Consider the following 57,671-nt stretch of genomic DNA (forward strand, 5'->3'; position numbering starts at 1 on the left):
CCCACGCCCGCGCCCGCGCCCACGCCCACGCCCGCGCCAACGCCCACGCCAACGCCCACGCCAACGCCCACGCCAACGCCCGCGCCAACGCCAACGCCAACGCCAACGCCAAGCCCCACGCCCGGCCCGCCCCCCCAACTGGCTACGCTGCGCACCGACCTGGGCAACCCCTGGTCCCTGGCCGTGTTGCCTGACGGTCGGATGCTGCTGACCCAGCGCAGCGGCGGCCTGCTGCGGCTCAGTGCCGATGCTCGGCAGAAAGAAGTCATCACCGGTGCTCCCGCTGTGGATGCGGCCGGGCAGGGCGGCCTGTTGGACCTTGCCCTGGATCCCGACTTCAGCCAGAACGGCCTCGTCTACCTGAGCTTCAGCGAGCCCGGCAGTGGCAGCGAGGCCGGACGCAGCGGCACGGCCGTCTTGAAGGCACGGCTGCAGGGCTCGGCCTTGGTGGAGGGGCAGGTGATCTTCCGGCAGAGCCCCAAGGTCAGTGGTTCCGGGCACTACGGCTCGCGCCTGGTCTTCGCCCGTGACAAGACCCTCTTCGTGACCCTGGGCGAGCGCCAGCAGGGCAGCCCTGCACAGGACCTGGGCAAGACCTTGGGCAAGGTGATGCGCATCAACCGCGACGGCAGTCTGCCGGTGGACAACCCGTCACTGGGCGCTGGCGCTGCGGCGGGCGTCTACTCACTGGGCCACCGCAATCCGCAGGGCGCTGCGCTGCATCCGCAGACAGGCGAGCTCTGGATCAGCGAGCACGGCCCGCAAGGCGGGGACGAGATCAACCGCATCACGCCCGGCGGCAACTACGGCTGGCCCGTGCGCAGCTATGGCTGCAACTACGGCGATCCGGTGGGCGATGCCTGCCGCATCGGTGGGGGCACGCATGCGCCCGCCTATATGGAGCCCCTGACCTTCTGGGTGCCAACCTCCATCGCGCCGGCTGGCCTGCTGTTCTATACCGGCAGCATGTTCCCCGAGTGGCAGGGCCAGCTCTTCTCCGGCAGCCTGGCCGGCCAGGCGCTGTGGCGGCTGACGCTGGCCGGCAACACGGTGCAGGAGCGTCGCGCGATGTATGCGGATCTCGGCGAGCGCATCCGTGACGTCAGGCAGGCGCCCGATGGCGCGCTGCTGATGCTCACCGACAGCGGCAAGCTGCTGCGTGTCTTTCGCTGAGGGGCGAGGCGCTCACAGCGCGAGGCCCAGGCAGACGGCGTCTTCCCGGCCCGCGTAGTGGCCATAGCCCGGGATCTCCGCGAATCCCTGGCGCCGGTAGAAGGCCAGGGCGCGGGCGTTGCTGCGCCGGGTCTCCAGCCAGACGCGCCGATAGCCCTGGCGGCGGGCCTCATCCAGCAGGGCCGCCAGCAAGGCGGCGCCGATGCCCCGACCGCGGGTCCGGGCGTACATGCGTTTGATCTCGGCCGTCCCGGGCGGTCCGTCGGGGAGCAGGCGCAGGGCTCCGCAGGCCTGGGCCTGCCCCAGCACGTCCCGGGCCACCAGGAAGGCACTGCCGGGCGCGTGCATCTGCGCGGGATCGAAGCGTGCGGCGCCGCTGTCACCGCAAAGCGCGGCAAGCAGGGCATTCAGCTCGCCCATCAAGGCGGCAGCCTCCTCGCCGCAGGCGTCTTGTGGCTCGATGCGCCAGTTGGCCACGGCCGCGCCTCTCACAGGGTCTTGTAGAGCAGGGCCGCCGAATGCAGCCGGCCTTCAGCGCAGACGCTGTGCTCTGGGATGGCACCGGCGCGCTGCCAGCCCAGGTGGGTATAGACCGCCTCGGCCTGGGAATCCGCCGGCGCCTCCAGGACCAGCAGGCGACGGCCCTGGCGCAGGGCACTGCATTCCAGGGTGGCCATCAGCTGGCTCGCGATGCCCCGGCCGCGCTCCTGGCTGTGCACCATGAGGCGCTGCACCTCACCGCGGTGGTGCGCGTTGGAGGGCTGGGGGAGGGCCAACTGCACCGCACCCTGCAGCGGGCCATGGCCATCACCCTCGCAGGCGATCCAGAGGTGATGGTGGCTGCCCAGCCGCGCATAGACGCTGTGCCAGTAGTCCATGGCCTGGTAGCGGGACAGCGGCGCAAGAAAACCCAGGGAGGCGCCGTGGTGCACGCTGTCGATGAGAAGGTCCGCCAGAGCGGGCAGCCATTGCAGGTCCCGTGAACCCAGCGCTCGCACCTGCACCGCACCGCGCTTGCGCGCCTCCCCGACCACGCGCAGGCGGGCGGCGCCAGCGCCCTGGGGCTGGGCGGTGGGCGGCTGCAGCGGAGCGAGGGACGAGGTGGCGGCCGGGGTGTAGGCAAAGGGGGCGTCAAAGGCTTGCATGGTGCTGCGCTCCTGAGTTCGGATCGGCCCGTCGGGTGGACGGATTCACCTCCTTCAAAGCAAGCAGCGTGCCAATTGCCGGCGGCACGACGATGACGGGATCAGACCGTCTGTTCGGCAGGGGGCCAGCCTGGCTCGTCGCAAAGGCGACCGCGGCCCCGGCGCTTGGCCTCGTAGAGCGCGGCGTCGGCGCGGCGCATCATGTCCTCGACGCTGCGGTCTCCCGGGCGCAGCAGGGCCCAGCCCGCGCTGTAGTCCAGGGGGAAGCCCAGCTCGGGCTCCGCTCGGGCACGCAGCACGGCTCGCAGCCGCGCATCCATCGCGTGAGGGCCCAGGGCATCGCTGCGGGCCATCAGCACGCAGAACTCCTCGCCGCCCACCCGTCCGGCCAGGTCGCCCACCCGAAGCACTTGCTGCACGCAGCTGGCGAACAGGGCCAGGGCGCGGTCCCCGCCCTCATGGCCATGATCGTCATTGACCTTCTTGAACAGGTCCAGGTCCAGCATCATCAGGCACAGGGGCTCGCCGTGGCGCCGGGCAAGGGAGATCAGCTCCGCGGAACGGCTGCCGAAGGCGCGGCGGTTGGCCAGTCCGGTGAGGGCGTCCGTTTGGGCCTGGCGCTGCAGGTTCAGCTCGGTCTCGCCGCGCCATGCCACGAGGATGGACAGCACGCTGACCAGCAGCATCACATGCGTCCCCAGGATGATGGCCTGCGTGAGCGCCGCTTCCCAGCCCGCCTCGCGTTCGAGGAAATGCAGGCCACAGCGCAGCAAGGTGACGCCGGCCATGACGCCGAAGCCCAGCCCGAGCAAGGTGCGCCACGCCCGGTCCTTGTGCTCGATGGGCGTGCCATGCCTGCTTTCGAGGCTCTTCTGCTCCGCCTCGCGCGGCCAGGAGCAGGCCAGGGCCAGGGCCAGCATCTGCAGGGCAAGGCCCAGGCCGGACCAGGCGATGCCGAAGTGGTCTGCGCCGCTGCCATCCAGCACCGAGGCGAGGGCCAGCACCAGGGGCGCACCCGTCATGGCCCAGCGGCCAGGGCGCCTGCCCAGCCAGTCCCTGAGGGCCAGCCAGAGTGCGCTGAGGCTGGCGCTGAGTGCCAGCATGGCGACGAAGCCGCCCAGACCATCGCTGATCGGGGTGCCCGAGGCCTGCCGCAGCCACAGTGCCATCCAGCCCACGCATTGCAGGGCGATATAGCCTTGTGCGAAGCGGGCCGCGCGACTGACGGGCGAGCCCATCAGCAGGGGCAGCATCACCATGAGGCTCAGCAGCTCCAGCAGTAGCAGGCTCAGCAGCGTGGGGGTGTCCAGGGACATGGAGTCGAGTCTTGCCTGGAAGCGGGGCGTCCCCCATTGTGGGGCTGCCCGCCAGAAAAAGTCACGCGCTGGTGCACACCACCGGGTGGCCGATCACTGGAAGGCGACTTCGGCAAAGCTGCGCAGCTTGCGGCTGTGCAGCTTGCCGGCCGGGCTGGCACGCAGCAGCTCGATGGCGCGCAAGCCGATGCGCAGGTGCTGGTCCACCCGCTCGCGATAGAAGTGGTTGGCCATGCCGGGCAGCTTGATCTCGCCGTGCAGGGGTTTGTCGGAGACGCACAGCAAGGTGCCATAGGGCACGCGGAAGCGGAAGCCGTTGGCGGCGATGGTGGCGCTTTCCATGTCCAGCGCGATGGCCCGGCTCTGGCTGAAGCGCCGCTCCGGTCCACCCTGGTGTGCACTGGGCAGCAGCTCCCAGTTGCGGTTGTCGGTCGAGGCCACCGTGCCTGTGCGCAGGATGCGCTTGAGCTCGAAGCCCGAGAGCTGTGTGACCTCTGCCACCGCCTTCTCCAGGGCCACCTGCACCTCGGCCAGCGGCGGGATGGGCACCCACAGCGGCAGTTCCTCGTCCAGCACATGGTCCTCGCGCACATAGCCGTGGGCGAGCACGTAGTCCCCCAGCTGCTGGCTGTTGCGCAGTCCGGCGCAGTGGCCCAGCATCAGCCAGCAGTGCGGGCGCAGCACGGCGATGTGGTCGCTCATGGTCTTGGCATTGGCCGGACCCACGCCGATGTTGACCATGGTGATGCCGCTCGCATCCTTTCGCAGCAGATGGTAGGCCGGCATCTGAGGCAGGCGCAGCGGCGGCAGGCCCGGCGTCATGGAGGCAAACTCCGACTCGCAGCCCACGCGGGCCGTCCAGACGTTGCCGGGCTCGACGAAGCCGATGCAGTCGTCCAGCTCATGCGGTGCCGCCGGGTCGGGCGGCGATTGCATCAGCTCGCGGCCCAGGCGGATGAATTCGTCGATGTAGAACTGGTAATTCGTGAAGAGCACGAAGTTCTGGAAGTGTTCCGGCGAGCAGCCGGTGTAGTGGCGCAGGCGGTGCAGGGAGTAGTCCACCCGTGGCGCGGTGAACAGGGCGAGGGGCTCGGGCTCGCCCGGGGCGGGTTCGTGCGTGCCGTTGGCGATGCCGTCGTCCATGGCGGCCAGGTCCGGCAGGTCGAAGCACTCGCGCAGCAGCAGCCGGCGCTCCGGCGGCAGATCGCCCTCCAGGTGCTCGTGCTCGCTGAGCGCGAAGTGCAGGGGGATGGGCGCGGTGCTGCTGCCAATCTCCAGCTCCGTGCCGTGGTTCTTCAGCAGCAGCTCGAACTGTTCGCGGTAGTAGCGGCCGAAGAGCTCGGGCCGGGTGAGCGTGGTCTCGTAGACACCGGGGCCGGCCACGAAGCCGTAGGCCAGCCGCGAATCGCCCCGGGTGAGCCGATCGCTGCGCAGGCGCACGAAGGGGTAGCAGGCGCGCACGCGCCCCACGTCCTCGCCGCGGAGGAAGCGTTGCAGGGCATCGCGCAAATGGCTCACGCCCTGCGAATAGATCAGCTGCGCCTGCTGCCAGGCTGCCTCGGCCTGCTGGAAGCGCTGAGGGGCGACAAAGGGGGCGGTGTTGGCAATCTTCATGGGAGCTCCTGCAGGCATTGTGGCCCGGAAGCCTGGGCCTCAAGAAAAGTAGCAAAGCTACTCAATGGCAATTGGTGTTTTGATTCATCTGTTGGTTACGCGAGGTTTCTAAGGGTTGCTCCGCCCTGTTTGATGTAGTTTTGTTTCAATACCATGCCGTCAGGTCGCGGCCATGACCGCGCCAGCAACGGAGCGAGACACCATGAATGCGATCGAGCGGCCACGCGGCCGTGGCTGGCTGTGGGCCGGCCTGCTGTCACTCACCCTGGCCCTGGCGGGCTGCGGCGGCGGTGCGGGGGGCGGCAGCGCCGCTCCCTCCACACCCCCGGCGGACGACCCGCTCCTGAGCCAGGGCAGTACGTCCGGCCCCAACGTCTTGCTGCAGGCCTTGCCGGCACCGGCCACCGGCGGAAGCACAGGCGGCACGGACACGGCCACCACGCTCACGGTGCACTACAAGCGCCTCGACGGTGTCACCAGCGGCTGGCAGCTCCACAGCTGGGGCGCGGCACAGGACCCGGGTTGGAACAGCGGCCACAACCCCGCGGGCAGCGACAGCTTCGGCGCGATCTACCAAGTGCCCCTGGTCGCCAGTTCGGGCTCCGTGGGCTATCTCTTCCACAAGGGCGACAGCAAGGACCACGGCGGCGCCGACCAGAGCTACACGCTCAAGCCAGGCAAGAACGAGATCTGGCGCATCGAGGGCGACGCCAGCACCTACCTCGCCAATCCCACCGGGGCGGCGGCGCCCGACCTCAAGCTCGTGCGTGTGCACTACAAGCGCTATGACGCCAACTACGCGGCCTGGGGCCTGCACCTGTGGGACGGCAGCGGCCTTGACGTGTCGCGTCTGACCGGCCTGGGCCTGGGCAACTGGGGGGCACCCGTGCCCCTGGCCCAGATGCCCGGCTACAGCGCCGGCAGCAGCGAGGTCGTGTTCGAGCTCCCTGTGCTCAACCCGCAGGGCGATGCCTCGCGCAAGTCGGTGGAGTTCATCATCCACGGCCTGCCGCCCCGGGAGGGCGACAAGGACGGCCGCGACCAGAACATCCGCGTGGACTACGCCGCCCTGCGCATCAGCCAGCAGGTGGGCGAGGTCTGGCTGGTCCAGCAGGACGCCACGGTCTATGCCGCGGCACCGGACACGCGCTCCGTTTCCAGCAGCGACGCCCGTGCCGTGTGGCTCAACCGCGGGCTCATCCAGTGGCCCCGGGTGGACGCGGGTGGCGTGCACAAGCTCTACCACTCGGCCACCGGCCAGATCGTGGTGGCCAAGGACGCCAAGCTCAGCGGGGCTGACGGCTCGCTGCTGCTGAGCCGTTCAAGCGCTGCCGTGCCTGCCGCCGTGGCCGAGCGCTTCAAGTACGTGGCCCCCGGCGTGGTCCTGGCCCTCAAGGACAGCGATCAGGCCCGGCTGGGCGAGCTGCTGAAGCAGCAGCTGGTGCTGGTACAGGAAGATGCCAGCGGCCTGGTGCAGAACGCCACCACCGTGCAACTGGCCGGCGCGCTGGACGATCTCTATGCCGCGGCCGCGTCCATCCCCGACCTCGGCGCCACCGTGGCCGGCGGCAGCACGCGCTTCAAGCTCTGGGCGCCCACGGCCCAGACGGTGCGTGTCTACACCTATGCCGGCAGCAGCGGCGAGCCGCTCAGCGTGGACGCCATGAGCTTCGACGCCGCCACGGGCGTCTGGGCCCTCAGCAAGCCCTCGGATCTCAGCGGGCGCTACTACCGCTATGCCGTCGATGTGTTCGTGCGCGGCAAGGGCCTGCTGCGCAACTTCGTGACGGACCCTTACTCGGTGAGTCTGGGCCTGGACTCCGCGCGCAGCTACATCGCCAGCCTGGACGATGCCCGCCTCAAGCCCGCGGGCTGGGACCAGAGCACGCCGCCCGCGACTGTGGCCCGCAACACCGACATGAGCATCTATGAGCTGCACCTGCGGGACTTCTCCGTCACGGACGCCAGCGTGCCGGCCGCGCATCGCGGCAAGTACCTGGCCTTCACCGACACGGCCAGCCAGGGCATGCAACACCTGAGGGCCCTGGCCGCAGCCGGCCTCACCGATGTGCACCTGCTGCCGGCTTTCGACCTGGGCAGCGTGCCCGAGAGCGGCTGCACGACGCCTGCCATCAGCGGGGCGGCCGACGCCGAGACCCAGCAGGCCGCCGTCGCCGCCGGCGCCTCTGGCGACTGCTTCAACTGGGGCTACGACCCCTACCACTACGGCGCCCCCGAGGGCAGCTACGCCAGCGATGCCGCTGATGGGGCCAGGCGCATCCTCGAGTTCCGCCAGATGGTCATGGGCCTCAACAACGCCGGCCTGCGCGTGGGCATGGACGTGGTCTACAACCACACCGTCGCCTCGGGCCAGGACACCGTCAAGTCCGTGCTGGATCGCGTGGTACCGGGCTACTACCACCGGCTCAATGCCAGCGGCGGCGTGGAGACCTCGACCTGCTGCGACAACACGGCGACCGAGAACCTGATGATGGGCAAGCTGATGATCGACACCACGATCCGCTGGGCCCGGGACTACCACATCAGCTCTTTCCGCTTCGACATCATGGGCCATCAGCCGCGCGCGGTGATGGAGCAGCTCAAGGCCGCGGTGGCAGCGGCCGCAGGCCGGCCGGTGCAGCTCATCGGCGAGGGCTGGAACTTCGGCGAGGTCATGGACGGCGCGCGTTTCGTGCAGGCTTCCATGGGCTCGCTCAACGGCTCGGGCATTGGCAGCTTCAACCCCTTCATTCGCGATGCGGTGCGGGGCGGCAGCCCCTTCGACTCGGGCAACGCCCTGATCGCCAACCAGGGCTGGATCAACGGGCTCTACCTCGATCCCAACGCGCAGTCCGGCGGACGCAGCCGCAACGACCTGATGTGGCAGGGCGATCTGATCAAGTCCGGCCTGGCCGGCTCGATCAAGGGCTTCCCGCTGCAGACGCACTGGGACGCCAACGTGACGCTGGATCAACTCAACGGCGCGGGCTATGTGGCCGAGCCGGGCGAGGCGGTCAACTACATCGAGAACCACGACAACCAGACGCTCTTCGACATCAATGCCTGGCGCCTGCCCCTGACGACCTCGCGCCAGGATCGTGCCCGCGTGCAGATCCTCGGCGCGGCGATCAATGCCTTCAGCCAGGGCGTGGCCTATTTCCACGCCGGCGTGGACCTGCTGCGCAGCAAGAGCCTGGATCGCAACAGCTATGACGCGGGCGACTGGTTCAATCGCCTGGACTGGCGCTACCAGGACAACGGCTGGGGCAGCGGCCTGCCGATGAAGGGAGACAACGGTGACAGCTGGGCCCTGATGAAGCCCCTGCTGGTCAACGAGGCCATCCGGCCGACGCCTGCGGAGATCGCCTGGACCCGCGACGCCTTCCGCGACCTGCTGCGCATCCGCGCCAGCTCCAGCCTGTTCCGCCTGCCCAGCGCGGCCGAGATCAAGCAGCGTCTGCGCTTCCACAACACCGGCTCCGGCCAGCAGGAGGCGCTGATCGTGGGCCAGCTGGACGGCCGCGGCCTGGCGGGCGCCGGCTTCCAGGAGCTGGTCTACATCTTCAATGCCGACAAGCAGTCGCGCAGCCTCAGCATCCCGGCCTTGCAGGGCAAGGGCTACCGCCTGCACCCGGTGCACCTGGCCGGCGGGGCAGCGGATGCGCGCATCGCCACCGAGGCCCGCTACGAGGCCATGACCGGCCAGTTCAGCGTGCCGGCGCGCTCGGCGGTGGTCTGGGTGCTGGGCAACTGAGCAGGGGGGACTGCCCATGAAGAAGGCCAGCCCGCGGGCTGGCCTTTGTGCTGCCGGGGCCCTTGCCGGGGCCGGCCGCTCAGGGGCGCGAGGGGAAGATGCCTTCGGTGGCGATGAAGCAATTCATCGTGACGAAGGGCTGCATGTTGTTGAAGGGCTGGCCGCCGCCGGCCACGCTGCTCTGCGTGGGGGCCATGGTGTTGCCCGGGGTGGCTTCGGCATACAGCGTGGTGCGGGCTTTGGTGGCCGGAGCCTTGCCGGTGGGTGAGATGCTGTTGGCGTCATCGCTGCTGGCGATGGGGGCCACGGTGTGGCTGTGCGGGGGCATCTGCGAGGCCGCCAGGGTGTTGTTCTCGGTGCCGCCCTGCTCGCCCAGGTTGCGGAAGGTCAGGCCCGGGCCCATGCCGGTGTGGATCATCACGCGGCCGCGCATGTCGGGCAGGCCGAAGGTCACGCGGCCATCGCCGCCGTAGGTCGTGCCCAGCAGCGAGAACAGCGCGGTGTTGGTGGCGATGGGCAGCAGCTGGCCGTTCATCGCGGCCCAGCCGCGCGGCGCGAAGTTGAAGCCGGCGCACATCACCTGGCCGATGAAAGGCTCGGCCTGGGCCTGGGCTTGCTGGGCCAGGCCCAGGGCGACGACGAGGCCCAGCAGGGCGCTGCGGATGCGGAAGGTGTTCATGTGTCGTGCTCCTTGATGTCGGTTTGCGGATCCGGAGAAGGGGGGCAGGTCTTGCTTCTGAGGCAGGGGCTCAGCGCTTCAAGGACTTGCGACGGCTGGCGGCGCCGGCGGCACAGGCGGCCAGCAGGGCCAGGGACAGGGCCTGAGGCTCAGGCACGTCGCTGGCCTTGCCGGCGGGCGTGAAGCGCAGATCGTCCACGTCGAAGACGAAGAAGAAGTCGCCGTTGCTCTTCAGCGTGATGCTGTTGAAGGCATCGCCCGCCTCTGCGGCCACGAAGCCCATGAAGTAGGCATAGCTGCCCGCGCCGTCCGTCATCGCGCCGCTTTGCGGCCCGTTGCTCAGCACCGTGCTGCCGACCGACAGGGACAGGTCGCCCTCGATCACGTCACCGCCCGCCACCACGTAGAGGCCGAAGGCGCGCAGCGCGCTGCTGAAGGTGAAGGTCATGGTGTCGCCGGAGCTGAACTGGTCCAGATTGCCGGCATCGTCCACCCCCAGGAAATGCGTGCCCGAGGGGTTCCACAGGCCGGCCTGGTTGCGCACGGTGGGGGGCAGGCCTACGGCGGTGCTGCCGGTGACGCCGAAGCCGCCGGGCGGCGCGGACTCGAAATCGACCAGGGTCTGGCTGCCCAGGCCGGCGCTGGCGGTGTTGAAGCTCACCAGGCTGGTGCTGCCCACCAGCGCTGCCTGCGCCGCACCGGCCATGCCCAGCAGCAGCGCGGGCAGGACGGCCCAGGTGCGCATTGGCTTGTGTTTCATGGGATCACTCCTTGCTTGAGCAGGCTTCGCACGTCGCGGACCTGCATCAGGCGGGCTTGTACGCCTGTCGGGCGAGCCTGGACCGGCGCTCCCCCAAGTTCTAGGGGCACTGGGTTGCAGGTGTGGTCCACAATGATGCAGTCCAGTCCAATGCCAGGGAGCGAACCCATACGTCCCGGCGACCGGCCCGGCGCCCGAGCTGCCGCATGTACTCTCCTTCTGCTCCGATGCCTGTGCTTGCCCATGTAGGAAGCGCGGATCCCGAGTCCGACCGGCTCTAGCGCTTCCGCATGGACGAGGCCTCCGGTGCCTTGCGCGCCGAGCCTGGCGCGCCCGCGCTGCCCCGTGCAAGCTGGCTGCTGGCCGATCCGGCACGCGGGCTGCTCTATGCCGCCCATGAGCTGCGTCAATTCGACGGTGGCGCCCAGGGTGCCCTGGCCGTGTACCGGCCCGAGGCCCAGGGCACCGTGTGCCTGCATCAGCAGGGCAGCGGCGCCGACAGCCCCGTCCACCTCACGCTGCTGGACGGGACCCTGCTGCTGGCCCACTACCAACAGGCGGCCCTGGGCCTGTGGGGCCTGGATGGGGAAGGCCTGCCGACGGGGCCGGGCACCGTCTGGCCCAGCGATCCCCAGGGCCGCTGGCAGCCGGGCCCATCCCGCCCGCTGAACGCGCCAGCCGGCAGCCGGGCCTCCAGCGGCCATGAGGCGGCGCATCTGCACATGATGCGGGCCAGCCCCGACGGCCGCCATGTGCTGGCCAGCGACCTGGGCCAGGATCGGCTCCAGGTCTGGAGGCGCGAGGGGCGGTTGCAGCTGCGGCCCCTGGAGGGCCTGGCCCTGACCCCGGGAGCGGGGTCGCGGCACTTCCTCTTTGCACCCGGGCGAGCGGACCGCGTGCACGTGCTCTGTGAGGAGTCCTCCACGCTGGCGACCCTGCACTTCGATGCGGGCACCGGTGCCCTGCGCCTGCTGGACGAGATCAGCGTGCTGCCCGCGGGTTTCGCCGGCACCAGCTATGCCTCCGACCTGCTACTGGCGCCCGACGGCCGCCATCTCTATGCGCTCAACCGCCTGTTCGATGCGGTGAGCCTTATCGCAATCGACGCCACAGGCCTGCCCCGCGTGCTCGATCACGTCTGGACCCGCGGCTCCTACCCGCGCAGCGCCGCGCTGGACCCGGCCGGCCGCTTCCTCTATGTCTGCAACGAACGCAGCGATCAATTGGCCGTGCTGCGGGTGGAGCCAGGCATGGGCCTGAGCTCGACCGGCCTGCATGTGCCGGTGCCGCGGCCCGTCAGCGTGCACCTGGGCCGCTGGGACCTGGCGTGACGCTCACTTGACGGGGATGGGCGTACTGCGATCCACGGGTACGGCGGTCACGCTGTTCTGTGGCGAGCCCTCGATCAGGCGGTCCGAGTAGGTCATGTAGACCAGGGTGTTGCGTTTGGCGTCGATCATGCGCACGATGCGCAGGCGCTTGAAGACCAGCGAGATGCGCTCGTTGAACACCTCTTCCTGCTGCGGCAGGGGCTTGGCGAAGCGCAGAGGCCCGGTCTGGCGGCAGGCGATGGAAGCCTCGCTCTTGTCCTCGGCCAGGCCCAGCGCGCCTTTGATGCCGCCAGTCTTGGCGCGCGACACATAGCAGGTCACCCCTTCCACGCGCGGGTCGTCATGGGCATCGACCACGATCTTGTGGTCCGGGCCGATCAGCTTGAACACGGTATCGACCTCGCCGATGGTCTCCGGGCGGGCCTGGCTGGCGCTCCCGCACAGCAGGCTCAGTGACAGGCCGGTGGCCACCAGCAGGGGGCGTGCCACGGCACGGGACAGGGTGGACGGCGCAGGCATGAGGGGCTCCTTCTCCGGGAATCAAAGGTGACCCTCATTATTGGCGCCCCACAGCTCTGGCTGGCAAAGGTCACCGTGCCTGCAGGATGGCGGCGTCCAGCCGCTCGGTACCGGCCGTGCCGCGGACCAGGCGCGGGTAGCGCAGGCCCTCGCGGTAGTCGATACGAAGCGTGCGGTACTGCTCGCCCTCTCGCACCAGCAGATCCAGCGGTGCCTGCCCGCCCTTGTTGGCCGTGATGGCGGCCGACAGGCGCTCGCCCTTGTAGGCCGTGCCATTGACCGCAACCAGCGTCAGCGCCCGGCTCATGCCGGCACGGAAGGCGGGGCTGTCCCACAGCACGCGCTCCACCTTGCCGTCGCGCTTGAGCACCAGGCCCAGGGAATAGCTGTAGTCGTCGCTGCGCCACTCGCCATCCTCGGCCAGCTGGCGCTGGAACTCGCTGGGCTGCTCGGCCCAGTCCAGGCGCCAGCCGGCGCGTGCCAGGCCGTCCAGCGGTGCGCCGGGGCCATGGCTGTCCAAGCGGTCGCGCAGGAAGCGGGTCCAGTCGTGGGACTGGACCTCGTCGAGCGCCGCCACGATGTCCTCGAAGCGGTAGCTCAGGGGCTGCTGGCGGCCGTCCTGCACACCGAAGAAGCGACGGGCGAAATCGTCCAGGCTGCGCTGGCCGCCGCTCTTCTCGCGGATCAGGGTGTCGGCGTCCAGCCAGATCAGGGTGGACTCGGGGTAGTAGTCGGCCCCGCGCTGCCAGTTGCCCCAGTCCGGCTCGCTGCGCGAGCGGGCCATGGCGCCCTCGTTGGTGGTGTCCTGCAGATTGCGCCAAAGCCGGCCTGCGCGGTGGCTCAGCATGGCCACGGTTTCGGCCAGGGTGTCGCGCATCTGATCGGGGCTGACCAGCCCGGCGCGCACGGCCAGCACGCGGCCCCAGTAGTCGGTCTGACCTTCGTAGAGCCATAGCAGGCTGTCCTGCATGGGCACGTTGTAGTCGGGCGTCAGCAGATCGGCCGGGCGGCGGAACTTGCCGTTCCAGGAGTGGGCGTATTCATGGGGCAGCAGGCTGCGCGCGCCGGGGCGGCGGGCCCAGTCCTTGAAGTAGCCCGGCCGCACACCGTTTTCGCTGCTCTGGTGGTGCTCCAGGCCGATGCCGCCTAAGCGCTCGGAGATGGCGAGCAGGAAGTCGTAATGCTCGAAATGCCGCGAGGCAAAGAGCTTGTCCGCCTGCTGGACCAGGCGACGATGCGCATCGACCTGGGTCTCGCTGGCCTGCAGTTCCTCGGGCGTATCGGCCACGATGTTCAGCACCACGGGGCGGGATTGCCCAGGCGGATCCAGCTCGATGCGGCGCAGGTGGCGGCCGGCCAAGAGTGGTGAGTCCATCAACGTCTCAAGGCTCACCGGCACGAAGCGCAGGGTCTCCGGATCGCGCGGGCTGCCTGCCTGCACCCGCAAGGCGCTGGCCTGGCGCCAGCCGGCAGGCAGGCGAACCTCCGGCTGCACCTGGATGCGCTCCACCCCGTGCCCGGCCGGATAGAGCACCATGCTGATCCACTGCAGGTTCAGCATCTCGCGGGTCATCACCACCCGTCCCCCCTCGCGGCCCAAGGCGCTGAGGAACTGATGGCGGATCTCGATCTGCCGCACGCCCTTGGGGATCTCGACATGGAAGGCGCTCGGGTCCACAGTGTCCCGGGTCCATGGCAAGACCTGACCCTCGGTCCGGATCTGCAGACCGGCAATGCGGTCCACCTCGCCGTAGGGGCCGTGTGCGCCGGGCAGATAGCGCGGATGCAGCAGCGTCAGGCGGCCGGGCTGCACGGGCAGCAGCTGGCGCACCTGGAAGATGCGGTGGTCCAGGTCGGTGGCATCCACGCTGACTTGCATCAGTCCGGGGTAGGGGCGGTCCTGGGCCTTGGGGACCTGGGCGCCGGCCGGCGCCTGGCTCAGTGCCGCGCAGAACATGCCGACCAGCAGCAGGGCGCGCGGGCCGCGGCCGCGAATCTTCCTCGCACCAGGGCGCATGGGTTCCTCCCTTGTTGGAGTGCGCACCATAGCGATGTCTGCTGACTTCCGGCAGCAGGAAGTCCCGCAGTGACTTTGGACATGGGGCCGCTCCGGCCCTGTGCTAGGGTCTTGCCATGCGCTTCCCAATCTCCCGCCTGCCCGCAGCCCTGCCCCCGTGGTCCCTGATCGCGCCGCTTGCCGCCTTGCTGGCCATGGCCTGGCCGGGCGCGCACGGCTGGGGGCTTTCACTTGTCGGGCTGTGCCTCGGCGCCGCCGTGCTGGCGGCCGTGCATCATGCCGAAGTTGTGGCCCATCGCGTTGGCGAGCCTTTCGGTTCCCTCGTGCTGGCGGTGGCCGTCACGGTGATCGAGGTGGCGCTGATTGTGTCCCTCATGCTGGCCGGCGGCGAGGGCGCGAGCTCGCTGGCGCGGGACACGGTCTTCTCTGCCATCATGATCGTCTGCAACGGCGTGCTGGGGCTGTGCATCCTGGTGGGGGGCCTCAAGCACCGTGTGCTGGCCTTTCGCGTCGATGGCACCAGCCCCGCCCTGGCCGTGCTGGCGGCCCTGGCCACGCTGACCCTGGTGCTGCCCAGTTTCACCACCAGTTCGCCGGGGCCAACCTTCGCGCGGCCGCAGCTGATGTTTGCTGGCGTGGTGTCCCTGGTGCTGTATGGCGCCTTCGTCTTCGTGCAGGCCTGGCGGCATCGCGACTACTTCCTGCCCGTGCAGGACGAGGCCGGCGACAACGCCGACCACGCGGAGCCCCCCAGCATGGCGGTGGCCTGGGCGGCCCTGGGCCTGCTGATGGTCTGCCTGGTGGGCGTGGTGGGTCTGGCCAAGCGTCTGGCGCCGCCCCTGGAGGCCCTGGTGCAGAGCCTGGGTGCGCCGCCCTCGCTGGTGGGCGTGATGGTGGCCCTGCTGGTGCTTCTGCCCGAGACCCTGGCCGCCGTGCGGGCAGCCGCACGCAATCGCCTGCAGACCAGCCTCAACCTGGCCTTAGGCTCCGGCCTGGCCAGCATCGGTCTGACCATCCCGGCGGTGGCCGTGCTCTCGCTGTTTCTGCCGAATCCGCTGGTGCTGGGCCTGCCGCCCACGGGCATCGTGCTGCTGGTGCTGAGCATCCTGGTCGGGGCGCTGACCCTTGGCAGCGGCCGCGCCACGGTGCTGCAGGGCGCCGTGCACCTGGTGTTGTTCGCCGTTTTCCTATTCCTGGCGGTGGTGCCCTGAGGCAGGGGCTCCGTCAGCAGCGCTCGTACTTCCAGTTGCGCCGCTTGCCCTCGCCCAGCCATTGCACGGCCTGGGCGATGCGCCTCCCGCGCGTGTCCGCGCGCTTGGCCTCGGCGATCCACTCGATGTACTCGCGGCGGTGACCCGGCGGCAGGCCCTCGAAGAAGGCTTGGGCGGCCGGCTGCATGCTGAGGGCCTGGGCGAAGGCCGGCGGAAGGTCCGGGAGTGGCCTGGGCGCCTGGCGGGCCCGGCGTTGCGGCTTGACCCCCTGATCGATGAGGCTCTGCGCCTTCTTCAGCATGGCCTGGAGTTCGGCCTTGGGTGGCAGGTCCGCCAGCTGGGTGAGTTTGCCCAACTCGCCCATGCCCTCGCGGCGTTCGCTGGTGCCGGTGACGGCCTCGCCCTGCCAGAAGCCAATGCTGGCATGGCCCTTGAACGCCGCCATGCTGGTGAGGATGCGGCCTCGCCACGTAAAATGTGGGAAGCCCCACTTGATGGTCTCCTCCGCGTCCGGGCACTGTGCATGCACCAGCTCGCGCCAGAAGCTCAGCAGGGGCTGGGCGAAGGGGGCGGACTTCTCGATGTAGGCATCGATGCGGGGATCCTGCATGGGCCGTCACTACATGCCGCGCAGCAGCGGCTCGTGCAGGCGGCCGGACAATTCCAGCGCACCGCCGCCATAGTAGGCCCGTGCCCAGCCCAGGCGCCGGAGTTCGGCCACGGCCAGCTCGGCCCGGGCGCCGGTGGCGCAATAGACCAGCAACGGCGTTTCCGTGGGCCAGTGCTGCAGGGCCATGAGCTCGCCCAGGCGCGGCAGGGGCATGCAGTGCGCGCCGGGCAAATGACCGGCCATGAACTCGGCATAGGAGCGCACATCGACTCGCAGGGCGTCAGCGGGCCAGTTCATGGGTGCCTCGGCCGTCGGGGGCGAGGGCTCGGAGGGTGGTTCGGCGCCGCTGTCCATCATGGGCTCGGGCCAGTGCAGTTGGGAAACCCACAGCATCACGGTGACCTCCTGTCGGGGCTCAGAGACCGGACTCCAGCGCCCGGCCCAGGCGGCGGGCCAGCAGGACCGGCGTGCCGGCATTGCAGGCCGCCTGGTAGCCCAGGCGCTGCAGCAGGCCCAGCGCCTGCTCGGCGCGATGGCCGCTGGCGCAATACAGGGCAATCGGCTGGCCTGGATCCGGCGCCAGGTGCACGATATCGTCCGCCAGGCGCGGCAGGGGCAGGCAATGGGCCCCGGCGACATGGCCGGCCATGAATTCCGAGTAGGAGCGCACGTCGATCAGAAGCACCGCCTGGGCGTCCACGGGCGAGGGCGCCTGTGGCAGTCCGGGTGGCTCGGCCATGGCGGGCAGTTCGGTGATCGACAGGCCGGCCTGGACTTCAGGCGGCAGCGGCGATGTTGTCCAGAGCATGGGGACCTCCGGGAGGCGGCAGGCTTGCGCCCAGGTCCTCTTTTTACGCCTAAGTCGACGGGTTCGCCAGTCGGTCGTCTGTGGGTGAATCCCTGGCGGTGGGCGTGCAATAGGTCGCATACAACAGTCGGCAACCCGGCTTGACAGTGCACCATCGGCAGGCGTCAACTGCTGTGGCGGGATCCGGTCCACGGTGGGCCGGTCTGCCGACGGGAGGCTTGCGCTGTGCGTCACGACGCCAGCAAATGCCGCTTGTCGAGGGAGGCCCCACGGGCCGAGGGCGCTGGGCACGCATGGCAGAAAAAACGCCAGCGGCCCGGGCGAGTTTGCCGCGTTGCCAGCATGCCCATGCGTAGGCGCGGCGTTCGGCTGGGTTGGAGATGGATTCAAGCAACGTGTACACGTCCGGATGGGTCTCGACGCCGGCCGCCGGAGCCCGAGGCTGGCTTCAGTGCCTGGGACTCAAGCAGAAGCTGTTGCTGGCCGCGTTCCTGTGCATGGCGGCCATTGGCGTACCGGTGTGGCAGCAGTTGAAGCTGAGCCAGTCGCTGATCCAGACGATTGACCGCGAGCGCCAGGGGGTTGCCGATGCCAGCCTCCTTCAGCAAAGCTACGAGGCCCTGGGGCACCTGCGGGCGACCAGCCCCGGGGGAGATGCCGCCTCGTGGGCATCGGACGTCGCACGGCTGCAGGAGCGCCTGAATTCGCTGCAGGCCCGGCTGGACGCCGAAGGTGCCTCCGCGGAGCTGCGTCTGGCCGCGGACGTGGCTCGTCAGCTGGTGCGCCAGCTTCAGGCCGATGAGGGTCGAGGCTCTTCCGCGGAACAGACGAGGCATGTGCGCGCTCAGCTAAGGGCGAAGTTGCAGCAGATGATGGAGCTGGTGCTCGACGAGTACGCACTCATCCTGGATCCCCGGACCGATACCTACTATCTGATGGCCGCCTGCTTCATCCACGGCACGGATCTGGCCGGGCAGTTGCAGGACACCGCCGGCAAGGGCGCCTGGATGGATGATGGCAGTGCCCAGCGGCTGCGCCAGATGATGGGCAAGGTCTTCCAGGCGAACCCGGACATGTCGCAGGCATTGGCAACGCCCTTGCAGGCGCTGAACGACAGCCTGGCAAGCCTGCGCACGCAGCCGACGGCCGCGGGCATCGAGAGCGCGGAGTCGGCCCTGGTCGCCTGGCTGGAAGTCGGTGCCTACCAGCTGGACCGTGAGCTGGATCGACAGCGCAGCGCGCTGCGCGGCGCGCAGGTGGGGCAGGTCCTGCTGCTGCTCCTCTTTCTCGCCAGTCTGGCGCAGCTGGGCCGCCTGATCGTGCGTGACTTCCTGGCCCGCACCCAGGAGATGCAGCACCGTGCCAAGCTGCTGGGGCATGCCGAGGAACTCGCCAAGATTGGCTGCGCGGAGACGGACCTGATGAGCGAGCAGGTCCGGTGGACCTCCGGCATGTTTCACCTGTTCGGCGAGCCCGAGTCCTCGACGCCCGTCGATCCGGACTGGCTCTACCTGCGCGTGCCGCGGGGCGAGCGCGACAGCGTGCAGCGCAACAGCCGTCTGGTTGCGCCGCAGCAGCCCTGTGAGTTCGAGCACCGGATCCAGCGCGCGGACGGCAGCTTCCGTACGGTCTTGCATCGAGCCGTCATCGACCTGGACGACAAGGGCTGGCCGCGACGGGCCCTGACGATTCTGCAGGACGTTACCGAGCGCCATGATGCCGAACAGCGCCTCGAGCGGCTGGACAAGAGCTGCCCCGTCACGGGGCTGTCCAACCGCAAGGCCCTGCTGGAGCGTCTGCAGCAGGGCCTGGAGCCGCTGCGGGTGGGCGACGCCAGCCTGGTCCTGATGGTCTTGCAGGTTCACCAACTGGGCATGGTGATGGACTCCCTGGGCTATGACGGTGGCGACCGCCTGCTGCAGCTCGTGGCACGTCGGCTGGAGGCGGCCGTCGGCAAGAGCGCGCTGGTGCTGGCGCACCTCGGCCAGGGCGAGTACGCCTGCCTGCGGCGCATCCCCGCAGGCGAAATCCAGCCGGACCTGCTGGAGGAGTGCCGAGCCCTGCTGCGGGTGCTCAACGAGCCGGTGCAGCTTGGCGACGTCGAGTTCTCCATGAACTGCTCGCTGGGATTCAGCCAGGCGCCCCTGGACAGCGACCAGGGCCCCCGGCTGCTGCATCAAGCCCAGGCGGCGCTGGGGCAGGCGCGCGAGAGCGAGGGGCTGGTCTGCCGCTATGACCCCGCCGCGCATGCGCGCTCCTTCCGCCGCCTGGAGACCGAGACGGCCCTGCGCCGTGCCCTGGAGCAGGATGGGCTTCACCTGCACTACCAGGCCCAGCTGGAGCTCCGCCACGGGCGCATTGTCGGCGCCGAGGTGCTGGCGCGCTGGGACGACCCGGTGCGCGGCGCCGTGTCGCCGGCGGAATTCATCGCCGTGGCCGAGGACTGCGGGCTGATCGTCGAGCTGGGCGAGTGGGTGTTGCGCCAGGCCTGCCTTCAGGCGGTGAAGTGGCAGAAGGCCGGCCTGCGCCCGATCCGCCTGGCCGTGAACCTGTCAGCGCGCCAGCTGCAGCTCCCGGACATCGCCTGGCGGGTGCAGAACATCCTTCGCGAGACGGGCATGGACCCGCGCTGGCTGGGCATCGAAATCACCGAGAGCCTCTTCATCGAGGAAGGCCAGCACATCCTGCGCGCCCTGCACGCCATCAAGGCGCTGGGCGTGGAGATCTCGCTGGACGACTTCGGCACCGGCTACTCGAACCTCGGCTACCTGCGCCGGCTGCCGGTGGACATCGTCAAGATCGACCGCAGCATCGTGCACGACGTCGAGGCGGCGGCGCACGATGTCTCCATGACCCGGGCGGTCATCAACCTGGCGCACAGCCTGCAGCTGAAGGTGCTGGCCGAAGGGGTGGAGACGGAGGGGCAGCTGTCCATGCTGATGGCCAACAGGTGCGACCAGATGCAGGGCTTCCTCTTCAGCCCTGGCGTGGAAGCCGAGACCTTCGAGGCCCAGTTGCGCGCGGAGCAGCAGCTGCCCAGGCATCTGTTTGCCGCCGAACGCCGGCGCACGCTGCTGCTGGTGGACGACGAAGAAAACATCGTCGCCGCCCTGCGACGCCTGCTGCGCCGCGACGGCTACCAGATCCTCACCGCCAACAGCGGCGGTGATGGCCTGCAGTGTCTGGCTGAGAACGAGGTCGATGTGATCATCTCCGACCAGCGCATGCCGGGCATGACGGGGGTCGAGTTTCTCCGGCGCGCCAAGGAGCTCTATCCCGGCACGGTGCGCATGGTGCTGTCCGGCTATACGGAGCTGCAGTCCATCACGGACGCGATCAACGAGGGCGCCATCTACAAGTTCCTGACCAAGCCCTGGGACGATGAGCGGCTGAGGGCACATGTGCAGGAGGCCTTCCGCACCAAGGAGCTGGCGGACGAGAACAAGCGCCTGGACTCGGCCGTGACGGAGGCCAACCAGGAGCTGGCGCAGGTCAACCGCCGGCTCCAGCAGCTGCTGCAGTCCCAGCATGAGCGCATCAGCCGCGAGGAGGTCAGCCTGAAGGTGATGCGCGAGCTGCTGGAGCGCGTGCCCCTGCCCATCATCGGGGCGGACCCCAGCGGCATGATCAGCTATGCCAACGAGGCGTCGGAGCGGCTGTTCAAGCACCAGCCGGCGCCCGTCGGCCGTTTCCTGGACGAGGTGCTGCCAGACGAGCTGCGCGCGCTGTGGAGCGAATCCGGAGACGCCAGCACGATGGTCCACATCGACGGGCATGGCTACCGGGCCATGTGCCGCCCCCTGTGGGCCGGCTGGGAAGACCAGCCGACACAGCGGGGCCGCCTGCTGGTGCTGATGCCCGTGGAACACGAAAGGGAGTACCTATGAGCGATCATCCGATGCCTGTGGCCACCCGGCCCGACCCCGCCAGCGAGCACCGCAGCGCTGCGCAGAGCCAGCTGGATCATCTGTTTCGCCACGCCTTGAAGGAGGAGCAGGTGAGCCCCCTGTACTTCCTCCTGCAGCGCTTCAGGGCGAAGGCGGAGGAGGGGGTGTCGCCATGAGTGCGGTGGATGCCGTCGGCATGGTCCGCCGGATCCGGGACCTGCCGACGCCCAATGCCGTGGCGATGCAACTGCTGGTTTCGCTGGCTGACGAGAACCTGAGCATCGAGCAGCTCACCCAGCAGATCTCGCTGGACCAGGGCATCGTGGCCAAGGTCCTGAGGCTGGCGAATTCACCGTTCTATGGCCTGCCCCGGCGCGTGACGCTGATTTCGGATGCCGTGGCCATCATCGGCTGGCGCTCGGTCCGCAACCTGGCCCTGGCGGCGGGCCTGGCCCGCAGCTTCGACCTCGGGCGATGCCCTTCCTTCGACCTGGGCGGCTATTGGCGACATTCGCTGGCCTGCGCACTGTGCGCGGAAGCCCTGGCGCGCGCACGGGGTCAGGACAGCGGGCTGGCCTTTGGCGCCGGCCTGCTGCATGACCTGGGGCGCGTGGCCCTGGCCAGCCTGGCCCCCGAAGACTACGCCCAGGCGCTGCGCTGGCAGGCCGACGAGGGCGCCCGCCTTTTCGAAGCTGAGCACGCCTGCCTGGGCCAGGACCATGCCGCCGTTGGCGGCGCGTTGGCCGAGCAGTGGCTGCTGGCGCCCGCGCTGGTGGATAGCGTGGCCCTGCATCACCGGCCGCCCGAGGACGGCAGTGCCCCGCTGGCGGACCTGATCCACGTGGCCGATTGCGTGGCCCACGGGCTGGGCCTGGAGGGGACGGAGGGTGAGTCGGTCCCCTCCCTGGCCCTGCACAGCTGGCGCCGCCTGGACATGGAGGAGCCCCAGTGGTTCCGCCTGTTTTCCAACGTGGAGTCGGAACACGCCGTCTTGTGCCAGGCCTTCTTTCCTGGAGAGGGGTCCCCATGAACGCTCATGAACAAGGCCATGCCGGTGCGTTGCCGGTGCAAGAGGTGCAGGCACTTTTGCGCAGCAACCAGGAGCTGAAGCAGCTCAATGCGCAGCTCAGCGAGGCGCAGGAAAAGCTGGTGCAGTCCGAGAAGCTGGCCTCCATCGGGCAACTGGCGGCGGGCGTGGCGCATGAGATCAACAACCCGATCGGGTACATCTTCTCGAACTTCGGCACGCTGGAACGCTACCTGGCCAACCTGTTCGAGATGCTGGCGGCCTATGAGGCGGCGGAACCCCTGCTGGCGGGCACGACGGTTGGCGCCGAGTTGTCGGCCTTGCGGCACAAAGTCGAGCTGGACTACCTCAAGGAAGACATTCCCACCCTCATGGCGGAGTCCAGGGAGGGCATCAGCCGCGTCCGCAAGATCGTGCAGGACCTCAAGGACTTCTCCCGTGTCGACAACAGCCAGGAGTGGGCCCTGGCCGACCTGCACCAGGGCCTGGAATCGACGCTCAACATCGTCAACAACGAGATCAAGTACAAGGCCAAGGTCGTCAAGGACTACGGCGAGATCCCCGAGATCCTGTGCCTGCCGTCGGAGCTGAACCAGGTCTTCATGAACCTGCTGATCAATGCCTCGCATGCCATCAGCGGCGAGAAGGGCTGCATCACCATCCGCAGCGGCAGGGACGGGGCGCAGGTCTGGGTGGAGATCGCCGACAACGGCTCGGGCATCTCCCCCGAGAACCTCAACAGGATCTTCGACCCCTTCTTCACGACCAAGCCCATCGGTCAGGGCACGGGGCTCGGGCTCTCGCTGTCCTATGGCATCGTGAAAAAGCACCATGGTCAGATTCTTGTTGACAGCCAACTGGGGGCCGGCACGCGCTTTCGCGTGATACTGCCCATCGAGCAGCCTGACGGGCCGGACGACCCAGGCCCGGCACAGGCCGGTTGATGGGTCTGCCATGGCATCGATGAGCGAACTCCCCGCCGCGCGCCCCGAGCCGCATGCCGGCACCGCTGAGGCTGCGGTGGCCGTGGTCCTGTGCGTCGATGACGAACCGGCCATCCTCAGCTCGCTGAGGCGGCTGCTGCGGCCCAAGGGCTACAAGGTCCTGCTGGCCGAGGGCGGGCAGGCGGGCCTGGATGCGTTGGCCAGCGAGCCGGTGGACCTGGTCGTGTCAGACATGCGCATGCCCGAGATGGACGGTGCGCAATTCCTGGAGCAGGTCCGGATGCGCTGGCCCGAGGTGATCCGCATCCTGCTGACGGGCTATGCGGACGTGAGCTCCACCATCGCCGCGATCAACCGCGGCGAGATCCACCGCTACATCGCCAAACCCTGGGACGACCAGAACATGCTCATGGTCATCGAGGACGGGCTGCGACGCCGGCGCTTGGAGCAGGAGAACCTGCGCCTGCACGCCTTGACGCAGGCCCAGAACCAGGAACTGCAGGCCCTCAACGCCGGCCTGGAGGCGCGCGTCAAGGCGCGCACCCAGGAGATCGAGCAGATCAACGGGATGCTCGAGCAGGCCTATGCCGAGCTGCAGAGCAACTTCCTGCTGTCCATCAATGTGTTCGCGGGCCTGACGGAGCTGCGCGATGGCAGCATGGCCGGCTATTCGCGCCAGGTCGCGGCCCTGGCCAGGGCGATCGCCCACCAGCTGGGCCTGGGCCCCTTGGCCGAGCAGGATCTGCACATCGCCGGCCTGCTGCACGAGGTGGGCAAGCTGGGCTTTCCCGATGCGCTGCTGCGCAAGCCCATGTCGCTGATGCGGGGGGAGGAGTTGCAGCTGTTCCGGCGCCACCCGCTGCATGCGGAGTCGGCGCTGATGCCGCTGGCCCAGCTGCAGAGGGCCGCACGCCTTGTGCGTTCCCAGCACGAGCGGCTGGACGGCAAGGGCTTCCCGGACGGCCTCGCGGGCGAGCAGCTGTCCCTGCCGGCGCAGGTTCTCGCGGCCGCCGTGGACTACCACGGCCTGCAGAGCGGGCGCCTGGCCGAGCGCCGATACAGCGCGGAAGAGGCGCTGTCCATGGTGAAGGGCGGAGCTGATGTCCGCTATGCCAAGGCCGTCGTCGAAGCCCTGGGCGTTGCGCTGCAGAGCCTGGCCGAGCAGGGGCCGCAGGACCGCCTGATCCTGGCCCAGGACCTGGCCGAGGGCATGGTGCTCTCACGGGACCTGACCAGCCCGCAGGGGGCCTTGCTCCTGGCCCGCGGCTACGTCTTCGACGCACGCGTGGTCAAGCAGGTGCGGGAGTATGCGAGGCGGGAGGGGGTCAAGCTGCAGCTCCATGTGCGCCTCGACCCGACCACGCCTTCAGGGCCGGTCGCCGGGCAGGGTGTTCAGCAAGCAGCGTGAGGAGAGGTCTCATGGCGGAAAAGATTCTCCTGGTGGACGATGAGCCCCACATTCTGCGGGCCCTGCAACGACTGCTGAGGCTGGGACTGCAGGACGCGCAACTGCAGCCCTATGCACTGGAGGCCTTCACCGATCCCGCCGAGGCCTTGCGCCGGGCGCGGTCGATGCCCTATGCCCTGGTGGTCTCGGACTACCGGATGCCGCAGATGACGGGCGTCGATTTCCTCATGTCCCTGCGCGAGCTGCAGCCTGACTGCGCGCGGGTCATTCTCTCCGGCTATGCCGACCTGAACGGCTTGATGGCGGCGATCAACGACGTCGGCATCATGCGCTTCATCGCCAAGCCCTGGAACGACCATGAGCTGCTGTGCGGGCTCAGCCAGATCCTGCGTCTGCGCGAGCTCGACCTCGAGAACCGGCGGCTGGCGGACCTGGTCCGCGAGCAGCAGGGAAAGCTCAGCGCTCAGGAGGTGGAACTGCGCCGGCTGGAGCGGCTGGAGCCCGGGCTGACCAAAGTGAACTGGGGGCCGGACGGATCCTTCCTGCTGGAGGATCCCGGCGAGGTCCAGTTGTGAGTGAATCGCTGCCGCCACTGTTCGTCGCGGCGCTGGAAGCGGTTAGCACGCCCACGCTGGTACATGCAGGCGGACTCGTGCTGCATGCCAATGCCAGCATGCAGCGCTTGCTGGGCTTCGATCTGGCGACCCTGCAGGGTATGCGCTTCGACGCCTGGGCTAGTGAGCAGACCCGGGCCGCGCTGTTCGACTATGGCCAGCGCTGCCTGCACGAGCTCGGGGAGCTGCCGTCCGTGGAGGCGGAGGCCGTCACGGCCAGCGGGGCCATTCGCTACCTGGAGCTTCATGCCCGCCAGGTGCGGTTGGACCAGCAGGTCCTGGCCGTCACCACCTGCCAGGACCTCAGCGACATGCGCCATGTGCAGAGCAGCCTGCTGGACGTGGGCCGGGTCCTGCACCAGATCATCGAGAACAGCCCCGTGGCCACCTTTGTGCTGAACGCCGAGCATCGGGTCACGCAATGGAATGCCGCGTGCACCAAGCTCACCGGCATCGAGCTGGTGGACCTGCTGATGGGCGAAAAGGAGCCCTGGCAGGCCTTCTACAAATGGCCGCGCCCCCTGCTGGCTGATCTCATCATCGACGGGACGGTGTCCGAGACGGCCCAGACGGCCGAGGGCGAGCGCTGTCAGGCCTCGCTGCTGATCCCGGGCGCCTTCGAGGCGGAGCGCTTCTTCCCGCAGATGGGCGAGCGCGGGCGATGGCTGTACCTGACCGCGGCCCCGCTGACGGACGCGCAGGGGCGGGTGGTGGGCGCCATCGAGACCCTGCAGGATGTCTCGGCGCGGCGCCAGGCCGAGGAGCAGGTGCGCCGGCATCGCCAGGAGCTGGAGGAACTGGTCGCGGAGCGGACCGCCGAGCTGCTGGGCATGCACCATGAGCTCGAAGCCTTTCTCGAGAATGCCTCGGTGGGCATCATCACCACCACGCGCCAGCGCATCACCCGCGCCAACAAGAAGTTCGCCGAGATGTTCGAGTTCGGAAGCGAAAGCCCGCTGGACCATGAAAGCATCGAGCTTTTCACGAGCAAGGAGTCCTACGACTCGTTGGGGGCGGTGGCCTATCCTCTGCTGTCCCGCGGCGAGTCCCTGCTGCATGAGATGGAGATGTGCACGCTGCGGGGCAATCGCATCTGGGTGCAGATGATCGCCTACGTGGCCGATCCGCTGAACACCCAGGCTGGCACCTGGTGGCTGCTGCAGGACCGCACCGAGGTGCGTCGCGTGCAGGCCGAGCTCCAGCAGAACTTTGAGCGCATGAAGGAAACCAATGCCCGGCTCGAGGAGGCGCAGAACCAGCTGCTGCAGTCCGAGAAGATGGCGTCCATCGGCCAGCTGGCGGCGGGCGTCGCGCACGAGATCAACAACCCCATCGGTTTCGTCAGCTCCAACGTCGGGACGCTGCGGCGCTATGTCGAGGGCATGTTCAGGCTGCTCGACCACTACGAGCAGGTCGATCGCGGCCAGCTGCCACCCGAGCTGCGGCAGGCGATCGAACGGCAGCGCGTGGAGCTGGACATGGATTTCCTCAAGGAGGACCTGCCCCAGCTGCTGGATGAGAGCGACGAGGGCCTGACCCGCGTGAAGAAGATTGTCCAGGATCTCAAGGACTTCTCGCGCGTAGACCAGTCGGACTGGCAGGATGCGGACCTGAATGCGGGCCTGGAATCCACGCTCAACGTGGTGATGAACGAGGTCAAGTACAAGGCGGAAGTCGTCAAGCACTACCAGTCCATCCCCACGGTGCGCTGCCGCGCCGCCCAGTTGAACCAGGTCTTCATGAACCTGATCGTGAACGCCGCCCATGCCATCACGGGGCGTGGCGTCATCACCCTGTCCACGCGGCAGGAGGGCGACTGGGTGTGCGTCAGTGTGAAGGACACCGGCTCCGGCATGAGCGAGGCCACCCTGCGCCGCATCTTCGAGCCTTTTTTTACGACCAAGCCCGTGGGGCGGGGTACCGGGCTGGGCCTGTCGCTGTCCTTTTCCATCGTGAAGAAGCATGGCGGGCGGATCGAGGTGGAGTCCCGCCTGGGCGAGGGCAGCTGCTTCAGCGTGTGGATCCCCATTGCCGGCCCTGCTGATGCGGGTGAGGATGCGAGCGCGCTGCCCGGCGCCTGAGGCCGGCCCGTGCCGCCGGCCATCGGTCCGGGGCTTGACGGCGGGGCCTGGCAGGCAGCCAATAGACACTGCAGAACGCTGAGACCGACAGGTCTTGATGCAAGCCACGAGGCGGGACTGATGTGCCCGCCCGCATGGCAGCCGGCAGGGAGCCACGCCGAGTCCTGGGACAGCCCCAGGACGAATGGAAGGGACCGCCCATGCTGAACACCATCACGCGCATGCTGACCGCGCTGAGCGTGTCCGCACTGCTGACCATGGCCATCCTGCTGGGCGCCTCGCTGTGGGGTGTGAGGCACAGCGAGGCCATCGCCCGCCAGACCTTCGATGCCAAGGACGTCGCCGCCGACATCCTGCCGCCGCCCCTGTACCTGATCGAGCTGCGCCTGGTGCTCTCGCAGGCCCAGGAAGGACTGCTGAGCCGCGAGCAGGCAATGGCGGAACTTGACCGCCTGCGCAAGGAGTACGACGCTCGCATCGCCTACTGGACGGCCAACCCGCCGCACGGCCTGGAGGTTCAATTGATGGGCGCCCAGCACCAGGCTGCTGGGCGCTTCTTCGACAGCGCCCAGCAGCTGCTCGCCCTGCCTCCGGACGTCGATGCTGACCAGCGCCGGGCCGCGCTGGCCCGTGCCCATGCCCAGTACCTGGAGCACCGGGCGGGCGTGGATGCGACAGTGCAGGCGGCCAACCGTTTCGCCGAGAGTTCGGTGGCCGAGTTCGACGCCACCGGTCGGCGCCTGATCGGCAGTCAGGCCCTGCTGACTGCGATGGCCATGGTGCTGCTGCTGCTCTTCGGCCGCCACATGGGGCGACGCATCTGCGAGCCCATCCGCAGGGCCGTCAGCGTGGCTGAATCCGTGGCTCAGGGCATCCTCTCCTCGCGCATCCAGGTCGAGGGCCCGCGCGAGACAGTGCAACTGCTGCAGGCCTTGAGCCAGATGAACCAGAACCTGTCCGCCCTGGTCAGCCATGTGCGGACCAGTGCCGATGACATGGCTCAGGGCATCGGCGAGATCGCCACGGGCAATGCCGACCTCAGTCACCGGACGGAAAGCCAGGCGTCCAACCTGGAGCGTACGGCCTCCGCGCTGGAACAGCTCGGCAGCACCATGCGCGACAACGCCGTGACAGCCGGCCAGGCCGCCAGCATGGCCCGCGAAGTGCACCTCGTGGCCGAACGTGGTGGCGGCACGGTGCAGCGGGTGGTGCAGACCATGCAGGGCATCCACGGCGCCAGCGAGCGCATCGGCGAGATCATCGGCGTGATCGACAGCATCGCCTTCCAGACCAACATCCTTGCGCTCAACGCGGCCGTCGAGGCGGCGCGCGCGGGTGAGCAGGGTCGCGGCTTCGCGGTGGTGGCCAGCGAGGTGAGGGCCCTGGCCCAGCGAAGCGCCGGCGCGGCCAAGGAGATCGCCCACCTGATCCAGGACAGCATGGCGCGGGTGGAGAGCGGCAATGCCCTGGTCGGTGAGGCTGGCCAGACCATGGGCGAGCTGGTGGCCCAGATGCAGCGTCTGCGCGACCTGATTGACCGCCTGAGCCATGCCAACAGCGAGCAGTCGCAGGGCATCAGCCAGATCAACGGCGCGGTGGCGCAGCTGGACGGCATGACACAGCAGAATGCCGCGCTGGTCGAGCAGAGCGCCGCGGCGGCCGAGAGCCTGTCGCGGCAGTCGGGGCGCCTCGTCGAGTACGTGCAGCGCTTCCAGCTCTGAGTCAGGAAGGGGGATGAGGGGTCAGGTCTTGCCTGGCCCGCCCCCTGCGCTCGGGCTCAGTGGCTGGTCCGGAAGGCGCTGACCATCTCCGCCAGGCGCGAGGCCTGATGCTGCAGGCTTTCAGCAGCGGCCGTGCTTTGCTCGACCAGTGCCGCGTTCTGCTGCGTGACCTGGTCTAGCTGCGTCACGGCCGAGCCCACCTGGGCGATGCCGCGCGACTGCTCCTGGCTGGCCGTGGCAATCTCGCCGATCAGGTCGCTCACCCGCTGCACCTGAGAGACGATGCTGCTCATGGACTGTCCGGCTTCCTCCACCAGCCGGTTGCCGTGATCGACCTGCTCGACGCTCTGGCTGATCAGGCTCTTGATCTCGCGCGCAGCCTGGGCCGAGCGCTGGGCCAGGGCCCGCACCTCGCCGGCCACGACGGCAAAGCCTCGGCCCTGCTCGCCCGCTCGGGCCGCCTCGACGGCCGCGTTGAGCGCGAGGATGTTGGTCTGGAAGGCGATGCCGTCGATCACCGAGATGATGTCGGCAATGCGGCGCGAGGAGTCGGCGATGCCCTGCATGGTGCTCACCACCTGGCCCACCAGCGCCCCCCCCTGGCCCGCCGCCGAGGAGGCCTGGCGGGCCAGGCGATCGGCCTGCGAGGCGGTCTCTGCGTTGCTGGTCACGGTGCCGGCCAGCTGCTCCATGGAGGCGGCCGTCTGCTGCAGATTGCTGGCCTGCTCCTCGGTGCGCTGGCTGAGGTCGGCGGTGCCGGTGGCGATTTCGGTGGAGCCGGTGGCAATGGTGTCGCTGCTCTCGCGCACGCGCTGCACCATGTTGGACAGGCTGGCCGACATGGTGTTGAGCGCCTCCAGCAGTTCATGGGCCTCGTCACTGCCCCGGCTGTGCACATGCTCGCGCAGGTCGCCGTCAGCCACCCTTCGCGCCAGCTGTACGGCCTGATGCAAGGGCTGGACGATGGAGCGCGTGCAGAACAAGGCCGCCAGCAGGGTCAGCAAGGTCGCCGCGGTGGCCAGCAGCACCGACCAGAATTTGACGCGGCCCTCCAGGCGCCCGAGTTCCGCATAGCTGGTCTGGGCGGACTTGATCTGCAGGGCGATGAGCTGGTCGATGGAGGCCTTGGCCTGCACGCCCAGCGGCTGGATCTTCTGGGTGTACAGCAGCTCGGCCCCGGCGCTGTCGCCTTGCTTGAGCAGGTCGCGTGCCGCCAGCAGACCCTGCTTGACGTAGGCGCCGCGGGTCTCGGCGAAACGTTCGGCCAGCGTCTTCTCCTCGGGGTCCAGCGCGCCCTGCGTGTAGCGCTTCCAGGTCTCGGAGACCTCGGCCACATTGGCTCGCAACTGCGGGTCCAGGGCGTCGATCTTGGCGGGCTGCGGGTCCCGCAGCATCTCCATCACCAGCACCCGGTTGCGCAGCATGAGGGCGTCGATGGCACCGATCTGCTGGATGGGCAGGGTCCGCTGCTCGTAGAGCACGCGGGCATGCTCACCCATGCGATGACTGCTTTGCCAGCCCAGCGTGCCCAGCAGCAGCATCAAGACCAGCACCACACCGAAGGCCAAGCCCAGACGCGGGCCAATCCTCAAGCTCCTGAGGCTATTCATCTTGTTCAACTCCCTTCGCTCCCACCCGTCAAAGGATGGTCTGCGGATTGTTTTCCAGACAAGACTCAAGGTTCGAGGGCCATCGTGAGTGGGGATCTGAGAAAAATCAAGTCCAATCCGGCGACACCGGCCATGAAAGCGGGACAGCATGAAAAAAAGCCTCCACGCGGGAGGCCTCGAGGGGGGCGGAGGGGTGCCGGAGAGGGCCGGGCTTACATGCTGCGGCGGTACTGGCCACCCACCTCGAACAGCGCCGAGGTGATCTGGCCCAGGGAGCAGACGCGCACGGCGTCCATCAGCACCTCGAAGACGTTCTTGTTGTCGATGACGGCCTGCTGCAGGCGCTGCAGCATGGCGGGCGACTGTGCCGCATTGCGCTCGTGGAAGGCGGCCAGGCGCGAGAGCTGGCTCTGCTTTTCCTCGTCGGTCGAGCGGGCCAGCTCGATGTGCTCGGGCACCGGGTCGCCATGCGGGTTGCGGAAGGTGTTCACGCCGATGATGGGGTATTCGCCGGTGTGCTTGAGCATCTCGTAGTGCAGCGACTCCTCCTGGATCTTGCTGCGCTGGTAGCCCGTCTCCATCGCGCCCAGCACGCCGCCGCGCTCGGCGATCTTCTCGAACTCGGCCAGCACAGCCTCTTCCACCAGCTCGGTCAGCTCCTCGATGATGAAGGCGCCCTGCGAAGGGTTCTCGTTCTTGGCCAGGCCCCATTCGCGGTTGATGATCAGCTGGATGGCCATGGCGCGGCGCACGCTCTCTTCCGTGGGCGTGGTGATGGCCTCGTCATAGGCATTGGTGTGCAGCGAGTTGCAGTTGTCGTAGATCGCGATCAGGGCCTGCAGCGTGGTGCGGATGTCGTTGAAGGCGATCTCCTGCGCGTGCAGGGAGCGGCCCGAGGTCTGGATGTGGTACTTGAGCTTCTGGCTGCGCTCGTTGGCGCCGTACTTGTCGCGCATGGCCACGGCCCAGATGCGGCGCGCCACACGGCCCAGCACGGTGTACTCGGGGTCCATGCCGTTGCTGAAGAAGAAGCTCAGATTGGGCGCGAAGTCGTCGATGTGCATGCCGCGCGCCAGGTAGGCTTCGACGAAGGTAAAGCCGTTGGAGAGCGTCAGCGCCAGCTGCGAGATGGGGTTCGCGCCGGCCTCGGCGATGTGATAGCCGGAGATGGACACCGAGTAGAAGTTGCGCACGTTGTGGTGCACGAAGTACTCGGCGATGTCGCCCATCACCTTCAGTGAGAACTCGGTCGAGAAGATGCAGGTGTTCTGGCCCTGGTCTTCCTTCAGGATGTCGGCCTGCACGGTGCCGCGCACATTGGCCAGCACCCAGTCCTTGATCTTGGCGGCCTCGTCGGCCGTAGGGTCGCGGCCGTTGTCGGCCTTGAACTTGGCGATCTGCTGGTCCACGGCCGTGTTCATGAACATGGCCAGGATGGACGGCGCGGGGCCGTTGATGGTCATGGACACGCTGGTCGTGGGGCTGCAGAGGTCGAAGCCGTCGTACAGCACCTTCATGTCGTCCAGCGTCGCGATGCTGACCCCGGAGTTGCCCACCTTGCCGTAGATGTCGGGGCGGGGGGCCGGGTCGGCGCCATAGAGCGTGACCGAGTCGAAGGCGGTGGACAGTCGCTTGGCAGGCATGCCCTCGGAGACCAGCTTGAAGCGGCGGTTGGTGCGGAAGGCATCGCCTTCGCCGGCAAACATGCGGGTGGGGTCTTCGCCCTCGCGCTTGAAGGCGAAGACGCCGGCGGTGTAGGGGAAGGAGCCGGGCACGTTCTCCAGCATCAGCCACTTCAGCAGCTCGCCGTGGTCCTCGTAGTGCGGCAGCACGACCTTGCGGATCTTGGTGCCGGAGAGGCTGGTGGAGACGAGGCTGGTGCGGATCTCCTTGTCGCGGATCTTCACCACGTACTCGTCACCGGCGTAGGCCTTCTGCATGTCGGGCCACTGGGCCAGCAGCTGGCGGGCGTCGGCGTCCTGCCGGGCCTCGCGCGCGGTGGCCAGCTCGGCCAGGGCGCCGCGGGCGTTCTGCTTCTCGGGATTGGCCTCCAGCAGCATGCGGCTGGCGCCGTGCAACTGCTGGATCTCTCGGGCGAGCAGGGCTTGCTGGCGGGCGCGCTTTTTGTAGCCGCGCACGCTGTCGCTGATCTCAGCCAGGTAACGCACGCGGGCCGGCGGAACGATGGGCGTCTGGTGCGTGCTGAAACGGGTGCTGACCAGGGGCAGTCGGCCGTCGTGCAGCTGCAGGCCCAGGGCGGCCAGGCGCGGCTTGAGGGCCTGGTAGAGGGCGGTCACGCCGTCGTCGTTGAAGCGGCTGGCCATGGTGCCGAAGACGGGCATGTCCTCGGCCTTCTTGCCCCAGGCTTCCTTGTTGCGCTGGACCTGCTTGGCGACATCGCGCCAGGCATCGGCCGCGCCTTTGCGGTCGAACTTGTTGATGGCGACGAACTCGGCGAAGTCCAGCATGTCGATCTTCTCGAGCTGGCTGGCCGCACCGAACTCGGGCGTCATCACGTACATGGGGACGTCCACGTGCGGGACGATGGCGGCGTCACCCTGGCCGATGCCTGAGGTCTCGACGATGACCAGGTCGAAGCCGGCCACCTTGGCCGCGGCCACCACGTCGGGCAGGGCTTTGCTGATCTCGCTGCCGAAGTCGCGCGTGGCCAGTGAGCGCATGAACACGCGCGCGCCCTGGCTCCAGGGCGAGATGGCGTTCATGCGGATGCGGTCGCCCAGCAGCGCTCCACCGCTCTTGCGGCGCGAGGGGTCGATGGAGATGAGGGCCACGCGCAGGCGGTCGTCCTGGTCCAGGCGCAGGCGGCGGATGAGCTCGTCGGTCAGGCTGGACTTGCCGGCGCCGCCCGTGCCGGTGATGCCCAGCACAGGGGTCTTGAGGCCTGCGGCCTGCTCGCGCAGGGCCTGGACGAGGCCGGCGTCGGCCTTCTCGTTCTCCAGGGCCGTCATCAGCTGGGCCAGGGCACGCCAGGCGCCCTCGGTCTGGCCCTGGATGGTGTCGATGCTTGTGGGGGCGAAGCTGCTGAGGTCCTTGTCACAGCGCATCACCATCTCGCCGATCATGCCCTGCAGGCCCATGCGCTGGCCGTCCTCGGGGCTGAAGATGCGCACGCCGTGGTCGGCCAGGTCGCGGATCTCTGCCGGCACGATCACGCCGCCGCCACCGCCGTAGACCTGGATGTGCTCGCCGCCGCGCTCCTTCAGCAGCTGCACCATGTATTTGAAGTACTCGACATGGCCGCCCTGGTAGGAGGAGATGGCAATGCCCTGGGCGTCTTCCTGCAGCGCGGCGGTGACGACCTCGTCCACCGAGCGGTTGTGCCCCAGGTGGATCACCTCGGCGCCCATGCCCTGCAGGATGCGGCGCATGATGTTGATCGCGGCATCGTGGCCATCGAAGAGGCTGGCGGCCGTCACGAAACGCACCTTGTGGGTGGGACGGTAGTCGGCGAGGGCCTTGAATTCGGCGGACAAGTCGGTCATCGCGGGTCTCCTGCTGGGCCGGCCGGGGTGACGGCATGGGCCCGGTTCTATCAGCAACAAGGGCCCGATTCTAGGTGTGACTTGACGTTTACGTAAACGTCAATCCTTCGCGTTCCGGCGAGTCTGGACTGGCGAGGGTGGCAAGGCGGGGATGCTGCTCGATCACAGGCTCTGCAGCGAGGCGGGGGCCGTCTGCATGAAGCGCTGCTGGCCGGGCTCGCGCAGTTGCCATTTCTCGGCCAGGGCCATAAAGCGGGTGGCGGACACCGGCCTTGAGAACCAGTGGCCCTGGTAGCCCACGCATCCCATGCTGCGCAGGCAGTCCAACTGGCGAATGTTCTCCACGCCCTCGGCCACCACCTCCAGGCCCATGTCCAGGCCCAGGTGGACGATGGTCTCGGCGATGCGGCAGGCGTCGGCGTCGTCGGGCAGGTCATGCACAAAGGACTGATCGACCTTGAGCTGGTCCAGAGGCAGCCCGCGCAGGCGGCTCAGCGAGGAAAAGCCGGTGCCGAAGTCGTCCAGCGCCAGGCGGATGCCCCGCTCGCGCATGCGCTGCATGCGTTCCTGGAGTTGTTCGAAGTTGTCGGAGTAGGCGGACTCGGTCAGCTCGAACTTCAGCAGCCCGGCGCGGGCCAGGGCGGGCGGGACGGTGGCGATGAGCTTTTCGGTGGCGCTCTCCGACTGCAGCTGAATGGAGCTGACATTGATCGAGATGGGAATGCCATGCAGCGGTCCGCCGTCCTGCCAGGCGATCAGCAGGCGGCAGACCTGTTCCAGCAGGCGCTGGCCGGCCGGCTCGATCAGGCCGGTGGCCTCGGCGATGGGCACGAACTCGGCCGGTGAGACCAGGCCTCGCTTGGGATGGCGCCATCGCATCAGCACCTCGGCGCCGATCAGCTCGCCCTCGGCATTGCACTGGGCCTGGAAAAAGGGCTCGATCTCCCCGGCCGCAATGCCCCGGGCAAAGTCCAGCTCCTGGGCCGAAGCCTGGCGCGCGTCGCGCAGCATGGTCACGATGCAGGCATAGGTCAGCAGGGCCGTCAGCACGGCCACCAGGCCCACGGCGACCTGGCGTGTCTGCAGCGGCACCGTGGGCGTATCGACCAAGCGCAGCTCGAAGGTCTGCAGCGCAACGAAGGCGCCCAGGATCAGCACCGACATCAGGGTCAGCAGCCAGCCCGGACGGTACTGCAGCAGGAAGTAGCTGCAGACGAAGAGCGGGATCAGGTAGAGCTGGGTGCTGCGCGGCACGCCTTCCGCGGGCAGGTCCGCCAGCAGGCTCAGCGCCAGCACCACCAGCCAGGCGCAGAAGCAGTAGAACACTGAGGCGGTGCGCGGCAGCTTGTGCTTCAGCAGCAGCAGGGTGAAGGCCGAGCAGGCGATCGCCATTCCCGGCATGCCGGCCACCCAGGGCCTGCCGATGAACAGGAAATGGGCCACCCAGGGCAGCGAACCGAGGATGGTCAGCCAGGCCATTACTCGCAGCACATGCTCGCGGCGGCGGGCAAAGGCCTGGGGCACGATGCCCTCGTTGGACTCCAGGCGCGACAGCGCCTGCCAGACGCCATGCCAGCGCCCCGCGAGATCGGGTGATCGTGTCTGTGCCGGACCCGGGCCCTGTGGGCTTCTCATCGCCGCTCCCTGCTGCGAATTCGCCGGGACCATTGTGCATGCCCGCCCTGCGCCTTGCATGGCCCGTGGCCCGCGCGGGCCCCATGCGGCCCCGACCGGTGGGCAATCTGCCACAGACCGGCGCGGGCTGCAGCCGCGTGACGTGCCTTCGGTCAGCGCCCGCTGCGAGCCCGTCGGAAGTCGATGACCAGCTCTGCCAGGCGGCTGGCCTGCTCCTGCAGCGACTCAGCGGCGCTCTGCTCCACCGTGCTGGCCGAGATCTCGCCGACGATGCCGCTGACCCGGTTCACGCTGGCATTGATCTCCTCCATGGTGCTGGCCACCGGCCCCTGGACGGCACCGCCGCGCTGGGCATCCTCCGCCGCGCTTCCGGCGAGCTGCTTGGCCGTGGCGGCGCTGTCGGCACTGTGGCTGACTCTGCCGGTCAGCTGACAGGTGGCCCCGGCGGCCTGCAGCAGGTTGGAGGCGGTCTGTTCCGTGCGGTGGCTCAGGTCCAGGGTGCCCGAGACGATCCCGGCGCTGGCGGTCTGGATGCTTTCGGTGCTCTCGCGCACCTCTCTGACGATGCGGTTCAGCGCACCCTTCATGCGGGAGCGCGCCCGCTGCACCTCGCCGATCCCGTCCTTCCGGCGGCTGTCCATGCGACCGCTGAGGTCTCCGTTGCCGATGCGTTTGGCCTCGCCCACCAAGGCCTTGAGCGGGGGCGCGATGGAGCGCACCAGGGACCATGTCCCCAGCTCCAGGGCCGCAACGATCACGCCCATCCGCGCGGCCACGCTCCACGCCGTGCGCATGCGCTCGGCGCCCGCGCGCACCTGCATGGCCTGTGCCTTGTCCGACTGGATCTGTACAAAGGCCTGCTGGGCCTACATCGCTTCCTGCTCAGCAGGTGGGAGGTAGGCAGTGCCGCGCCAGCCGTCATCATCGCGGTGCCCACGGTCAGCGCGATCACCGGCAGCCACAGGCGCGTCGCAATCGACAGATGCTTCGCGGGTTCTCCACTGATTCCACTGATTCTTGTTGGCCGTCCCCGGGGCGTCGGAGGCGGCCCGGCTTCCGATCATGATTCCGTCACGCTGGCGCCGACAGCATTCCCGGGACGGTTCTGCGGCATTTCCGCTACGGCGGCGTTGGGAACGCTGGTAGGCTCCCGCTGTTTCCAGCGCAGCCTCCCTCCCATGAGCTTTCTGGCCATCGACATCGGCAACACCCGCCTCAAGTGGGCACTCTACGCATCTCCCCAGCCAGGCGCTGTGGTGATGGCGCACGGCGCCGTGTTCTTGGAGAACATCGAGCGCCTCGCCGAGGATGAATGGCGGCGGCTGCCCGTGCCCCACAGCATGCTGGGCTGCAATGTGGCCGGCGATGCCGTTCGGCACCGGGTCGAGGAGCAGATCGAGCAGATGGAGTCCTGGGACCTGGAACCGCGCTGGGTCCATTCCACGCACCAGGCCGGCGGCATCGTCAATGGCTATGACCACCCCGGGCGATTGGGGGCGGACCGCTTCGTGGCCCTGGTCGGCGCCCGTTCCCATGTGATGCAACGTGGCGCGCCGCGGGCGGTGCTGGTGGTGATGGTGGGCACGGCCGTGACGGTGGATGCCGTCGATGCCGACGGCCATTTCCTCGGCGGCCTGATCCTGCCCGGCCACGGCATCATGCTGCGCGCCCTGGAGAGCGGTACGGCCGGCCTGCGCGTGCCGACCGGCGAGGTGCGCGCCTTCCCCACCAACACCTCGGACGCGCTGACCAGCGGCGGTACCTATGCCATCACCGGTGCCATCGAGCGCATGCACCGCCACCTGGGCCAGCGCGCCGGGCACGAGCCCCTGACGCTGATGACGGGCGGCGCGGGCTGGAAGGTCGCGCCGGCGCTGGAGGTGCGCCACGAGCTGGTCGAGAGCCTGCTCTTCGATGGCATCCTGGCCCTGCAGGCGCACCGTCTGGCGCTCTGAACGCGGAGCCGGCTTCGCCCGATTAGGTCCGGGCGCGCCTCAGCATCAGCAGGCCCAGGCAGCTCAGGCCGGCCAGGGCGTAGACGCCCGCCGTCAGTGGCTGGGCCCGGCCATTGAAGCCCATCAGGTCCAGCCAGGGGAAGATTGCAGCCTGCGTGGCGGCATAGAGCCAGAACAGGAACAGGGCCAGGAAGGTGCGCGAGCCGGCGCTCCAGTGGCCCAGCAGGGCGCTGAGGCTGCTCAGCAGCAGCAGGCCGCTGAGCAGGGCCAGCGCCAGCACGGGCGCCTGCAGCCCCCAGCGCAGCAGCACGGGGGCATGGAACAGCAGGCCCAGCAGCGCCGCGCTGGCAAAGGGAATCAGCTGCCGACGCTCGGGGCCTCCGGGGGCCACGGCGGCCAGCGCCAGCGTGCGCGCCTGGTGGTCCTGCGCGCCCAGCCCGCAGATCATCAGCCCCCAGGACGCCGTCGCGGCCACCACCAGCGGGCCGAGTGCGCCCAAGGGCAGGCTGCTGCCGAGCAACAGCAGCACGGGCAGTGCCAGGAGCGCCCAGGGCTGGCCGATGAGGGCCAGGCAGGCATTGGCCAGCACCTGGCCTGGCAGGCCGGGCACGCGGGCACACTGCGGCAGCAGCCGCCCGGACAGTCGGGCGAGGGGGCGCAGGGCGGTGCCCGCAGCCGAGCGCCAGCGCGGGCCGGTCTTGGCGGCCGTGGGCCTGACGCGGTCCGGGTCGTAGCGATGGAACAGCCAGAGGGCCGGCAGCAGCGGCAGCAGGGCCACCAGCGCCGACACCAGCCGCAAGGCGACCAGCGGCCACGTCCACACGCCCTCGGGCAGATGGCCCACCCCCAGCGAGGGATCGAAGCTGGAGGCGCCGATGCTCACGCTGTGGGTGCCCATGAGCTGACCCAGGCGAATGGCCAGGGCCGACATGCCGGACAGGTCCAGGGCCTGCAGCGGATGCAGTGCTTGCGAAGCCTCGTCCAGGGTGAAAGGCAGCAGGGCAAACTGCCCCACCCAGCAGGCGAAGAAGAGCAGGTCGCCGCGGCGGCGCATCAGCGGTGCCCAGGCGTCGCACAGCAGGGCCAGGCTGGCGCACAGCAGCAGCGGAGGGCCCATGCCCAGCAGCCACATGGCCAGGTAGGGGCCTGGCTGCAGAGGGGCTTCGCCGTGCATCAGTTGCAGGAGCATCACCGTGATGAGATCGACACCGGCCAGGCTCATCAGGAAGGCCACGGCCCCCAGCCAACGGCTCAGCAGCAGCCCGGTGGCGGAGATCGGTGCCGTTGCCAGAAGGGCCGCCGTGCCGTATTGCAAGTCCTGCTGCGTGCGACCGCGAACCAGGAAAAAGCCCAGCAGGCCGAAGAGCAGGTTGGCCATCATGCCGCCGCCCACGGACAGGGTGTTGCTGTCGTAGAGCATGCGCTGCTCCTTGACGGCGAACAGCGTCAGCTCACCGGCGTTGTCGGGAATCATGAACCAGCTGGCCGCGATCACCAGCCCCAGGATCACGAGGCTGGAGCTGCGCCGCGCGCGCAGCCGCCACTCGTGACGGGCGAGGGCGAACACGAGGCCCGGTCTCGCGTCAAGGAATTCGTGCCTCGCGCTCATGCGACGACTCCCAGGCCCTGCGTGTCCGCATAACGCTGTGCCATCAGGGCCTCCTCGAGGCTGGGCAGGGCAGCCTGCGCTTCGGCGCAGGGACGCTCAGCATGGGCCATGCGGACCTGGATCAGGCCGCCCTGGCGCTGGGCCTGCAGCACATGGACCTGCTGGCGCAGGGACTCGTAATGGCCGGGCTCCAGCAGGGCGGTCCAGACCTGACCCTCCGCACGCGCCATCAAGGCCTCGGGGCTGCTGAAGGCCAGCAGGCGGCCGCGGCGCAGGATGGCCAGGTGGGTGGCCATGTTCTCGATGTCGGAGACGATGTGGGTGGAGACGATCACCAGGCGCGAGAAGCCCAGCTCGGACAGCAACTGGCGAAAACGCAGGCGCTCCTCGGGGTCCAGGCCGGCGGTGGGCTCATCGACGATCAGCACGTCCGGGTCATTGAGCAGCGCCTGCGCGATGCCCAGGCGCTGGCGCATGCCGCCCGAGAAGCCCGCGGCCAGGCGGTCGGCCTGCTCGTGCAGGTTGACCAGCTCCAGCAGATGCTGGATGCGGCGGCCGTCGCGCACGCCCTTGAGCGCGGCGAAGTACTGCAGGAACTCGCGTGCTGTCAGCTGCGGGTAGACGCCGAAGTCCTGGGGTAGGTAGCCCAGGCGGCGGCGCATCAGCTCGGGGCGGGCGACGATGTCCTGGCCGTCCAGCAGGATGCGGCCCTGGCTGGGCCGGCTGAGCGTGGCCAGCATCTGCATCAGCGTGGTCTTGCCGGCGCCGTTGTGGCCGACCAGGCCCACGAGGCCGGCGCCCAGCTCCAGGCTGAGGCTGTCGATGGCCCGGTGGTCTCCGAATGTCTTGACCAGGTTTTGAATGCTCAGCATGCCGCCTCCTCGTTGATCTGGCGCGCAGCGTAGCGAGGCGGCCCCGTCCTGGCGCGGGGATTCGGACAGAGTGGCGCAGCGCGAGGACAGGCTGCAGGGGTGCGGCAGAGACCGCCTGGCCCGCAGGTTCTGGTTCAGTCAGGGCGCTTGAGCTGGCGCAGCTCCTCGCGCACGGCGCCCAGCTCTTCGTGCACAGAGCGCAACTGGGCATGGAGATCGCGCAGGATGTCCTTCTCGACCTCGCGCTCGGTGCTCTCCACCCACATGGCGGCGATGGCCGCCGTCACCAGCGAGAGCACTGCATAGCCCAGCAGCACCACGAAGACCGAGAAGATCTTGGCCGCGGCAGTGGTGGGCACGATGTCGCCGTAGCCTACGGTGGCGGCGGTGGTGAAGGCCAGCCACATGCCGTCGGCCGGTGTCTTGACGCGAGGCTCCAGCACCCAGAAGCCCACGCCGCAGAACAGCAGCACCACCAGGGCCAGCAGCAGCAGATAGCCCAGGCCCCCGCGCGTGACCCAACTCTTGATGGCCCAGACCATGCGCAGCAGGGTCAGCAGGGAGACGAAGAGCCGCCCTGCCAGGGCCATTCCTGACTCGGCGCTGGGCGGCAGCAGGGCGGAGGCCAGCAGGCCCGCCATCAGCACCAGGTCCAGCATATTGCTGCGCCAGTACTGCTGCGGATGCGTGCACAGGCGCCCCACGCGCCACAGCGACAGGCCCACGAGGCCCGCTGCGGCCAGGTAGATGGCAACGGCCAGCGGCGTGGGCAGACTCTCGATCAGCTCGATGTAGAAGGCAGGAATGGTGCACAGCAGGGCGACCAGCACCGGCCAGCGCCAGCGCTGCTCCGCCTGCGTGGCGGCGGTGTTGAGCTGGCTGGGGCGTGAGAGGCCCCAGCTGCGGGTGCTGATGCGGTGTGGCATGGCGCAAGCCTAAGGCCGGCGCGGCGGGTGCAGCTTGACGGCGGTCAAGCCGCCTGACCCGCCTTCAGGGGATGCCGCTCAGAGGATGAAGCGAGAGAGGTCCTCGTTAGACGCCAGCGCCGCCAGGCGCTCGTCCACCGCCGCGGCGTCGATGCGCACGGTCTGCCCGCCCATGTTGGGTGCATCGAAACTGATGGGATCCAGCAGGCGCTCCATGACCGTGGCCAGGCGGCGGGCGCCGATGTTCTCGGTGCGCTCGTTGACCTCACAGGCGATCTGGGCGAGGCGGCGGATGCCGTCGGGCAGCAGCTCCAGCGTGACGCCCTCGGTGGCCAGCAGGGCCTGGTACTGCTTGACCAGGCTGGCGTGGGTGCTGGAGAGGATGGCTTCGAAGTCATCCACGCTCAGCGAGCTGAGTTCCACGCGGATGGGGAAGCGGCCCTGCAGCTCGGGGATGAGATCGCTGGGCTTGGCCAGATGGAAGGCGCCCGAGGCAATGAAGAGCATGTGGTCGGTCTTGACCATGCCGTACTTGGTCGAGACGGTGCAGCCCTCGACCAGGGGCAGCAGGTCGCGCTGCACGCCCTGGCGCGAGACCTCGGCGCCGTTGCCTTCTGAGCGGCTGGCCACTTTGTCGATCTCGTCGATGAAGACGATGCCGTTCTCCTGTGCATTGAGCAAGGCCGTGGTGCGGATCTCCTCCTCATTGACCAGTCGAGCGGCTTCCTCATCGACCAGCAGCCTCATCGCCTCGCTGATCTTGAGCTTGCGACTGCGCTTCCTGCCCGCACCCATCTGCGAGAACAGGCCCTTGAGCTGCTCGGTCATCTCCTCCATGCCCTGGGGGCCGAGGATTTCCATGCTGGGTTTGGGCTCGGCCAGTTCCAGCTCGATCTCCTTGTCGTCCAGCAGGCCCTCGCGAAGGCGCTTGCGCATGACCTGGCGGGCGGTATTGTCCGGCGCGGGTGCACTGGGCGTGGCCGTAAAGCCGAACTCGTTGCCGCCGGCGGAGCGGGGCGGGGGCACCAGCACGTCGAGGATGCGCTCCTCGGCGGCGTCCTCGGCACGGGTGCGCAGGCGGCGCATCTGCTGCTCGCGCTCCTGCTTGACGGCGATCTCGACCAGGTCGCGCACGATGCTGTCCACGTCCTTGCCCACATAGCCCACCTCGGTGAACTTGGTGGCCTCGACCTTGATGAAGGGGGCGTCGGTCAGCCGGGCCAGGCGGCGGGCGATCTCGGTCTTGCCGACGCCGGTGGGGCCGATCATCAGGATGTTCTTGGGCGTGATCTCGCCGCGCAGCTTCTCCTCGACCTGCTGACGGCGCCAGCGGTTGCGCATGGCGATGGCCACGGCGCGCTTGGCGTCCTGCTGGCCCACGATGTGGCGGTCGAGTTCGGAGACGATTTCTTGCGGGGTCATGGACATGGGGCGTCCTCGTTCGGTGCGGTGGCGGCGCTCAGGCGCGGGCGACGCTGTCCAGCGTCTCGAGGGTGTGGTTCTGGTTGGTGTAGATGCAGAGGTCGCCGGCGATCTCTAGGGAGCGCTTGACGATGTCTGCGGCGCCCAGCTCGCTGTGCTGCAGCAGGGCGCGGGCAGCGGCCTGGGCATAGGCGCCGCCGGAGCCGATGGCTACGATGCCCATCTCGGGCTCCAGTACGTCGCCATTGCCGGAGATGATCAGCGAGGTGTCGGCATCGGCCACCGCCAGCATGGCTTCCAGGCGGCGCAGCACCCGGTCCGTGCGCCAGTCCCGCGTGAGCTCCACGGCAGCCCGCACCAGGTGGCCCTGGTGCTTCTCCAGCTTGGACTCGAAGCGTTCGAACAGCGTGAAGGCATCGGCCGTGGCGCCGGCAAAGCCTGCCAGCACGCGCTCCTTGTAGAGCTTGCGCACCTTGCGCGCGCTCGCCTTCACGACGATATGGCCCAGCGTCACCTGGCCATCACCGCCGATGGCGACCTGGCCATTGCGGCGCACGCTGACGATGGTGGTCCCGTGAAACACCGGATCTTGGGAAGCAGATGCAGTCATAGCCACTCCAGCTGGGGACAAGGAGGGCATTTTCAAGCCTGCGGCCGTTTGGGCGGCCGGTGCTTGAGGTCAGGGGCGGGGCGGGCAGCGGTTCGGCGCCAGGCCGAAAGAACCATCTTCGCGATGGTGGCTTGCTGGGCGCTGGCTGCGGCTTGACCGCAATTCATGCGCAGACTGGCTCCCCCCGACTCCGCCAACAGAGTCGCTGTGCCGCGAGCCCTCTATCGGACGCTCTCAGGCTCATGGGCCTTGAACACAAAGCGACGGGTCTTCACCGCACCCGGCCCCACACAGCGCCGCATAAAGAGCACACGGCGCAGCCGATGCTCGCCCCGCACGACGCCTGCGGATCCGGCGTTGCCGGGCCGCCAGGCGTGCCTCCTTGAGGGGGCTGAGGTCGGGCACAAACGCCCTGGCGTTTGTGCCTGCCGAAGGACCGGGCCTTTGGCACGGTGCGCCCTGCAAGGGGGCGAAGCCGGTAGGGGGTGGTCAATCAAACCGTTCTGACTTTGACCCGTGCGTGCTCGTTGATGCCCATGGCGCCAAAGAACAGGGCCACAAGGCGGTGGGTGTCCTTGAAGACGACGTTGCGGTTTTCGCTGCGGCGGCTGAGCACCCAGTTCAGCAGGTCGCCTGCGGCCAGGAAATCCAGGCGGATCAGGGCGGGACAGGAGACCTCGATCAGCGAGGCGGCCCCCAGCTCGCCGCTCATCAGGTTGAGCGTCTCGCTGATGTCGCCATGCAGCTGGCCGCTGAGCTCCAGCTGCACCGCCTGGCCCAGCTTGGTCTGCTCGCCCAGGCTGGTCTCGAGGAAGGTGCTCTGCGCGTCCAGGGCCTGCTGCTGTGTTGTGGAGGTGGGGCCCTGCGTGGACAGGCTGTTGCCGCTGACCCGAACCAGGCATTTGGCCTTTTCCCAGGACGGCGGCGATACCTCATAGGTGACGCAGTAGTCGATGGCGGCTTCGTCGAACTGGTCCGGCCGGTTGACCAGACGCAGCGCTTCCATGCGAAGCATCCACAGGGCCGGATCGACGTCGCGGACGCCCACGGGGGCCATGTCCTTGATCACCTGCAGGAACTGGTCGCCAGCCAGCCAGCGGATGTCCAGCACCTGCTTGGACCAGTCCTTGAACACGGACTGCAGCTTGGCGCAGCCTTCGGTGTCCAGCTGTTGAAGGTCCTTCCAGTCCAACACCCACGGCATGGGCGAGGACTCGCAGCGCGAGCGCATCTGCTGCACCGCATCGGCATCGAGGTAGGCCGGGGCGGACCAGCAAACGGCGCCTGGGCTGCCCTTGGGCGGGCGCACCTTGCGTTGCAGTTCGGCCACCATCTTGGGCATGGAGAACCATTGCGGCGCCGAGAGCCCGAACTGCTGGGCGTACTCAAGGGCCAGGGCCTCGAACTTGCTCTGCTGACCGGTGGCGCGGTAGAAATCGAAGAGCACCAGCCAGGTCTCTGCGTGCAGATTGCGGCTGCCGCCGGGCTGGGTCAGCTCGGTGAGGCTGCGCTCGCAGGTCTCGTTGTCCGCGTTGGCGAAGGCGATCACCGCCTCGTCCAGCTCGGCGTCATGCACGACCTCGTTCACCTCGACGGCCGCGCTCTCCGTCATGCGGAAGCTGAGGCCGGGGTTCATGGGCATCAGTTCCGGCAGCTCGCTGGGCGCGCCTTCGGCGGGCGGCGGGAGCTTGGTATCGACCACGGCGGCAGCGGGAACGGGCGCATTGGTGGGGCGCTCGCGGCCAGGGGGCGAGGCGGGCGAAGGCGCCTGCGGGGCGGCCGCAGGGCTGGCGCCGCTCCTGGGAATCTCGGTGTTGGGGACCGCCGGCATGGTCGGCGCAAAGGCCGCCGCGCGGGTGCTGGTCTCGAAGAATCCAGAGGAAGGCGGTGAAGGTGGACGGGCGAAGCTCTCGCCCACCATCTGCTGCTCGATCTCGTCGATCTTGGCCTTGACCTGCAGGTCCACCCGCTGGCCCATGTCGCTGTTCATGCGCTCGACCTCGTCCATGCGGGACGAGGAGGCGCCCAGGGCGGCCAGCTGCTCGGGCGAGAGGCCCTCGCGACGGATGCGACGCAGCATGTCCAGCTCGCGCTTGCGGACGAAGTCATTGCGTCGCTTGCGCTCGACCATGGCCCGCAACTCGGCCTTGGCGGCGTCGGCCTGCGGATCGTCCTGGCGCGAATTGATCTCAGCCCAGTCGGTGGTCGGGTTAGCGACAAAGCGCGCGACCTTGCGGAAGAAGCTCTCGCTGTCCTTGGGGTCGGTCATGCGGTTCCTGATGGGCTGGGACGGGGGGCCGGCAAGGGCGGGGCGCGGCGACTCAGTCGCCGAACATCTTTTGCTTCAGCTCGCGGCGTTGCTGGGCTTCCAGCGACAGCGTGGCCGTCGGGCGGGCGATCAGGCGGCCAAGGCCGATGGGCTCGCCGGTCTCGTCGCAATAGCCATACTCGCCGCTGTCCAGGCGCTGCAGGGACTGCATGATCTTCTTCAGCAGCTTGCGCTCCCGGTCGCGGGTGCGCAGCTCCAGGGCGTGCTCTTCCTCGATGGTGGCGCGGTCGGCCGGATCGGGGACGATGGAGGTGTCTTCGCGCAGATGCTCGGTGGTCTCTCCGGCATTGGAGAGCAGGCTCTCCTTGAGTTCATTCAGCTTGGCGCGGAAGAACTCGATCTGCTTGTCGTTCATGTACTCGCTGTCCGGCATGGCCAGGACTTCGGCGTCGGTCAGTTCGTTGCCAGGCTTGGATTTCCAGGCGTTCGCGAGCTTGGGGTCGGCTTTCACGGCAGGGCGGGGCGTTTCAATCAAGGGACTACTAAAGGACCGCGCAGGCGGCTTGGGGGGGGCGAAGCGATCAGCGAAGCGGCTGGCGGCGGCTGGAGCCTCCGTCACCACGGTGTCGGTGTCGCCCGATGGGGCGGCACTGGCCTTGGCGGCAGATTTGCTGGCCTTGGGTGCCGACCGCGCAGCGGCCGTAGCCGGGGCAGCGGTGGATTTCGGGGCCTGGGTCTTGCTCACTTTCAGTCTCCTCGCAGGGTGTTTATACCTGCTTCAAAGGGCACTTCGCCAACGGGACCAGTTCTGGGGACCAGCTTCGCCAAACTTTTTACCAACCCTGCTGTCCTGCCTTTGTGGGGCAGGACGGTCCCCGCAGGGACCGGGTGGGCTCCCGGTACGGCCACAAGGCCGGTGCCGGGGTCAGTTTTGGGCGCCGCGGATTGTAGCCACAGGGCGAGGCACCCAACTGACAGAGTGTGTCACTAGGCGAGACAGCCTTCCAGTCCCTGCAGCAGGATCTCCTTGGGCAGGTCAATGCCAATGAAGACCATCTTGCTCTGCTTCTTCTCGCCGGGCATCCAGCGCGGGCCAAGATCGGAGCCCATCAGCTGGTGCACGCCCTGGAAGATCACCTTCTTGTCGGTGCCCTTCATGAATAGCACGCCCTTGTAGCGCAACATCTTGGGGCCGTAGACCTGCACGATGGCGCCCAGGAACTCTTCCAGCTTGGCCGGGTTGAAGGGCTTTTCGGCGCGGTAGACGAAGGACTTCACGTCATCGTCATGCGCGTGGTGGTGCGGGTGCTCGCAAGGCTCGCCGTGCGCATGCTCATGGTCGCAGTGCTCGCCATGGTCATGGTGGTGGTCGTGCTCGTCGGCCTTGAGGAAGTCCGGGTCGATCTCCAGCTTGGCGTTCAGGTTGAAGCCGCGCAGGTCGAAGACCCGGGCCAGCTCGACCTCGCCGAAGTGCACGCGCTGCTGCGGAGCGCGCGGGTTCATGTGCTTGATGCGGTGGGCCAGGGCATCGACGGCGGCCGGCTCGCAGAGGTCGGTCTTGGACAGGAAGATCTGGTCCGCGAAGCCGATCTGGCGGCGGGCCTCCTGGCGCGTGTTGAGCTGCTCCTCGGCATGCTTGGCGTCCACCAGGGTCAGCACGGAGTCCAGCAGGTAGCTCTCGGCGATCTCGTCATCCATGAAAAAGGTCTGGGCGACGGGGCCGGGGTCGGCCAGGCCCGTGGTCTCGATGACCACGCGGTCGAACTCGACCTCCCCCTTGCGGCGCTTGGCCGCCAGGTCCGACAGCGTCGTGCGCAGATCCTCGCGGATGGTGCAGCAGACGCAGCCGTTGCTCATCTGGATGATCTGCTCTTTGGTCTCGGTGAGCAGGATGTCGTTGTCGATGTTCTCCTCGCCGAACTCGTTCTCGATCACGGCGATCTTCTGGCCATGGGCCTCCGACAGCACGCGCTTGAGCAGCGTGGTCTTGCCCGAGCCCAGGAAGCCGGTGAGGATGGTGGCGGGGATCAAACCAGGGGGGTTACCTTGAGACATGGCTGGCGCAGGCGGCGACGGCCGCCCGGAGAAAATAGACAGAGACCCCAATAGATGGGGGCGGCCGACTGTCTTTCAAGTCCCTGTCAAAGTCAATCGGTTATTCTTTGCGTCCCCCAACTACGACACGAGTGCCTGTGTCTGAACCACAGCCTAGTCGATACCCCCACGCCAAGAGTGGGGGTACGAGGCCCGCAGCGGAATCGCCCGCGGCCAAGAGAAGTTTGCTCGAACGCCTGCTGGAATTCCTCCACCCCGGGCCGGACTCCACCCGCGAGCTGATCGAGACCCTGGCGGATGCTGAAGAGCGCGCCCTGATCGCCCCTGAATCGCGCCAGATGCTCGAAGGCGTGCTGCGCATGGCGGAGCTCAGTGCGGGCGATGTCATGGTGGCCGCGCCGCGCATGGACCTGCTCTCCATCGATGCGAGTTATGAGGAGCTGCTGGCCATGGTGATCGGCACCGGCCATTCCCGCTTCCCCGTTTACGAAGGCCGGCGCGAGAACATCATCGGCATCCTCATGGCCAAGGACCTGCTGAAGCTGCAGCGGGCGCCTGAGCTCAATCTGCGCACCCTGCTGCGACCGGCCGTCTTCGTGCCGGAAAGCAAGGGCCTGAACGAGCTGCTGCGCGACTTCCGCGCGAACCGCAGCCATCTGGCCATCGTGATTGACGAGTTCGGCAACACGGCCGGCCTCATCACCATCGAGGACGTACTGGAAGAGATCGTCGGCGAGATCGAGGACGAATTCGACGTGGACGAGGTCAGTGACGCCGGCATCTACACCCTGGCCGATGGCAGCCAGCGTGTCGCCGGCGACACCCACATCGAAGCCGTCAACGAGGCCTTCGGCCTGCACCTGACCAGCGATGACTTCGACACCATCGGCGGCCTGCTGGCGCACGAGCACGGCCGTGTGCCGCGCCGCGGCGAGGTGGTGGAGCTGGGCGGTCTGAGCTTCAGCGTGATGCTGACGCGGGGCGGCTCGGTGCGTTGGTTCAAGGTCACACGCCTGCCCGCCGCGCCGACGTCCGAGCTGGCTGGATGAGGCCTGCGACGCACCTGGCCTGCTGGATGAACAGACTGGTCCCGGGCGCCGTGCTGCTGCTGGCCCTGCTGGCTGGCGCGCTGCAAACGGCCGCCTTCGCACCCACCGAGGCCTGGTGGCTGCAGCCGCTGGCGCTGGCCCTGCTGGCGGCCCTCGCCTGGGACGCTTCGCCGCGGCGCGCGGCCTGGTCCGGTTTCTCCTTCGGTCTGGGCTGGCTGGCCAGCGGCCTGTGGTGGCTCTACATCAGCCTGCATGACCATGGGCACCTGGCGGCGCCTTTCGCTGTCGCGGCGGTGCTATTGCTGGCGGCCTTTCTCTCGCTCTACTACGCCGGCGCGCTGTGGGCCTTTGCCCGCTGGCGGCGGACCGGGGCTGCGGCCCGCGTGGGCCTGTTCGCGGCGCTGTGGCTGCTGGCCGAGCTGGCCCGGGCGCAGTGGCTGACCGGTTTCCCCTGGATCGCCAGCGGCTATGCCCATGCCGCGGGCCCGCTGTCGGGCTGGGCGCCCTGGATCGGTGTCTATGGCATCACCGCCCTGGCGGCCGGCCTGGCCGCCGCGCTGGCGGCGCTGGTGCTGGTGCGGGCCTGGCGCCCGCTGGGGGGGCTGGTCCTGCTGGCGGCCCTGCCTGCCGTGCTGCCGGCCGAGTTCACGCAGGGCAGCGGCGAGATCCACCTCTCCCTGCTGCAGCCCAATGTGGCCCAGGACCAGAAGTTCGACCGCGAGGTCTGGGACAGCAACCTCGACGCCTTGCTGAGGCAGGCCGAGGGCGCGGGCGGCCAGCTGGTGCTGACGCCGGAGTCTGTTGTGCCCCTGCCGCTGGCCTACCTGGAGCCCGAGGTGGTGGAGCGCATCGCCGCCATGGGCCGGCAGCGGCCCCTGCTGCTGGGCAGCTTCCTGGGGAACGACAGGACCGGCTTCATCAACTCCTTGGTGGCCGTGGGCGCACCCGTGCAGCCGGATGGCAATGCCTACAGCTATGGCAAGCGCCACCTGCTGCCCTTTGGCGAGTTCATCCCGCCGGGCTTCCACTGGTTCGTGCGAGCCCTGCGCATCCCCCTGGACGACCAGGCTACGGGCACGCACCAGCGCGCCCTGGTGCTGGACGGCCAGCGCATCCGGCCGCTGATCTGCTACGAGGATCTGTTCGGCGAGGACTTTGCCCAGAGCGTGGTCGGGCCCGAAGCTGCCACAGTGCTGGCCAATGTCAGCAACCTGGCCTGGTTCGGCCCGCGCATGGTGCAGGACCAGCACCTGCAGTTTTCGCAGATGCGCTCGCTGGAGTTCCAGCGCCCGCTGGTGCGCTCGACCAATACCGGCGCCACCGCCGCCATCGACCACCGGGGGCGGGTCATCGCCCGCCTGCCGGCCGAGGTGCCGGGCGTGCTGGAGGTGCGGGTGGAGGGCCGGACCGGCGCCACGCCCTATGCGCGCTGGCTGGCTGCCCTGGGACTGTGGCCGGTTTGGGGCCTGGGCGCTGCAGTCGTGCTGGCCCTGCGCCGGCGCGCGCCCCGCGCTTGATCCATAGCGGCCGGCGCCCGCCATGGGCACCCGTAGAATGGGCCGCTTCCTTCAACGCCCGTGCCGCCATCGCGGCTGCAAGCGGGCCTTACCGCCGTACACCACCATGCTGAGCTTCCAGCAAATCATTCTGAAACTTCAGGAATACTGGTCCGCCCAAGGCTGCGCCCTGCTGCAGCCCTATGACATGGAGGTCGGCGCCGGCACCAGCCACACCGCCACCTTCCTGCGCGCCCTGGGGCCCGAGCCCTGGAATGCGGCCTATGTGCAGCCCAGCCGACGCCCCAAGGACGGCCGCTACGGCGAGAACCCCAACCGACTGCAGCACTACTACCAGTTCCAGGTGGTCCTGAAGCCCGCGCCGGCCAACATCCTGGAGCTCTACCTGGGATCCCTGGAGGCCCTGGGCTTCGACCTGAAGAAGAACGACGTCCGCTTCGTCGAGGACGACTGGGAGAATCCCACGCTGGGCTGCTGGGGCCTGGGCTGGGAGGTCTGGCTCAACGGCATGGAGGTGACGCAGTTCACCTACTTCCAGCAGGTCGGTGGCATCGACTGCAAGCCCATCACCGGCGAGATCACCTACGGCCTGGAGCGCCTGGCCATGTATCTGCAGGGCAAGGAATCGGTCTATGACCTGGTCTATGTCGAGGGCAAGAACGGTGCCCCCGACATCAAGTACGGTGATGTGTTCCACCAGAACGAGGTCGAGCAATCGACCTACAACTTCGAGCACAGCGACGTCGATTTCCTACTGCAGGCCTTCGCCGCCCACGAGAAGCAGTCCCAGCACCTGATGACGCAGCAACTGGCCCTGCCGGCCTATGAGCAGCTGCTCAAGGCCGGTCACACCTTCAACCTGCTGGACGCCCGCGGCGCCATCTCGGTGACCGAGCGCGCCGCCTACATCGGCCGCATCCGCAACCTGGCCCGCGCCGTGGCCCAGGCCTATGTGGACAGCCGGGCCCGCCTGGGCTTCCCCATGGCGCCCAAGGCCTGGGGCGAGGAAGTGCTGGCGAACCTCGCCAAGCAAGCTGAAAAGAACGCAAAGAAAGCAGCCTGACACCTATGAGCACCCTGCAGAACCTCCTCGTCGAGCTGTTTGTCGAAGAGCTGCCGCCTAAGGCGCTCAAAAAATTGGGCGAATCTTTCGCCACCGCGCTGGCTGAGAGCCTCCGGGCCCAGGGCCTGGCTGCGGCCGATGCCGCCGTCACGCCCTTCGCCTCGCCTCGCCGCCTGGCCGTGCACGTGACGGGCGTGGCCGCCCGCGCCGCCGACCGCGCTGTCCAGCAAAAGCTCATGCCCGTGGCCGTGGCCCTGACGGCTGAGGGTCACCCCACGCCGGCCCTGCTGAAGAAGCTGGCCAGTCTGGGCGCGGACGCCAGCGTCGTGCCCCAGCTCAAGCGCCTGCCGGACGGCAAGGCCGAGGCGCTCTTCCTGGATTCCGTCGTTGCCGGCGCCTCCCTGGCCGAAGGCCTGCAGAAGGCCCTGGACGAGGCCCTGGCCAGGCTGCCCATCCCCAAGGTGATGAGCTACCAACTGGCCGACGGCTGGAGCAGCGTCCTCTTCGTGCGCCCGGCCCACGGCCTGGTGGCGCTGCACGGCATGACCGTGGTGCCCGTGGCCACGCTGGGCCTGCACTCCGGCCGCGAGACCCTGGGCCACCGCTTCGAGGCCGCGCAGCCGCGCATCACCATCGAAAGCGCCGACAGCTACGCCACTCAGCTGCGCGAGCAGGGCGCCGTGATCGCCAGCTTCAGCGAGCGCCGGGCCGAGATCCTGGCCCAGCTGAACGCTGCGGCCGCGAAGGAAGGCCTGAAGCCCATCGAGGACGAGGCCCTGCTGGACGAAGTCACGGCCCTGGTCGAGCGGCCCAATGTGCTGACCTGCCAGTTTGAGCCCGAGTTCCTGGCCGTGCCGCAGGAGTGCCTCATCCTCACGATGAAGGCCAACCAGAAGTACTTCCCGCTGCTCGATGCCGCGGGCAAACTGACGCACAAGTTCCTCGTCGTCTCCAACATCCGCCCGGCGGACGCCAGTGCGGTGACCGGTGGCAACGAGCGCGTGGTGCGCCCCCGCCTGTCGGACGCCAAGTTCTTCTACGACCAGGACCGCAAGAAGACTCTGGCCGAGCGGGTGCCAGGTCTTGCCAAGGTGGTCTACCACGGCAAGCTGGGCAGCCAGGGCGACCGCGCCGAGCGCGTGCGCGCCATTGCCCACGGCATCGTCAACATGCTGCGCATGGCCACCGTGCCCTACACCGTCGAGGCCCGTGACGAATTCGAGGTGCTGGACAGCAAGGTGCAGCAGGCTGCCCAACTGGCCAAGGCCGACCTGCTGACCGACATGGTCGGCGAGTTCCCCGAGCTGCAGGGCATCATGGGCGCCTACTACGCCCGCCACGAGGGCCTGCGCGACGGCGTCGCCATCGCCATCGAGGACCACTACAAGCCGCGCTTCGCCGGTGACGCCCTGCCGCGCAACCACACCGGCACGGTCCTGGCCCTGGCTGACAAGCTGGAGACCCTGGTGGGCCTGTTCGGCATCGGCCAGCTGCCCACGGGTGACAAGGACCCCTTCGCCCTGCGCCGCCACGCGCTGGGTGTGATCCGCATCCTGGTCGAGAAGAACCTGCCGCTGGATCTGCCCGCGCTGATCGACACCGCCGCGCCGGCCTTTGGCGAGCTGATCTCCAACCCGCGCGAGGCCCTGCTCGGCTTCTTCGCGGACCGCGTGGCCGTCTCCCTGCGTGACCAGGGCTACAGCGCCCAGGAGGTCGATGCTGTGCTGGCCCTGAACCCCAGCCGCCTGGGCGACGTGCCCCGCCGCCTGGAGGCCGTGCGCGCCTTTGCTGCGCTGCCCGAGGCCGCTTCGCTGGCCGCCGCCAACAAGCGCGTCAGCAACATCCTCAAGAAGATCGAGGGTGAGCTGCCCACGGTCGTGGATGCCGCGCTGCTGAAGGAAGCCGCCGAGCAGGCCCTGGCCGCCGCGCTGGCCGAGGTCCAGCCCCAGGCCGACACGCTCTTCGAGCAGCACGACTACGCCGGCTCGCTGAAGGCCTTGGCCGCGCTGAAAGGCCCGGTCGATGCCTTCTTCGACGGCGTGATGGTCAATGCCGACGACGCCGCCCTGCGCGCCAACCGCCAGGCCCTCCTGAGCCGCCTGCACGGGGCCATGAACCGCGTGGCCGACCTCTCCCGCCTGGCTTCCTGAGGAGCATCCCATGCCCGCCCGTTCCGACCACAGCCACAGCATGAAACTCGTCATCCTGGGGCGAGACGGGACGATCAACCGCTTCCGGGACGACCACGTCAAGTCGGTCGATGAGCTGGAGCCCCTGCCCGGGGCCCTGGAAGCGGTGGCACGGCTCAACCATGCCGGCTGGCACACGGTCATGGCCACCAACCAGCCCGGCATCGGCCGCGGGCTGCTGGACATGGCTTCGCTCAACGCCGTGCACCAGCGCCTCAACCAGCTGCTGGCGGAGAAGGGCGGGCGGCTGGATGCCGTCTTCTTCTGCCCCCACGCGCCGGACGAGGGCTGCACCTGCCGCAAGCCGCTGCCGGGCCTGGTGACCCAGATCGGCGAGCGCTTCAACGTGGACCTGGCACAGGTGCACCTCGTGGGCGCCAGCCTCAAGGACCTGCAGACCGCGCAGGCCGCCGGCTGCATCCCCCACCTGCTGCGCGGCGAGCGCCTGGGCCTGGCCGACGAAGGCCAGATCCAGGCCCAACTGGCCCAGGTGCCGGGCGCCCAGCTGCATGACAACCTGGCGAGCTTCGCCGAGCACCTGATCCAAGAAGAACGGCGCGCCCGGGCTGATGCCCGTGGCGAACAGCTGTCCCCCAACACTGTTCCCGGAGACTTGAATTGAGCCTGCTGCTGTCGGCGATCCGCTCGCTGATCTTTGTCCTCTTCCTGATCATCACCGTCATCCCCTGGGCCCTGTTCGCGGTCCTGCTGTCCCTGTTCACGCGGGGTGACAAGGTCTACTGGACCTGCGCCGGCTGGCTGGCGCTGGCCATCTGGGGCGCCAAGGTGATCTGCGGCGTCAAGTACCGCGTGCAGGGCATGGAGCATCTGCCCAGTCGCGCCGACCGAAGGAATGCGGTGATCCTGCTGTCCAAGCACCAGAGCACCTGGGAGACCTTCGCCTACCCGGCCATCATGACCCACCCCATGGCCTATGTGTTCAAGCGCGAGCTGCTCTACGTGCCTTTCTTCGGCTGGGCTATGGCGGCCATGGACATGATCCACATCGACCGTGGTCGCCGCTCCGAGGCCTGGGCCAAGGTGCTCAAGCAGGGCAAGCGCATGGCCGAGCTGGGCAACTGGGTGATCATGTTCCCCGAGGGCACCCGCATCGCCCGCGGCCAGAAGGGCGAGTACAAGAGCGGCGGCACCCGCCTGGCCGTGGCCACCGGCGTGCCGGTGGTGCCCATCGCTGCGACCTCGGCCCGCTGCTGGCCGCGCAAGAGCTTCTTGCTGCGTCCCGGCGTGGTGGACATCTCCATCGGTCGCCCCATCCCTTCGGTGGGCCGCGAGCCGGTCGAGCTGATGAAGCAGGTGGAGGACTGGATTGAGTCCGAGATGCGCCGCCTGGATCCCGAGGCCTATCAAGACCCGACCCCGGCGTCTTGATGGTACTCGCAGGGTCGGTCTTCCACCCGTAAACTTGGCGGCCATGCTGCATCGCCTGGCCGGCCTCTTCCAGTACGTCCAGCTCTCGCTGTTCGAGCGGGAGCCTGAGCCGCCTTCCGCGTCGGCGCCCCAGGAGCCGGCGCCGCCCGTGCGCAGGCCGCCGCGCCGCTCCAGCATGCCGCCTTCGCCCTTGCAGTCCCCGCCTCCTGCGCCCGCCATCCCCACCGCACCCGCACGCAGCGTGCAACTGGGCACGGCGCAGGTCGACTACGAACTGCGCCGGGCGCGGCGCCGCAGCATCGGCTTCACCATCAGCGAGGCCGGCCTGCGGGTCAGCGCGCCCAAGTGGGTGCCCGTGGGCGAGATCGAGCGCGCCCTGCAGCACAAGGCCGCTTGGATCCTGCGCAAGCTGCAGGAGCAGCGGGATCGCACCGAGCGCCTGGCGGCCGCGCAGATCCGCTGGGCGGATGGCTGCGTGGTGCCCTACCTGGGCCAGGATCTCATCATCGTGCTGGACCCCTCGGCTGAGCGCCTGCCGCTCAAGGCCCGGCTGGATTCCGGCCTGACCGATCCCCAGCCCAGCCTGGCCAGCGTGCCGCGCCAGACGCTTTACCTGGGCCTGCCACAGGAGGCCGCCCCACAGCAGATCCGTGATGCCGTGCTGAGCTGGCTGCAGGCCCAGGCGCGCAGCCTCTTTACCCAGCGCTGCGCGCATTTCGCGACCCAGATGGGCGTGCGCATCAGCCGCCTGCGCCTGTCCTCGGCCCAGACCCGCTGGGGCAGCGCCAGCATCGACGGCTCGGTGCGGCTGAACTGGCGGCTGATCCACTTCGAGCCCGCCACCATCGACTACGTTGTGGTGCATGAACTGGCCCATTTGCACGAAATGAACCACAGCCCGCGCTTCTGGGCCGTGGTGGGGGCCGTGCTGCCCGACTATGAGCAGGCCCGCCATCAGTTGCGCCGCGCCGCCCTGCCTGATTTCAGCGAGTGATACCGGCCTGATGCCGATCTCCCCCTTAAGGAGGATAGGCGCCGCTGGACTGCCAAACGCACACTCTGACCTACAAGCTGTCATCACGACACGGCCCCGGCAGCCCTGAGAGGAACAGGGCGGCCAACAGCAGAGCCAGGATCCGCGATCAACGCGGCCGCTTTGCCCGGGGGCCGTGTTCAGGGGATCCCAGCTGATTCGACTGGGATCAGCTGCGGGTCGCCGAGCCAGGGTTCAGCCCGGCCCGATCGACAATCAAAAGGATTCCGCCGTCGTGCAAGCGTCGGCGGTTTTTCTTTTTGGGGGCAGGTCTTGCTGCTGCTGCGGCTCAGGCGCGGAAGCGCAATACGCCGTCGCTGCCGCGCTCGCGCCGCAGCTGGCCTTGCAGCCACAGGGCGTTCAGGTGGGCAATGGACTCGCCCATCGCGAAGGTGGTCTGGTGCAGGTCCAGTGGGCGCTTGAAGAGCAGGGGCAGGAGCTCCGCCGCGTGGCAGGGCTGCTCGGCGCAGGCCTGCAGCACCTCGGCCAGCCGCTCCTGGTGGTGTTCCTGCAGCTGCGCCACGCGCGGATGCATGCCGCGGAACGGCCGGCCATGCGAGGGCAGCACCAGGGTGTCAGCCGGCAGCTCCAGCAGGGCGGCCAGAGAATCCAGGTAGAGCTGCAGGGGGTTGGCTTCGGGCTCGACATCCACCACGCTGACGTTGGTGGAAATGCGCGGCAGCAGCATGTCGCCCGAGATCAGCACGGGCGCACCGTCCTCGCGGAAGAAGCTCAGGTGTTCCGGCGCATGGCCATAGCCGCCGATGCAGCGCCAGCGCGCACCGCCTATCGTCACCACCTGCCCCGGCATCAAGCGGCGGTAGCTGGCGGGCACGGCGGGCACCATGCTGGGGTAGTAGCTGGCCCGGCCGCGGATCTTGGCCTGGGCCTCGGGGTCCGTCAGCCCGTGGCTGGCGAAGAAGGCGGCCGCCGCCTCGCCGCCCATGCCCACGGTGGAGCTGCTGGCGATGCGGGCCAGGTTGTAGTCCGCCGCGCTCATCCACAGACGGCAGGGCTGCTCGGGCGTGCTGAAGCGCTCAGTGAGCCAGGCGGCCAGGCCCAGGTGGTCGGGGTGGAAGTGCGTGACCAGCACCCGCTGCAGGGGCTCGCCCTGCAGGCCCTGCTTGAGCACCTGCTCCCAAAGGCTGCGGGTGTCCTCATTGGCCACGCCACAGTCCACCAGGGTCCAGCCGCTGCGGCCATCGATCTCGTCGCGCAGCAGCCAGAGGTTGATGTGGTCCAGCGCAAAGGGCAAGCCCATGCGCACCCAGGCCAGGCCCGGTTCCAGGGCCAGCAGGCCGCCGGCCTCAGGCAGGGTCTCGCCCCAGGGATAGTTCAGTTCGGATTCGCGTGGATTGGCCATGGGCGGCAAGGGCTTAGACTAACGTTAACGTAAACGTCATTCAGCGCAGTGTAGCCATGAGCCCCTCGTCCGACCTGAGTTCCCCAGCAAACGCCCTCGCGGGGACCGAGGACGCGGGCGACGCTTCCGCGACTCTTCCCCTGGACGCCTCGCTCGAAGGCGGCTCCCGCCTGTTCACCATCACCGAGCTGGCGGCCGAATTCGATATCACGCCCCGCGCCATCCGCTTCTACGAGGACATGGGCCTGCTGAGCCCCGCGCGCGAGGGCCGCAACCGCGTCTACACCCACCGCGATCGCACCCGCCTCAAGCTGACCCTGCGCGGCAAGCGGTTGGGCCTTTCGCTGCAGGAAATCAAGCAGCTGGTGGATATGTACGACGCCGCCGGCGCTGACACCGCGCCCCAGCTCAAGGCCTTCCTCGAAGTGCTGGCCCAGCACCGCCGCCAGCTGGAGCAACAGCTGGAGGACATCGAGGTCACGCTGGAGGAAATCAGCCAGCACGAGGAGCGCTGCCGGGCGCTGCTGGCGCAGCGCTGAGCGCTCAGTCGCCCCTCAGCCGTGCAAGGCGGCGATGGGCCTCAATGCCATGGCCTGCAGGCCGTGGCGCAGGCTGGCCAGCGCCGCGACAGCCAGCAGGCCCGTCAAGGCCAGGAACTGCGGCCACGCGCCCAGGGCCGCGCGGTCTGCAAAGCCGCCCAGGTAGAGCTGCCCCAGCGCCCACGACAGAGGCACGCCCAGCAGCGTGCCGGCCAGCAGCAGCAGGGCCAGCTCCCTGCCCATCCGCCCAAGGGCCTGCCAGGGGCCCGCGCCATGCAGCTTGCGCAGCACGATCTCGCGGGCGTGGCGCTGCACCAGGTGGGCTGACAGCGCGTAGATGCCGAAGCCCGCGATGGCCAGGGCCAGCACGGCGCACAGCGTCACCAGCCTGCCCAGGCGCAGGTCCTGGGTGTAGGGTTCCATGAGGGTGTCGGCCAGGCGCTC

Annotated in this window: 46 protein-coding genes (1 of these 46 running past the window's edge); 21 read left to right on the forward strand and 25 right to left on the reverse strand. The window is 68.6% G+C overall.

The window, feature by feature from the left end; all coding sequences use genetic code 11:
• On the forward strand, positions 1-1,173 hold a 1,173-nt coding region (locus H5407_RS18490), incomplete at its 5' end, for a PQQ-dependent sugar dehydrogenase (protein WP_183105967.1).
• Between the two features lie 12 nt (positions 1,174-1,185).
• Here the strand turns inward: H5407_RS18490 and H5407_RS18495 are convergent.
• The 4 genes from H5407_RS18495 to H5407_RS18510 form a co-directional block, all read right to left on the reverse strand.
• The gene (locus H5407_RS18495) at positions 1,186-1,650 is read right to left on the reverse strand and encodes a GNAT family N-acetyltransferase (RefSeq protein ID WP_310737670.1); all 465 of its coding nucleotides are present in this window, start codon (positions 1,648-1,650) and stop codon (positions 1,186-1,188) included.
• Between the two features lie 11 nt (positions 1,651-1,661).
• Positions 1,662-2,318, reverse strand: a complete 657-nt coding sequence (locus H5407_RS18500) for a GNAT family N-acetyltransferase (protein ID WP_183105968.1) — start codon at positions 2,316-2,318, stop codon at positions 1,662-1,664.
• A gap of 101 nt (positions 2,319-2,419) precedes the next feature.
• Positions 2,420-3,634: a GGDEF domain-containing protein gene (locus tag H5407_RS18505; protein ID WP_183105969.1), complete on the reverse strand. Its 1,215-nt coding sequence runs from the start codon at positions 3,632-3,634 to the stop codon at positions 2,420-2,422.
• 93 nt (positions 3,635-3,727) lie between these two features.
• Positions 3,728-5,248 (reverse strand): AMP nucleosidase, encoded by a 1,521-nt coding sequence (locus tag H5407_RS18510; protein ID WP_183105970.1) that lies wholly within the window; start codon positions 5,246-5,248, stop codon positions 3,728-3,730.
• A 202-nt stretch (positions 5,249-5,450) separates the two neighbouring features.
• Here H5407_RS18510 and pulA point away from each other — a divergent pair, with 202 nt between their 5' ends.
• Positions 5,451-9,002 (forward strand): pullulanase-type alpha-1,6-glucosidase, encoded by a 3,552-nt coding sequence (pulA, locus tag H5407_RS18515; RefSeq protein ID WP_183105971.1) that lies wholly within the window; start codon positions 5,451-5,453, stop codon positions 9,000-9,002.
• Between the two features lie 79 nt (positions 9,003-9,081).
• Here pulA and H5407_RS18520 read toward each other — a convergent pair whose 3' ends face one another.
• Together H5407_RS18520 and H5407_RS18525 are read right to left on the reverse strand one after the other, a co-directional pair.
• The gene (locus H5407_RS18520) at positions 9,082-9,681 is read right to left on the reverse strand and encodes a phage tail protein (protein ID WP_183105972.1); all 600 of its coding nucleotides are present in this window, start codon (positions 9,679-9,681) and stop codon (positions 9,082-9,084) included.
• Positions 9,682-9,751: 70 nt separating this feature from the next.
• The gene (locus H5407_RS18525; protein ID WP_183105973.1) at positions 9,752-10,441 is read right to left on the reverse strand and encodes a PEP-CTERM sorting domain-containing protein; all 690 of its coding nucleotides are present in this window, start codon (positions 10,439-10,441) and stop codon (positions 9,752-9,754) included.
• Between the two features lie 290 nt (positions 10,442-10,731).
• On the opposite strand from H5407_RS18525, the gene H5407_RS18530 reads away from it, so the two are divergent.
• Entirely contained in the window at positions 10,732-11,772 is a 1,041-nt protein-coding gene (locus H5407_RS18530; RefSeq protein ID WP_183105974.1) for a beta-propeller fold lactonase family protein, read from the forward strand.
• Between the two features lie 3 nt (positions 11,773-11,775).
• Here H5407_RS18530 and H5407_RS18535 read toward each other — a convergent pair whose 3' ends face one another.
• Together H5407_RS18535 and H5407_RS18540 are read right to left on the reverse strand one after the other, a co-directional pair.
• Complete coding sequence (locus tag H5407_RS18535) at positions 11,776-12,291, reverse strand: CreA family protein (RefSeq protein ID WP_183105975.1); 516 nt, start codon at positions 12,289-12,291, stop codon at positions 11,776-11,778.
• A 70-nt stretch (positions 12,292-12,361) separates the two neighbouring features.
• Positions 12,362-14,308, reverse strand: a complete 1,947-nt coding sequence (locus H5407_RS18540; protein ID WP_255501316.1) for a M61 family metallopeptidase — start codon at positions 14,306-14,308, stop codon at positions 12,362-12,364.
• Between the two features lie 116 nt (positions 14,309-14,424).
• On the opposite strand from H5407_RS18540, the gene H5407_RS18545 reads away from it, so the two are divergent.
• The gene (locus H5407_RS18545) at positions 14,425-15,519 is read left to right on the forward strand and encodes an ionic transporter y4hA (protein WP_183105976.1); all 1,095 of its coding nucleotides are present in this window, start codon (positions 14,425-14,427) and stop codon (positions 15,517-15,519) included.
• Between the two features lie 13 nt (positions 15,520-15,532).
• On the opposite strand, the gene H5407_RS18550 is transcribed toward H5407_RS18545, so the two are convergent.
• The 3 genes from H5407_RS18550 to H5407_RS18560 are packed head-to-tail and all read right to left on the reverse strand — an operon-like array spanning position 15,533 to position 16,937.
• Positions 15,533-16,129, reverse strand: coding sequence for a YdeI family protein (locus tag H5407_RS18550; RefSeq protein ID WP_183105977.1), 597 nt, complete (start codon positions 16,127-16,129; stop codon positions 15,533-15,535).
• 9 nt (positions 16,130-16,138) lie between these two features.
• Positions 16,139-16,522, reverse strand: coding sequence for a rhodanese-like domain-containing protein (locus tag H5407_RS18555; RefSeq protein ID WP_255501322.1), 384 nt, complete (start codon positions 16,520-16,522; stop codon positions 16,139-16,141).
• A 22-nt stretch (positions 16,523-16,544) separates the two neighbouring features.
• On the reverse strand, positions 16,545-16,937 hold the full coding sequence (locus H5407_RS18560) for a rhodanese-like domain-containing protein (protein ID WP_183105979.1): 393 nt from the start codon (positions 16,935-16,937) through the stop codon (positions 16,545-16,547).
• A 395-nt stretch (positions 16,938-17,332) separates the two neighbouring features.
• On the opposite strand from H5407_RS18560, the gene H5407_RS18565 reads away from it, so the two are divergent.
• The 8 genes from H5407_RS18565 (at position 17,333) to H5407_RS18600 (ending at position 28,619) form a co-directional block, all read left to right on the forward strand.
• Positions 17,333-20,824, forward strand: coding sequence for an EAL domain-containing protein (locus tag H5407_RS18565; protein ID WP_183105980.1), 3,492 nt, complete (start codon positions 17,333-17,335; stop codon positions 20,822-20,824).
• Complete coding sequence (locus tag H5407_RS18570) at positions 20,821-21,000, forward strand: hypothetical protein (RefSeq protein WP_183105981.1); 180 nt, start codon at positions 20,821-20,823, stop codon at positions 20,998-21,000. The genes H5407_RS18565 and H5407_RS18570 overlap by 4 nt, the downstream gene beginning before the upstream one ends.
• The gene (locus H5407_RS18575; protein ID WP_183105982.1) at positions 20,997-21,854 is read left to right on the forward strand and encodes an HDOD domain-containing protein; all 858 of its coding nucleotides are present in this window, start codon (positions 20,997-20,999) and stop codon (positions 21,852-21,854) included. Before H5407_RS18570 ends, H5407_RS18575 begins: the two co-directional genes overlap by 4 nt.
• Complete coding sequence (locus H5407_RS24735) at positions 21,851-22,795, forward strand: ATP-binding protein (protein WP_183105983.1); 945 nt, start codon at positions 21,851-21,853, stop codon at positions 22,793-22,795. Before H5407_RS18575 ends, H5407_RS24735 begins: the two co-directional genes overlap by 4 nt.
• A 10-nt stretch (positions 22,796-22,805) precedes the next feature.
• Positions 22,806-24,203 carry an HD domain-containing phosphohydrolase gene (locus H5407_RS18585; RefSeq protein ID WP_255501317.1) on the forward strand — a complete coding sequence of 466 codons (1,398 nt, stop codon included), beginning with the start codon at positions 22,806-22,808 and terminating at the stop codon, positions 24,201-24,203.
• Positions 24,204-24,214: 11 nt separating this feature from the next.
• Positions 24,215-24,778, forward strand: coding sequence for a response regulator (locus H5407_RS18590; RefSeq protein ID WP_183105984.1), 564 nt, complete (start codon positions 24,215-24,217; stop codon positions 24,776-24,778).
• Positions 24,775-26,898: an ATP-binding protein gene (locus tag H5407_RS18595; protein ID WP_183105985.1), complete on the forward strand. Its 2,124-nt coding sequence runs from the start codon at positions 24,775-24,777 to the stop codon at positions 26,896-26,898. The genes H5407_RS18590 and H5407_RS18595 overlap by 4 nt, the downstream gene beginning before the upstream one ends.
• 200 nt (positions 26,899-27,098) lie before the next feature.
• On the forward strand, positions 27,099-28,619 hold the full coding sequence (locus H5407_RS18600) for a methyl-accepting chemotaxis protein (protein WP_183105986.1): 1,521 nt from the start codon (positions 27,099-27,101) through the stop codon (positions 28,617-28,619).
• Between the two features lie 56 nt (positions 28,620-28,675).
• Here the strand turns inward: H5407_RS18600 and H5407_RS24740 are convergent, their stop codons facing one another.
• The 4 genes from H5407_RS24740 to H5407_RS18620 form a co-directional block, all read right to left on the reverse strand.
• Complete coding sequence (locus tag H5407_RS24740) at positions 28,676-30,229, reverse strand: methyl-accepting chemotaxis protein (protein ID WP_183105987.1); 1,554 nt, start codon at positions 30,227-30,229, stop codon at positions 28,676-28,678.
• 212 nt (positions 30,230-30,441) lie between these two features.
• Positions 30,442-33,732, reverse strand: a complete 3,291-nt coding sequence (gene icmF / locus H5407_RS18610; protein ID WP_183105988.1) for a fused isobutyryl-CoA mutase/GTPase IcmF — start codon at positions 33,730-33,732, stop codon at positions 30,442-30,444.
• A gap of 162 nt (positions 33,733-33,894) precedes the next feature.
• The gene (locus H5407_RS18615) at positions 33,895-35,367 is read right to left on the reverse strand and encodes an EAL domain-containing protein (RefSeq protein WP_183105989.1); all 1,473 of its coding nucleotides are present in this window, start codon (positions 35,365-35,367) and stop codon (positions 33,895-33,897) included.
• Between the two features lie 152 nt (positions 35,368-35,519).
• The gene (locus tag H5407_RS18620; RefSeq protein WP_183105990.1) at positions 35,520-36,188 is read right to left on the reverse strand and encodes a hypothetical protein; all 669 of its coding nucleotides are present in this window, start codon (positions 36,186-36,188) and stop codon (positions 35,520-35,522) included.
• Positions 36,189-36,545: 357 nt separating this feature from the next.
• On the opposite strand from H5407_RS18620, the gene H5407_RS18625 reads away from it, so the two are divergent.
• On the forward strand, positions 36,546-37,322 hold the full coding sequence (locus tag H5407_RS18625; protein WP_183105991.1) for a type III pantothenate kinase: 777 nt from the start codon (positions 36,546-36,548) through the stop codon (positions 37,320-37,322).
• A 22-nt stretch (positions 37,323-37,344) separates the two neighbouring features.
• Here the strand turns inward: H5407_RS18625 and H5407_RS18630 are convergent, their stop codons facing one another.
• From H5407_RS18630 to H5407_RS18665, 8 genes are all read right to left on the reverse strand, one after another.
• Complete coding sequence (locus H5407_RS18630) at positions 37,345-38,931, reverse strand: hypothetical protein (protein WP_183105992.1); 1,587 nt, start codon at positions 38,929-38,931, stop codon at positions 37,345-37,347.
• Complete coding sequence (locus H5407_RS18635) at positions 38,928-39,803, reverse strand: ABC transporter ATP-binding protein (protein WP_183105993.1); 876 nt, start codon at positions 39,801-39,803, stop codon at positions 38,928-38,930. Before H5407_RS18635 ends, H5407_RS18630 begins: the two co-directional genes overlap by 4 nt.
• A gap of 134 nt (positions 39,804-39,937) precedes the next feature.
• On the reverse strand, positions 39,938-40,729 hold the full coding sequence (locus H5407_RS24035; protein WP_220800671.1) for a potassium channel family protein: 792 nt from the start codon (positions 40,727-40,729) through the stop codon (positions 39,938-39,940).
• A 78-nt stretch (positions 40,730-40,807) separates the two neighbouring features.
• Positions 40,808-42,157 (reverse strand): ATP-dependent protease ATPase subunit HslU, encoded by a 1,350-nt coding sequence (hslU, locus tag H5407_RS18645; protein WP_183105994.1) that lies wholly within the window; start codon positions 42,155-42,157, stop codon positions 40,808-40,810.
• A 31-nt stretch (positions 42,158-42,188) separates the two neighbouring features.
• Entirely contained in the window at positions 42,189-42,761 is a 573-nt protein-coding gene (gene hslV, locus H5407_RS18650) for an ATP-dependent protease subunit HslV (RefSeq protein WP_183105995.1), read from the reverse strand.
• A 493-nt stretch (positions 42,762-43,254) separates the two neighbouring features.
• Positions 43,255-45,030, reverse strand: coding sequence for an STAS domain-containing protein (locus H5407_RS18655; protein WP_183105996.1), 1,776 nt, complete (start codon positions 45,028-45,030; stop codon positions 43,255-43,257).
• 52 nt (positions 45,031-45,082) lie between these two features.
• Positions 45,083-45,775: an RNA polymerase-binding protein DksA gene (dksA, locus tag H5407_RS24745; RefSeq protein ID WP_310737671.1), complete on the reverse strand. Its 693-nt coding sequence runs from the start codon at positions 45,773-45,775 to the stop codon at positions 45,083-45,085.
• Positions 45,776-46,017: 242 nt separating this feature from the next.
• Positions 46,018-47,085, reverse strand: coding sequence for a GTP-binding protein (locus H5407_RS18665; RefSeq protein ID WP_183105997.1), 1,068 nt, complete (start codon positions 47,083-47,085; stop codon positions 46,018-46,020).
• A 137-nt stretch (positions 47,086-47,222) separates the two neighbouring features.
• Here H5407_RS18665 and H5407_RS18670 point away from each other — a divergent pair, with 137 nt between their 5' ends.
• The 7 genes from H5407_RS18670 (at position 47,223) to H5407_RS18700 (ending at position 55,286) form a co-directional block, all read left to right on the forward strand.
• Positions 47,223-48,134 (forward strand): transporter associated domain-containing protein, encoded by a 912-nt coding sequence (locus H5407_RS18670; RefSeq protein WP_183105998.1) that lies wholly within the window; start codon positions 47,223-47,225, stop codon positions 48,132-48,134.
• A 26-nt stretch (positions 48,135-48,160) separates the two neighbouring features.
• On the forward strand, positions 48,161-49,651 hold the full coding sequence (lnt, locus tag H5407_RS18675) for an apolipoprotein N-acyltransferase (RefSeq protein ID WP_183105999.1): 1,491 nt from the start codon (positions 48,161-48,163) through the stop codon (positions 49,649-49,651).
• Positions 49,652-49,757: 106 nt separating this feature from the next.
• Positions 49,758-50,714, forward strand: coding sequence for a glycine--tRNA ligase subunit alpha (glyQ, locus tag H5407_RS18680; protein WP_183106023.1), 957 nt, complete (start codon positions 49,758-49,760; stop codon positions 50,712-50,714).
• 5 nt (positions 50,715-50,719) lie between these two features.
• Entirely contained in the window at positions 50,720-52,864 is a 2,145-nt protein-coding gene (gene glyS, locus H5407_RS18685; protein WP_183106000.1) for a glycine--tRNA ligase subunit beta, read from the forward strand.
• Positions 52,865-52,874: 10 nt separating this feature from the next.
• Positions 52,875-53,525: a D-glycero-beta-D-manno-heptose 1,7-bisphosphate 7-phosphatase gene (gene gmhB, locus H5407_RS18690; RefSeq protein ID WP_255501319.1), complete on the forward strand. Its 651-nt coding sequence runs from the start codon at positions 52,875-52,877 to the stop codon at positions 53,523-53,525.
• Positions 53,522-54,292, forward strand: coding sequence for a 1-acyl-sn-glycerol-3-phosphate acyltransferase (locus H5407_RS18695; RefSeq protein WP_255501320.1), 771 nt, complete (start codon positions 53,522-53,524; stop codon positions 54,290-54,292). Before gmhB ends, H5407_RS18695 begins: the two co-directional genes overlap by 4 nt.
• A 43-nt stretch (positions 54,293-54,335) precedes the next feature.
• Positions 54,336-55,286: a M48 family metallopeptidase gene (locus H5407_RS18700; RefSeq protein WP_183106001.1), complete on the forward strand. Its 951-nt coding sequence runs from the start codon at positions 54,336-54,338 to the stop codon at positions 55,284-55,286.
• 328 nt (positions 55,287-55,614) lie between these two features.
• On the opposite strand, the gene H5407_RS18705 is transcribed toward H5407_RS18700, so the two are convergent.
• Positions 55,615-56,688, reverse strand: a complete 1,074-nt coding sequence (locus H5407_RS18705; RefSeq protein ID WP_183106002.1) for an MBL fold metallo-hydrolase — start codon at positions 56,686-56,688, stop codon at positions 55,615-55,617.
• A 56-nt stretch (positions 56,689-56,744) separates the two neighbouring features.
• On the opposite strand from H5407_RS18705, the gene H5407_RS18710 reads away from it, so the two are divergent.
• Complete coding sequence (locus tag H5407_RS18710) at positions 56,745-57,227, forward strand: MerR family DNA-binding transcriptional regulator (protein WP_183106003.1); 483 nt, start codon at positions 56,745-56,747, stop codon at positions 57,225-57,227.
• A gap of 15 nt (positions 57,228-57,242) precedes the next feature.
• Here H5407_RS18710 and H5407_RS18715 read toward each other — a convergent pair whose 3' ends face one another.
• Positions 57,243-57,671, reverse strand: the 3' end of a protein-coding gene (locus tag H5407_RS18715; protein ID WP_183106004.1) for an FtsX-like permease family protein. It continues 1,989 nt past the right edge of the window; 429 of the gene's 2,418 nt are visible here — the last part of the coding sequence; the start codon falls outside the window, past its right edge; the stop codon is at positions 57,243-57,245.

It is taken from the genome of Mitsuaria sp. WAJ17, from assembly GCF_014174515.1.
Lineage (GTDB): Bacteria > Pseudomonadota > Gammaproteobacteria > Burkholderiales > Burkholderiaceae_C > Roseateles_B.

Coding starts and splice junctions, on each gene's coding strand:
- H5407_RS18620 (WP_183105990.1), bottom strand. CDS start 36,188: ATGCAGGTGCGCGCGGGCGCCGAGCGCATGCGCACGGCGTGGAGCGTG.
- H5407_RS18625 (WP_183105991.1), top strand. CDS start 36,546: ATGAGCTTTCTGGCCATCGACATCGGCAACACCCGCCTCAAGTGGGCA.
- H5407_RS18545 (WP_183105976.1), top strand. CDS start 14,425: ATGCGCTTCCCAATCTCCCGCCTGCCCGCAGCCCTGCCCCCGTGGTCC.
- H5407_RS18500 (WP_183105968.1), bottom strand. CDS start 2,318: ATGCAAGCCTTTGACGCCCCCTTTGCCTACACCCCGGCCGCCACCTCG.
- H5407_RS18540 (WP_255501316.1), bottom strand. CDS start 14,308: ATGCGCCCTGGTGCGAGGAAGATTCGCGGCCGCGGCCCGCGCGCCCTG.
- H5407_RS18505 (WP_183105969.1), bottom strand. CDS start 3,634: ATGTCCCTGGACACCCCCACGCTGCTGAGCCTGCTACTGCTGGAGCTG.
- glyS (WP_183106000.1), top strand. CDS start 50,720: ATGAGCACCCTGCAGAACCTCCTCGTCGAGCTGTTTGTCGAAGAGCTG.
- hslU (WP_183105994.1), bottom strand. CDS start 42,157: ATGTCCATGACCCCGCAAGAAATCGTCTCCGAACTCGACCGCCACATC.
- H5407_RS18520 (WP_183105972.1), bottom strand. CDS start 9,681: ATGAACACCTTCCGCATCCGCAGCGCCCTGCTGGGCCTCGTCGTCGCC.
- H5407_RS18535 (WP_183105975.1), bottom strand. CDS start 12,291: ATGCCTGCGCCGTCCACCCTGTCCCGTGCCGTGGCACGCCCCCTGCTG.
- H5407_RS24740 (WP_183105987.1), bottom strand. CDS start 30,229: ATGAATAGCCTCAGGAGCTTGAGGATTGGCCCGCGTCTGGGCTTGGCC.
- H5407_RS18705 (WP_183106002.1), bottom strand. CDS start 56,688: ATGGCCAATCCACGCGAATCCGAACTGAACTATCCCTGGGGCGAGACC.
- H5407_RS18700 (WP_183106001.1), top strand. CDS start 54,336: ATGCTGCATCGCCTGGCCGGCCTCTTCCAGTACGTCCAGCTCTCGCTG.
- H5407_RS18530 (WP_183105974.1), top strand. CDS start 10,732: ATGGACGAGGCCTCCGGTGCCTTGCGCGCCGAGCCTGGCGCGCCCGCG.
- H5407_RS24035 (WP_220800671.1), bottom strand. CDS start 40,729: ATGCCACACCGCATCAGCACCCGCAGCTGGGGCCTCTCACGCCCCAGC.
- H5407_RS18525 (WP_183105973.1), bottom strand. CDS start 10,441: ATGAAACACAAGCCAATGCGCACCTGGGCCGTCCTGCCCGCGCTGCTG.
- H5407_RS18590 (WP_183105984.1), top strand. CDS start 24,215: ATGGCGGAAAAGATTCTCCTGGTGGACGATGAGCCCCACATTCTGCGG.
- H5407_RS24735 (WP_183105983.1), top strand. CDS start 21,851: ATGAACGCTCATGAACAAGGCCATGCCGGTGCGTTGCCGGTGCAAGAG.
- H5407_RS18550 (WP_183105977.1), bottom strand. CDS start 16,129: ATGCAGGATCCCCGCATCGATGCCTACATCGAGAAGTCCGCCCCCTTC.
- H5407_RS18630 (WP_183105992.1), bottom strand. CDS start 38,931: ATGAGCGCGAGGCACGAATTCCTTGACGCGAGACCGGGCCTCGTGTTC.
- H5407_RS18555 (WP_255501322.1), bottom strand. CDS start 16,522: ATGCTGTGGGTTTCCCAACTGCACTGGCCCGAGCCCATGATGGACAGC.
- H5407_RS18510 (WP_183105970.1), bottom strand. CDS start 5,248: ATGAAGATTGCCAACACCGCCCCCTTTGTCGCCCCTCAGCGCTTCCAG.
- H5407_RS18600 (WP_183105986.1), top strand. CDS start 27,099: ATGCTGAACACCATCACGCGCATGCTGACCGCGCTGAGCGTGTCCGCA.
- H5407_RS18615 (WP_183105989.1), bottom strand. CDS start 35,367: ATGAGAAGCCCACAGGGCCCGGGTCCGGCACAGACACGATCACCCGAT.
- lnt (WP_183105999.1), top strand. CDS start 48,161: ATGAACAGACTGGTCCCGGGCGCCGTGCTGCTGCTGGCCCTGCTGGCT.
- pulA (WP_183105971.1), top strand. CDS start 5,451: ATGAATGCGATCGAGCGGCCACGCGGCCGTGGCTGGCTGTGGGCCGGC.
- hslV (WP_183105995.1), bottom strand. CDS start 42,761: ATGACTGCATCTGCTTCCCAAGATCCGGTGTTTCACGGGACCACCATC.
- H5407_RS18635 (WP_183105993.1), bottom strand. CDS start 39,803: ATGCTGAGCATTCAAAACCTGGTCAAGACATTCGGAGACCACCGGGCC.
- H5407_RS18710 (WP_183106003.1), top strand. CDS start 56,745: ATGAGCCCCTCGTCCGACCTGAGTTCCCCAGCAAACGCCCTCGCGGGG.
- H5407_RS18655 (WP_183105996.1), bottom strand. CDS start 45,030: ATGACCGACCCCAAGGACAGCGAGAGCTTCTTCCGCAAGGTCGCGCGC.
- gmhB (WP_255501319.1), top strand. CDS start 52,875: ATGCCCGCCCGTTCCGACCACAGCCACAGCATGAAACTCGTCATCCTG.
- icmF (WP_183105988.1), bottom strand. CDS start 33,732: ATGACCGACTTGTCCGCCGAATTCAAGGCCCTCGCCGACTACCGTCCC.
- H5407_RS18665 (WP_183105997.1), bottom strand. CDS start 47,085: ATGTCTCAAGGTAACCCCCCTGGTTTGATCCCCGCCACCATCCTCACC.
- glyQ (WP_183106023.1), top strand. CDS start 49,758: ATGCTGAGCTTCCAGCAAATCATTCTGAAACTTCAGGAATACTGGTCC.
- H5407_RS18585 (WP_255501317.1), top strand. CDS start 22,806: ATGGCATCGATGAGCGAACTCCCCGCCGCGCGCCCCGAGCCGCATGCC.
- H5407_RS18575 (WP_183105982.1), top strand. CDS start 20,997: ATGAGTGCGGTGGATGCCGTCGGCATGGTCCGCCGGATCCGGGACCTG.
- H5407_RS18570 (WP_183105981.1), top strand. CDS start 20,821: ATGAGCGATCATCCGATGCCTGTGGCCACCCGGCCCGACCCCGCCAGC.
- H5407_RS18560 (WP_183105979.1), bottom strand. CDS start 16,937: ATGCTCTGGACAACATCGCCGCTGCCGCCTGAAGTCCAGGCCGGCCTG.